We start from the raw sequence: 53830 nt of genomic DNA on the forward strand, positions 1-53830 counted from the left end.
TCAACTAAGTGTTCTGTGTTTTCATAATCAAAGAGCGTTATCTCTGTCGCCCCAGCTTGTTCTGCTAGGCGTACAGCGCCATCGATTGATAATGCTGATTCCATGCCTCCATTCCATGCTGCATCACTAACCGGAACAGGGGCATGAATAGCGTCTACAAAAGAGGCTCTGATGCTGTCAGATACTTTGATTTTTTCGAATTTAAACAAATCCTCTTGAGTGAATACACTACTCAAAACAGGTTCATTGCTTTCGTTAATTGTGAATTTTTGACCTCCACTTGTAAGCGCGTTTTTCATTTCCTTGTATTGAGACTCTGAGATTTTTACGGCATCGCTTGGCCATGTATCTGCCAGCTCATAGCGCTTTTTCAGGTGGGCAGGGTAAAAACCTTGGGTTGCTTGGGAACAGTACCAACTCATCGTAATTTCTCCTTAATGGCCAATTGAAAACCAGCGAGCATTACGTGAGGCCGTATTGTTGGCTGCTTTAAATGTTGAGGTTGTATTCAGTTGGGCCTGTTGAATTTCAGCATCGCCTACTACTGAACCTGAGCTTGTGATCATTATGCAAAGAGACTCAGTCGGGTATGTCATGTTGTATGGATAATTAACTTCATTGGTTGTTGTCTGAATGGTTCCCCATTGCAAAATAAGACCGCCCGGTAATTGCTGATAGCCGTCTTCCAGTAAACTGTTTGCAAATTCTGCTTCGCTTACGCCCAGGGCCTGAACTGCTTGAAGTACTAACGTCAAATCGCCTTCATCGGGCGTTAAAGCAGCCCCTTCAATCAGATTGATTAACGAGTCAAAAACCATGTTTTGGTAATCTGCAGAGTCACGGCTGGCAGGTAAGTCTGACAGGGGATCACCATTCGTAAATTTGCCTGTTGTGGGGTCCAATCGCGCTGCCGCTTCTGATGGATAATCCATTGTTATCTCCTGTTATGTGTAACTAAAAATAATGTGGCGATGTGAGTGCACCAACCGGTTGAATAAACATTCCAGACGTTGGTTTCCCCATGTTCGGTAATATTCACCAAAAGGCTCTCCCATAGAGCGCTCTGCGTAGTTGTTTAGTGATGTATTTACTTGCCAAACATAGTTCCATTCCACACCGCCAAAAGGCTCCCCTAGGTCATCACCGAAAGTGCGTTCTTGGTATTCAGTAATGGTGATGATGAACCCGAGAAGGGCTGCCAACGTGATAAAGAACTGACGACTTTGCCCACCGTTTGCTCGGTATGCTTGTATCAATGCCTGGCGACGTTCTTGAAATGAAGGATCGTCACCGCTACAACTATGGGGTAGGGCATACATCTGCTCCCATTCTTTGAATAATTCAAATGCTGTTGAGGGGTGTGATTCACGAATTACAGCAAGAGTACGCGCATCAATACGGGCGAACTCTTCAGCTACGCCTAGCATGAGTTTTGCCATATCACTGTCTAAATCTGTTGGCCAAGCATCTCCACGGGGTAGCAGCGCTAGCAGTGCATCACGATACTCTTCAGCTGTTTTACTTACGGCCATGTCATTACCCCAAGCTCAGGGATCTGCCATGCGAAGCATGTGAAATCGTCTGTTAGATCTATACGGTGATCTGTCTCACCAGTAGCGAGTGAAATTGCTTCATTTATTTGGCTTAAAAGGAGTATTCCGCCGGGTTTGCCTTCACGTTGAATTAGGTCGTTAAGCTCAGCGTTAATTGCTACGCGTGTTGCTATGTTGTTAGGAATGAGTCGACTGAATGTAATGTCGAGGGGCTTACCAACAAGTGCGCCAACACTAAAGCCTCGCATGCCTGACGGACGAACTGTGTCTGTATAATCGGTGACTGCATTGATGTGGGTTTCAGTTGGAATAGGGGTGCTGAGATTATCAGTCACAAATCGTACGGTTACAGCGCCGATATGTGGTGTATTGGAATAGCACCATGCGCGTGTTACATCTACGTGTGCCGCTTTAACCCAAGCAATATAGTCATTGTCGTTACCGCCCATTGGTGGGTTTTTACGACGTTCACTTAAGCGTTCGGCTACTCGCTGAATTGATTCAACATCTGCACCGCCTGTTATCTCTATGACGGTTGCTGTGCTATCTATATCAAGTATCGAGTTTACAAGACGCAGCGTTATGCCCGCAGCTAGATTCCCGGATGCACCGGCTTCCACTGATGTGAGTTGCAGTGTTGCGGTACCGGTAACAATTGTTGTGCTCTCAGTAACGCGGTATAGCTGCTGATTGTCATCCTGCAGCAGTGTTTCAGCTTCAACGGTTGCGCCTTCGTTGCCGGTTATCGTCGCGGTACCAGACGCTCTAAAAGCGCCTATCTGATAAATTCCCATTTCAGCTGCACGACGCAGTAAGTTTTCATCATCAGCACTCTCATCAAATAGTTGATCAACGTTGTATTGGAGGTGTCCGTGTAAACCGTGAGCGATGCCAGCGACGGCTTGAGCAATAGGGTAGTAAGTATCGCCTCGCGCACTGGCACTTTCGCCGCTGTGGCGCTCAATATCTGTGCTAACTTGTTCACGTAGCGCCTTAAGTGCTTTTCTTAAAAATGGCATTAAGCAGCTGCTCCTATCAAATAGTCACGGTAGAGTTCTAACCAGCTACCGTCGTCCAGTTGGCACTTAATGAACATGTCGATTCGTAGAAGGTCTCCACGGCTGGTTTCTACTTTTACTGCTTGCAAATGATCATCTTCAACCAGCCACTTAAGTGATTCTTCTGCGTAGTCACGGGCTCGGTTGAGCGTTTTAGGGATTACTTTTTCACGTTTTAACGTCCACAGTTTGCTTCCTAGGCTTTCGCCGTCGGGAAGTTCAAAGTCACCGTAGTAACCACGCTGGTCTGTCTCGCCCTGGGGGAGTTCGTCCAGCTCGCAGCGGGCGTCGGTAAACAGGCTCACAGTGACTGCATTTTCTAACCAATTTAAAAATGATGAGCGCTTACTTTGTAGGTCGATTCTCTGTGAATCATTGTTATAGCTCAGGGTTAATAAACTCATGATGGGTTAGCGCCTCCAGTTTGTGAGCCGTGAACATCGTCGTGGTCATGATCGTTAACAGATACGCCATCATGGGTGATGAAATCTTCAGCTTTGACTATGCCGCTGCAGTTCACTTCAGGTGTATTGAAATTAGCTTTAACCGCTGCAGTCACATCAATTTCTCGGTTATCTTTGATATGGACTTTGTCACCGTGGCGGTTATAGATGGCGACTTCGCCCTCATCGATCACTAAGCGATATCGACGATCACCCACGCAGAACACAACCGAGTGGGAACCGTTGCCGTTAAAGGCCAAAACGATGCCTTCCGCACCGGCTACTGGATGGCTGGTAAAGCCAAACGGCTCTAGATGTTCGATGTTGTCGAGCGGTTCAGCACCTTCACCTTGTATCTGTATAAAGCGGGTTTTATTGGCGTAGGAAACACGGCGAACAAGCCCGCGCTGGTTGATGCGGCGAATCTTACGTAAAGCACGTTTAAGCTCTTGCGGGTTCATCGTATAAAACCCTCGCTTGCTGCTTTTTCAACTTCTGGTATCAACTCAAAGGCTTCTTTAGGCAGCACGCGTAGCTCGGTATTTCGGCCTCGGCCATTCAGCATAAGGCGAGTTTCAGCAATAAGGCGCTCAGCATTCATTAAATTCTGATAAGAATCAGTGACTGTCACTAATTCGTTAGGGGCCCAGATACGACCTTCGGGTTCTTGTCGCCAACCGGTGATGTTATAGACAACGCTTTCGCTACGACCCTTGTGAACATTACGTTGCCATTCAGCACGGGTTTTACAAGCTGCAAAATCCATATCATCATCAGCGGCAACAACAAAAGGGCGGTAACGACCGGAGCCCTTAACCGTGGCGGCTGGTAAGACCGTGTCGACGCCTTCAAGGTTTAGAGACGGTTCATTAGATTGTTGACCAGAGACGGTGTATTCACTGAATAGATCTTGCTCACTAAAGTTACCGCTGGCTGTTTTGATGTTTTGTCCAAGAACTAGGGCAACGTCCGCGCGTGCAACACCTGCGCGGGTAATGACAAGGTCTCCATTGGCGTTAGAAGTAAGGAGTACTGCACGGATGCGGGCTAACTCTTCTAAAAATTCCCAAATAGGCTCGCCAAGATCTAATCGTTTAGATTTAACAAACACCTGATTTGCAGCTTTTTTGGCACTAGGATCAACAAGTACGTTAATACCAAAGGGTTTACACAATGCCTGGCACACTTGAAAAAGGCTGCGACCTGAAAACTGTTTTCCTTTCGTTGAACAATCCACAATGTCACCTAAGCGGCTGCGGCCACGTATAGAGATGGTGTGATTCGTCGCGTCATAAGATGGTTCTAATTCGTTGATATAGCCTGAGAGCAGCAGGTCATCATTGATATACGCCTGCAGCGGCATACCTTTCTCAATGGCTCGGCGATTAACTTGCGTTTTAGTATTCCAAATTTCACTGAGCTGTAAGCTAAAGTTATGAGGGCCGCGCTCTATCGATCTGGATATAGAGCCTTCTGTCCAGCCGGTGTGTGGAGTGCCGTCTACCATCATGATGAGTTGATCACCCGTAGCATTTGTCATGATAAGGCCTCCAGATCTTCACCTGCCGGCATGAATGATGGATGCTTAATGCTATTACGACTGATCAGTTCATCTGCTTTGTTGGCATCACCGTAAAGTGTGTGTGCCAAAACAAGTGCCGGTACAGATTGTTGTAGTTGAATTTGCTTAACACGCTGCAGACCTGGTGCAACGTCATCAACACGTTTCATAAGTGCTGTTTGCAGCTCAACCAGTGGGTAGTACTCGGTATCGCTGCCGTTTTCGATTAATAGATCTATTTGTTCCAGGAGCAAGTCGCGGGTTGCGATCGCATCGTCATAGGTTGCGAAAGGTGTGCTTTCAGATGCGATGACTCGTGCGGTTTCAACCGTTGCTGTTGTCGTTAGTAGCTGCTGAGTTGCTGCTTGGTTTTGTGCTTGTTGAGTACGTGCAGGCGTAGTTGTTTGAACGAACTCTACGTTTGCTACGCTGGTTGTTAAATTGCTGTACCCGTTGACGGCTGTCGTGGTTGAGGTGCTACCTAGTAACGATGACATTAAGCCGGTGATCTGGTTTGTTAGCGCTTCGGGCTGTTGCAACAGGCTTGATAATTCATTGCTAAAAAGATCAAACATTTCAGTGAGTGGGTTTGCATCCATTAATGATCCAAACTGGCTACTCATTGATTGCATGGCAGAGAGTGCATCGGTCATTTGTGACAGGGCTGCGTCTTCTACGAAGGCTGGTTGACCGTCTACTGTGAACTGTTCTGAGAAAGTACTTTGCACCGCTTCAGAACAGCTATCGCAAGCACTTTGTAACTGTTGTGCATTAGCATTTCCAGACTGTGGGAACTTACGTTTACCGTCTAATACATAATCAAGATTGAACTGAACATAGCCGCCTTGGCGTGTTGTTATAGCCCATTCATAATTTTTTATATGAACACGTAGCGTACCCAAGTACGGGTGAATCAGTGTATGCGGTCCTTCGCTTTCCAATAGCTGAATCAGATCATCACGGGCCAGATCATAATCTTGGCCAACCAAGAATAATGTCAGGCGCTGCGAGCCTGCAGACGGCCCCATATCTTCAACATAATGCACATCTTGAAGTGGGTATTCATGCACTACTAAACGACGGCCACCAGAACCAGAAGCACGCTCAGTATGAAAAGTTACTTTGCCGATACTGCCCGGCTGCAAACGCTCGCGCCAGCTCATGGCATTGCCATTGAGTAGCCGCCGTAAACATCAGCATCCATGCCTTGGGCGTTGAGGGATTTAACGCTTACGCGCTTGTCTTCGACTTCTATTTTAAGATGGGCATTGGCTCGCTCTTCAGCGTCTAGCGCTTTTTGTGCATTTTCATTACCAAAAAAGGCGAGCGATTTGGCAATGGCGCGACCTATATCGTCTGATAGATCTGTACCTTTTAAGGTTGTATTGTAAATGACGGTACCAGCGCCATAGCCCAGAGCACCAGAAGCTGTTGTGGCTAATCCGGCTGTTCCCACAGCGCCTGCACCTAAATAACCTAACTTACTTAATTTAGAACCGCCGATTAAACCTGCACTGGCTTTAGCTTTAGAGATCGTTGTATGGGAGAGTGGGCCTTTGCCTGGAAGTGAACCAGGTGCATTAAAGCCGGGTTGGAAGCCAGGTACTGCACTGTTCGGCATATTCACAACATAGACAGGGGTAACACCGGCAACCTCTTCAAGTGCTTTACCCGTCACAACGCCGCCTGCTAATACACTGCCTTTCCCTAATGAGCCGCGTACTGCTTTGCCGCCATACTTAGCAGCTAAGCCACCGGCGAGTAGTGCGCTAGATCCACCGAGTAATAGGTCGAATCCATCAAGCCCTTGACCACCTTGCTCTTTCTTATCCAGGGCATACTTAATTAACTTATTTACAGAGCCGTTAATCGGTTGAACAAATGCATCAGCGGCTTGACCGAGTGCGCCTTTAAGACGGGATACTTGATCCCCAGAGTTATCAAGGGCATCTGCCAGATCACGTTTTATAGTGCCTGTAGCATTACGAGTTGTTTCGGTAATCTCACGCATTCCCGCTATAGCATCGCCACCCAGTAAGGCTTTCATGCCACGCTGGGTATCCATGTCGGTTTCACCAAACGCGGCCGCTATAAGGTTGTCACGTTGTTGATCGTTCTTTTGCTTTTTAAAGAGTGTGGATATCTCTTCGATAACAGAGAAAGTATCTCGGCGGTTGCCATCTTTACCGTAAAAGCTAATACCTAACTTATCGCGAACTTTATTCTGGTATTTCTGATTAGTGAATATTCGCAGGGTGCTATCGGCGAGGGTGGCTAAGCGTTCGGGCTGTTTCTCGATTTTAGAAAGCTGCTCTATAAAGCCTAACGTCTGGCTAAAATCTAGGTTGGCAGTTTTCGCGTTGTTACCCACGCGGGAAAAGATGCTGGATAGGTCTTCTAGTTCGGCATTACCTAAGCGACCTGCTACTGTCATTTTGTCGAGCATGTCGGTAGCGACACCAACTTCGGATAGATCAAAGTCAAAGATCTCAGCACCAACCGCTAAGCCGCTGGCTAAAACGTTAGAGTTAGCGCCAGTTACCACCTGAGCCGGTGCGATCGCTTTGGTTGCCTGTATTGATTCTTTCCAATTCAGACCGGATTGAAGCAGGGAATCATTGGCGGTACGTGAGCTATCAACCGTTACGCCGTATTGCTTCTGTAGATCATAGAGTTCAGCACGTAGCGCCTTGGTTTCAGAGCGTGCAACGCCAGCGGTTTGTGACATCCGTGTCAGGTTTTTATCTAGCAGCGCTGAATCTTTTGCTATCTGCAGGCCGCTCCATGCAGCCCCGATCGCAATGATCTCATTACGGAAATTACCGAGTACTCCACCCGTAAGTTGCTTAAACTCGTTACGAAGTCCGCGCAGCTCTCGTTCTGATTTGTTTGTAAACGTACCCACAGCACGGCTTGAATGCTGCAGTCCACGTGTGAACTGTGCATTCTTTAAGCTGAGTATGAGGCTAGTTGTCAGATCGTTCACGGGTGAATAACTCTATATAGTATTCAAATTCATCCACTGGCAACGCGAGTATTTCAGTGCGTGACCAGTGGGTTTTTAGGGCAATCAGCGCTATTTGCTGCCAGATTGACTCGCTTCGTTTTCGTCCTCCGCTGGCACGCTGTTGAGCTTTCCCTGGGCAACACGCAGCGCTTGATAATCAGCGGGTTTCATCTTGCGGATCTGTTCCAATGAAAACGGTCCTTCGCAATCACCGATACGTACTAACTGCCGAGCAATAAGTGCGCCGTTAAATGCCAGCTGGTTTTCAACACCACCGGCTTCAACCTCTGCATCAAACAGTTCGCCAGCCGTGGCGACTTCACGCATTTCAAATGCTTTCTGCATTTGTTTTTTAAACTCAAAACCATGTGGCAGGGTGCCTGTTTGAATTCGTTCCACGTTCTTATCCTCAGTAAAGTTAACGTTTACACCGGTTCAGCAGGGTTACCCTGCATTTCAATTGGGATATCACCACCGGATACCTTGGGGGTATTGGTGATAAAGGCTTCAGTCACAATCCAACTTTGTCCAAGTTCGTCCTGGACGTTTACGTTGACATCAGATAACCCGCGAAACTGCTCTAGGTAGCCTTGTAGATTAGGTACCGTAAAAGAGAGCATGGCTGGGTTATCATTTTCCATATGGTGGCTTCGTCCTGACTCGGTCATCTTCCCTTCAAAAGAGATTCCGCCTGGATCGAATGATGCACCCGGATTTGATTCAACTCGGCCTATACCTGGCAGAGTGAGTAATATTTTCTTCGCAGCTTTAGCCATGATTCACCTCACACAATAAATTGTTGTTTACCGGCGAATACGCGCGCCTGGTTCACTAAGTTAGGCGTATCACGCCAGTTAAGACGGTTACGATCGTCAACGTCACGTTCAACAATTAGGTTGCTGTCGTACGTGCTGTAATCTTCAACCCAGCCGCGATCTTCTAGTTTTCGATACAGTGCGAGTAATTCGCCACGCCAAACTTTAGGAGTGACAATGGCTTGCCCAGGCGCAAATTTGGTACCGTCATCAGCTAGCTTGCAGCGCGGATACTTCTGGGCTTGAAGTAGGCGCTGTTCAAAACGAATACGTTCTAAGGTTTCAGGAGTACAAATATCCAGATAACTAGCATCGGGAAGGCTGGCATCGTTGGTTTGGTACATAGTGATCTGCCGTTCAATACGGCAAGTACCATCACGATCGACGGTAAAGGTGCTCATACCGTCATATAGCAGCAAGTTACGTTCTTGGCGTGTCCATTGGTCCTCAACTGCAGGAGCCTTCATACCTTTAAGGTCTAAGGTTTGCAGTGGGCGAGCGGGGTCAATGCTGAGTGATAACGCTGCAACGGCTGCGTTGATAGCAGCAACTTCATAAACCGGAGTAGGGCTGGTGTTAATTGCCATACAGGAAACATGCGGGTTATTACGTCCGCTGCCGTAAGTGCCTGCCGTAGAGTGGGTGCCAGAAAAAGCGCTAAAAACACGACAGCCTATTTGGCGCATCGGTCCAAAGCGATCATCTAGCTCGGTTTCTAACGCCACCATGTTAGCGATATCGGTGTAAGGGTTAATGAGCCAGTTAAACCACTCATCACCTAACGCATCGATGGCCGTACTGATATCAGGATTGCCTGTCCCACCACTCATCGTGCCAATGGTAAGTGCTAAACCTGCAGGTAAGGATTCGCCCTGATAAAAGTTGGTACGTATATCAAAGTCGTTAAATACTTCACCTTTATGGCGTGCGGTAACAGTAACCGTATTAGTGGCCACTGCTGCAGTCACAGGTAGATCAAGATCTGCATTAATCGCCGCATTGATGCTGGTCGCAACGGTATTGGCATCATCATCTTGTGCGACACCGATCGTTACCCGTTTACCTCCTAGGTACAAGGCAATTGTGCCTGCTGCCGTTGGGGCTGATGCCACCGCAATGGTTGTAGTGGCAGTATTACCTGCGCCATTATCGTCTAATGCGATCGCCCAAAGTTCTGTTTCAGGGTTGGCTTTAATCGAAGCGGCTAATGTCAAAGCCATCATAGAGCCTCGACCAAATAGCGTGACAGCCTGGCTTGGGTTCGTCACTCTAATAGGAACGCCTTCAGGATGGGAGCCAGAAGCTAAACGTTGCCCAAAGGCCACTTGCTTGTGCATAACACTTACTGCACCGGCCAGTTCATTATTGAACTCTATATAAGCGCCTGGTGTGCGCAGGCTTGCTGGAATGGCATCAAATGAAATAGTCATTACTTAGCGACCCCTTTCTTTGCTGGTTTACTTGCAACCAAATCACCATCATGCACGCGGCGGCGATAGTACGTATTATTTGGAACGTCGCAGCAAGCTTTAGGCATGAGACTGCCGTCTTCTTTGCGAACCTGTACGCCATCTTTCGGGCGTACTTTCAGCGTATTGCTCATGGATTACTCCTTGTTAACTCGCTGTGATTTCGACGGTATCAGCCGCCATTAAATGGGTTGGATCGTTTTCGTCGTAATGATCTGCTTGGTATCTAAGCCAATCATTCAAGCTGCTCGCGTCTTGAAGGTCTGGCCAGTTCATGGGTAGTTCAAAAGACATTTCGTAGCAGCAAACGCCTTTCTTACCGTCTGCGAAACTGAATAAGTTTTTAACGCGTTTAAACTGCAACGCATCCGCTTGCTCTAGGTCTAATCCGTGCAGTGCAGGTAGCAAACGTTCTAGCATCTGATAGATACCTACTTCGCGCTTACCGTTAAGCGCACGGCCAACTAAGTAAACATGCCATTGGCTTTTTAGCTGGTCATGGCTGGTATCGATATGAGTACCCATGCTGAAACCAACAAACACCGACGGAGCTACAGAAATCATGTTTTTGATGGTTTCAGGCCCCCAGTAACCGGGGTGGCTTTCTACCTTTCTAACGGTGTTGCCCAGTGCTTCCTGTATGGCGTTAATCAGTTTGGCTTCAACGGCTTCCAGCATGGGCGACCTCAGATAAAGCTTTTATCATTACGGCTGAATACACTGCCGCCTGATTGCATCTCAGCACCGTCCATGGTTTCAGGGCGTTTGCCCTGGCTATCAATACCCAGTGATATGTCACCTTTGGCAACTTTCTCTAAGTAGCGAATTGCATCCTTGTAGCGATTAGTGACCTCTTCCAGAGGGCTACGATCGTGCAGAAAGTAGCGGGTCATATCACTGGCGTAGCGCTCTAATACCGGCGGTACTTGTGACAAAGGTAATGGGTACCGCGCTGCCAAGTAGCTATCGATCGTGGCCGTTGCATCTGCAATGGCGCGGTCGACCTGCGTTTGGTTGATCTCATCAGGGAAGTTACCGTTCTCATCCGCCTCGGCGGTGAGCTGTATTAACTCATCAGAACCGAAGCGATCGACTAAATCTTGGCTAGCGCAATACATTACTCAGCACCGTCCAGCTGGCTAACAAATGCATCCCATGCGGCTTCACGCTCTTCAGCGGTGGTGCCTTTGGGATAAGCTGCCGCTTTTGGTGTCTGATCTTCTTTCCAGAGGCTAGTGTCGGCAGTGTCTAGCCCTTTAATATGTTCAACTAGCTCAGCCAAACGATCTGAATCCACGGTCCCGTGCGCTGTTGAATCTTCAGTGTCCGCGTTTTCCCCTTCAAGCAACGTAAGGCGCGGGTCTTCGTTAAGCTGCTGTAGCTGTTCTTTAGTAAAGTGATCGGCTTCAAATGGGTTCGGGCCTTGCTCCAGTTCAACACCGCCGCGACGATATCCTGAAAGTACTGAACTGATAACCACGATGGCCGCGTGAATAGCATATTTAGACATTGCATAACTTCCTCTTAATTAAGGTGAGCATCCGTGCTCAAGCTTCCTTTAAACGTTTAAAGCGTTAGGCCAACCAAGGGCAGATCAATAGCTCTACTTTTTTGTAGTTGGTGTTGGTTGCGCCATTAGCGTTGTTGACTGCCTCCAGCAATGTTTCTGCTTTCGACATATTTTCAGGGCCAACCACTAAAAGATCTGGAAGGATGCCAAGGGGTGAACCCGCATCGTTCTTCAGTGACAGCATGGACTCACGGGCAGCGGTAAAGTTGTCAGCGTTCAATTCAGCTTTTGAGCCGAAGGCAAGCTGCCACAAACCAAATCCAGCGTTGTATCGACCATCAATACCCCAAAGGACTTCGTCATTTAAAAAGACGTGGTCAGAGGTTTCCGGGTTAGATTTCATCACCAGATTGAAGTTTTTACGGGTCTGCCAGATCAGAGGTTTGATAGGGCGCTTAGTACAAAGCAGGTACCAACCTTCACCAGCACCGGCTTGCATGTTGGATACAGACAGTTCTTCACCATCGCTACCCACTGGGTGGTCAGTATCAAAGAAGTTTTGGCCGTCATAACACAGCTCATCAAAACCCATTTTAAGTAGGCCAAAGGTACGGATATCAGGGAACTCCGCAGCATCAACACCCATCTGTTGAAAGAGTGGGGTATAGACGCCGTAGGCATCATCCTCAATTTCATCGACTGGGATACCTTCGGTTTTCTCAAACTTCTTGTTTTGAATGGTGTACTGGTGTTTCTTTAAACGGTTGATCGCACGTGGGCCTAGCCATTCACGGATCTGGTTAGACTTACCTAACCAGGCATAGGTGTTGGCAGCTGCACTGGAAGGTACGACGGTGGCAATTTTTTGGTACATCGATTCGGCGCTATCAAGCGCATTATTAAACGCGGTTGATACTGTCGTATTTAGGATGCCGAGGTTCTGAGCATTAACTTCCATTTTAGGTCTCCAAATTAAGCGAGTTATAAAGCGTGCTAGTCGATGAAGACCCAAACGCCGTTTGTTTCTACATCTTCGATACGACCGGCAGCAGAGCTGCCAGTACTGACAGCAGTCACTGTCTGGTCATCGGAGATATACGCGGTTGAGCCGATATGCGAGCGATCAACATCGCCAGCATTCTTGAAAAAATGCGCACCGGTTTTGGTTTCAATGGTTCCATTACCGTCTGCGCCGGTGCTGTTATTGCTGGGGTGCGTAGCGACACCGCGAACCCGCAAGCCTGTCGCTGCAGTGGCAGGTTCTGCAAAATGCGTTGCGTTCAATACAACCAACGCGCCAGAAAAGATAACTGCAGTAGCGGCAACAGGGTCAGAGTGTGAGCCCTGGGCGCGGCGTTTAGTTGGGCGATCTTTTGTTAAAGCAGCCATTACTTGTCACCTTTTTTTGGTTGATTCTTTAAGTAATCTTCAAGAGAGATCCCCATGTTTTCGCAGACTTGTCGTTCTTGAGCACTCAGTGCTGCAACCCCAGCCTTTTTATCTTCTTCAGGGTTGTCTTTACCGTTTGTCTGCTGAGCAGATAGGGCTGCGAGGGGAGTAGCTTTATCTAAATAAGATGTAAGCGCGGCCATATCTTTGTTGCCGAGATCGCGTGCCCAGCCTTCCATTGCAGATAACAGACGACCGTCTTCTAGCGCGGAGCTTATTGTTTGCTCTAGCTCATTCGCATCTGTACGGGATGAAAGAGCGGCGACCTGCTGTTGCAGTTGTTCGACAGCAGCAATAGGCACGTATTTAGCCGGGTCTACTTTATTGTCTTGTGCAGAAAGCGCTGCCACCTGCGTTTTAAGTCCATCGGTCTCGCTGGCTTTAGCCAAAGCGGCATCTACAGCAGATAGGGCTGCAGCTTCTTGTGCTTCGGTCATCTGTTCACCGTCTGCCAGTTCAATACCGAGTCGGGCTAACAGCTTGCGCATTGCTTCGTTCATGGGAGGCGTCTCCTGTGGGTGTTGGTTTAATATGTTGGCGCTTAGGGCTTCTAAGTCTTGCAGGCCGTCAACACCCGCACGGTTAGTGAGGGCAGCACTATGGATATAGAGCGGTTCGCCAGTGTGTTTGTCGTAAGGGAAAACGGCGGATAGGAAACGGTATTCCTCGCCTTTAATGAATTCTTTGGCGCGGGAGGTCCACTGCGGTTTTATCCATAAACCAGAACCCTCCCGCCACTCCATGTCTTTGATCCAGCCAGATGCGGGGGCAGGCTGGCCGTTTTGCTCTTTGTTTAATGTTTGGTGTTCGTAATCGACAACCAAATCATTAGCGGAGTTTTTGGCATACTGAATAAGACGGGAAGCAATCTCTGCATTGATAACCCACTGACCACCGGGTACATCAAAAGGGCGACCATCAACTGCACTGAAATGACCAGCAGGCAGTAAGTGGCACCAGCCATCACTCTGGTCATCAAATGCCAGAGACAGCGAAGCAAAACCAACATTAGCATCGGTGGTTGCTGATAAAACAGCGAGAGATAGGGAGTTGCGATTCGTCTTCATGCCGCCAGAATAGCGGCATGAAGTAAGGCGTGGGTTTAACCTTGGTTAGATGTTTTTAGTCGTTGTTTTCAACTTCTAGTGCTTCTTGTATAAGGTCTGCATATTCGCCAAGACACTTAAGGTGATTTTTAATATTAACCGAGCCTGCATCACTAGCAGTTCTAACATGAATCAACTCTAAGGCGGCTTCAACAGCAATTTTTCTTTTGTCTTTGGCGTCTAACACGTCATTATTTGTTGAATATAATTTGATCTTTTCCATGTATCAGTACTTCCTTTTATTTATGAATTATTTTAATTTGATGGTCTTGTATGAAGCGCGCTTAGAACTGAATATAGTTTCCAGCCAGTGTCAGCAAAGCTCACTAAACTTATCGCAAAAAAACTTGAAATAACGGTTAAAGAAATTTGCTCATAATTAGCCGGTAGATACATTGAAATAATCCCTATGGTGGCACTTGCTAGGAATAATATAATTGAAATAAGCAAGCTATCTACTAGGCGATGATAATGTCTGGTTTTGACTAGATTACGAATTAGCCTAGTGCTGGCAATACTCATGAGTATTGCACCTGCAGCAACTAAAATACTCATTATTGTTACTGAATGAGAAGTTAGACCTGCTATGAGCTTTTCGGCCCTATCCGTAGGAAAAAGGTCGTATCTATAGTAGACCGATAGCCCTATAGACAGCATCAGCCCTAACTGAAGAAATACCCAGCGTACTTTTCTACGAATTGATGTTGCCCTATTCGAGACCCTGCTCATCCAGAACCAGCCTAATATCTTCAATGTTTTTTTCGCGGACCTTTTCCAAAGCATTAAAGATTGACTCTGGAACCGGATAACGCCCTTCCTGTTGAACTGGATCAGTTGATCCCTTGATTCGGTCTTCGATCAAATCAATAGGATCTGAATCTTCATCAAACCAAACTTTAGACATATTAACGGGAACTGTTGATCCTACAAGTGTAGTCATCCCACCTTTTACGACATCATTTAAATAGTTTCTTATCGAATGTCGTCCAGGAGGGTTAGCGCTAACAGTTATAGAGCATGATACACCGTCAACGGAATTTAAAAGAGACATTAATGGACCTGAAAATTGATCGTGGCCTTCATAAGCTTCAGTAGCTGTTGGTCTAGTGAAACTTATCTCAAATTTTCTAGGTTTCATATTCCCATTAAGAATGCGCTCTACTGCATCAGGTCTAAGAACAGGGGATAAACCAACACCGATAACTCTATCTTTACTTAAAACAGTGCCTAGCAATTCACCTGCTTTATTGATATTTAGTCCGTTGCCGTTAACTTGGAATGTCAACATTTCTAAACCTGGATCATATAAAAAATGATTTTTTTCAATAAGACCTTCAGAATCATCTAGATCTATGGGACGTTCTTCTATTGATGATCTATCCCCAATATTTGGTAGGTCATCATCACGAAATTTGGCTAGAACCCCTCTCATTCTGCCGCCTTGGAAAATATTTAATTCTCGTAATTGGAAAACCTGCCCATTTACCCTATGTTCTAAAGGAAGGTCTTCAGGGTTAATTTCATGTAATAACGAACTTAATTTGGAAGGGCTATCTGTACCATCACTGACATGAGCTGTATAAAAGCTAACAGAATACTTCTTTGTGTCTGGCATTACATTTCCTTATAGTGCGAGAGTGCTACCAGTTGTTAGTAGCAGCACATCTCCTTGTGCTATTTAGGCTTAACGATACCCAAGCGCTTTACTTGTCCGAACTGAAGGCGTTAGACCTGCGTTAGAATCTTCAAACGTACCGCTTCCAAACCAACATAGCAACTACAGTTTATAGCGGCTTAGATCGCCTTACAGGCTGTTACGCCTTTCTATCAATATGTTCCTTAACTATCTCGATAATCTCTAATTCATCTTCTGCACTTAATCCAAAATAAGGCCTTGCCTCTATATTCCTTTCTTCATCACCAAATTGATGGGTGGCTGCATACGCGGTTGTACCTGGTCCGGTACTTACGCCTGCGACATCAGTTGAATGAAACGGGTAGATGGTATCGCGTAGGTGTAGGTGCTCGCCGTGTAGTATTTGATTAACGGGTACGCCTTTCTTTCGTTTACGGGCTAGGGTCTCCGGTGTGAGTGTTGCCCAAGGTGTGCCATCGGGTGCTTCTTGGTCGTCAAAGTGATCTCGGCTTCGCTCATGCAGAAACTCGGACACCTCCAGCATGGCAGGGGACATATCGTTTGATAGCTTATGCAGCTTTTTAAGGTAGTGCTGAATTTGCTGATCGTTGTAGTCGACGCCTAAGGTTAGATGGGTTCCCGCCATTGTTATTTTATCCTATACTTAAGGTTCTCCAGACAGACAAGGACTTCGAGTTCCGTCCACTGATCTGCCGGTGGGGTGCAACGGCGAAGCGCGGCATCCATCCTTATTCTTCTTTTACTTGTTCTTCTCTTCTATACAGATTCACACCTTCACGCTGTTTTTCTAAGTACGTGTCATTATCGGGTACTTTGCTACCGCGTTGCTTTCGGTGGGGTGTAAACGATGTATTCCCGGTCCAGATGCCTTGTCCGTATTCAAATGCACTAAAACCGTGAATTGGTTGGCTTGATGATCCTTCATCTAACGTCCAGCGCTTTATATAACGGCGCTTCAGTTTGTATTTACCGGGGTGAGCACGGTCAGGCTCTAATATGGACCAGATCTCATCAGGATCTTTGATCGCTCTTGCTAACAATCGCATATAGCGGTGGCGTAATTTGTCCTTAGATACCTTGAGCTGCCCATCAGCGCCGCGAAATAGATAATCGTTAATCGCTATGGGTTCACTCAGTACGTCTTTATAAACCATGGGACCGTCTGCACTGAACTCGTTTAAGAAGGCATTAACGTAAGATTCCTCTGGTAAGTCGTCGGGCAGTATGTCGCTTTGCTTGGCTACTTGCGGTTTAGGTAATGGGGGCTTAGCAACGGGGCCGATCGGTATGGGTTTAGCATTCGCTGGCCATTGTTCTATAAACTGGGGCGTACTATGACGAAGCCAACTTTGCCCAGGTGTATGTTCAAAGCCGGGATCGATCCCTAAAGGCACTTGTTTAAGCTCACCTGTACGTTTATCTAAATGCTCTTTGTATTCATCTGCAGGGGCGGTATCCGGTGTGGTTTTACCTAAACGCTTCATAGCGCGTTTTGATTTAGGGAATTTCTTGCACTTGCAACCATAGCCATTAGAAGGGCTGTGGATATCCCACCAAGGATCATTTGAAGCGAGTACCAATCGATCCCACGCTTTATGTTGGGGACGAAAGTTTTCGGCACCGGAGTGGCGATATTCCATGTAGGGGAACAGTTCTTGAAAACCCGGCTCGGTCATCTGAGCTTCTCGCCCTGCGTTGTATGCTTGGCGAATATTGGTTTCATAGATTAGTTTAGAGCGCCATCCGCGACTGCCGTTATAGTCCCAACCGTGTTTTTCTACGATGCTGTCAAAACGTTTACGGAAGTCTGCCAAGGTTTCACCGTCTTGAATGGCGGCTTGTATGGCGTTAGAAAAACCTTCGACAATGGCAGTTTTATTGGCACCGGCCACCATAAAGGCGTGGTCATGTTGTTTACCGTAAACATCCGACCAGCCGTTAGTGGGCAGCGGTAGCTTCTGCTGTAGATAATCAATCGCCTGCTTAAACGGTTTATCTCCATAGGTTGGCATTATTGCGCATCCTGTAGCAGCTCATAACGCCCGGCCAGAGCTGCAACGGTTAATGCTTGGCTCATGAGTTTTTCAAGATCAGTTGTATCGAGCTGTAGCGCGATGAGCTGCTCTTGTAATTGTTCTAATGAATCTGCGTTATCCACAACCTGGCGTAACTGGTCTATTAGATCGGTGGTGTGCTGTGCTGATTTATTCTGCAGATGATCTGCAAGCTGTTCTACTTCGTCGGGTTGCTCTTCTACAGATTTAGATGTCGCATTAAGTGCTGCCAGTGCGGTTTCTGATTGCGAAGTAATGGGAGGTGTAGAGGCTTGCGATAAGGTAAGCACGGGCTCACCTTTAACCGCTTCAGGTATTTTAGTTTTCTCATGCACCCATGAGATAGGTATGCTGACACCGACCTCTACCAAACCTTTCAAGGGTTGTACGAATTGCGCTAGATCTTCGCCTTCGTTTAAATCGTACTCTAAGCGTGGAATACGGCGAGGGCTGCGGAACGATTTACCGTTAAGCACGTACATGGGGTAAACCACGTCACGTGTCAGAGTCACGGCGAGTGCTTTCAAGTCGGCATCGCGGATCTCTTGGCGTACTTCGTTATGCACATTGCCTAAAGCGTTGGTGCTGGATTTACCGTCTGCCTGGCTGGTAAGTGTGCCACCGAGAATAGCTTTTGACTGACTACGCTCACACCAGTTGACCATCGCCATAAAGGGATCGGACCCGCCATCAGCAGCTTTTTCAAACTCGATATCCATCCCTTTAGGAATGACACCGCCAGCATTGTGACCAATGCTCATTACTGCACGCAGTAGTGTGAGCTTCTCGCGATCGCTTGCACCTGCAGGGTACTTGCCTAAGCGCATAGGCAAGCCGTAGATCTCTAAAAACTCAGCTAGGTCACGAACACTGTAGTTTTTAAATAGAAAAGGCCATGCCAATACACGCGCTAAACCATTACGGGCTAAATAGCCGCTTTTCGCTTTGGCAACGTGGCTAATCCAACCAAATTGACGCAATGTCTCACCATTATGGCTGCCATCACGCAGGGTGAGTTGATTGCGGCTATCTGGGTTTATCTGGAACCAGCTAGGGTCTCGCCATTCCGCATCAGCAATAAAGTGGGTTTTATCGGCGTATTCCCACTTGAGTTCTTGGTTGGAGAAGCCCTTTAGAATGCCATCGCCTGCATCAAAAATAGCATCGTCTAACCATGTGGCTGAGCGTAGTAGCTCCTCGATCATCTCTGCATCGCGTAACTCTTCAGCGCTGGCATTAGGCGGAGGAACAATATTCCAATCGACGCTTTGCATGGCGAGGCGACGTTTGCCGAGTTCGCTTTGAATATGGGCGTCTTTTTCTTCCATATCTTCTGCGAGTTCACATTGGCGTATCAGGTTGCCTTGTTCAGCTTCACGTAACACCATGGCTAGCTTGCTTGGTGTTAAACCGCTTGAGGGATGTTCGCCATAATGGTTACGTAGCTGGGCAAGTTTCGCATTGGCCTCGGTCTGCGGTTCTTCCAGATCGGGTAGGGTGAAAGGTTGCCCGTTGATATCAACAATGGATGAGTTAGCCATTACCAGGCTCCTTTTTCATATGAGGGTAGATCGCTGTCTTCGTCACCGCCCCAAGGGTCAGCTTTTACAGGAAGAGCCATAAAATCTATTTCGCCACCTTCCATATAACTGGCTCGCACGATCATGGCATAAGCAACAGCGCAATCGCCGTGGCGTTGTTTACCGTCTTCTCCTTTGCCAGATCCTTTCTCTATTTGCGGTACGCCTTTTGTTACTACAATTTTACGTAGGTCAGTAACAACATCGTTGTCTTTTGGGATCTCTAAATCATCGTCTTCAAATTTGGCTTTGAATTTTGGCATCCATTCACGGTACCAAGCGATATTGAGCATCACTTGTTCAACCATCTCTGTACCGTATTTATCTGCGGCTTTCTCCGCTAATGAACCGCCGTTACCCGTTGCATCAAACGCCGCACCGATAAACCGGGGTAATTGATCAATGACAAAGAACATGATCTGTTCTTGCTGAGAGTATGGAACGTTACGTAGCTCTAAGTGAAACGGCACTTTGATACGGGTATCTTTCTGGATTGCGCCTACAGCGAATATGGAAAGGTCACCTTTACGTGCAAAGTCTTCACCAAATACGTGGGTAAGATCTGGATTGAGCTGCTCTAAATGGGGTGCGACTTCCTCTTTTAGCCATTGCTCAACATCTGCTTCACGCTGAGTCATGGGAAGTTTTTCAAAATCCTTAGGCGCTTCAAAACCAATGATCTTGCAATCATCATTCATAGCGCGGTCGATTAGGCCACGGTTAATATAGGCACCACCGCCTTGTTTAGGTACGCAGTAGTATTCCTCTAACGCATCTTCCTCTGTCGCGGTTGCACGCAGTAGGTCAGACTTCCATTTATCTTCTGCTTCTTGCGTCCATTCTTTGTGCGTTATTTGGCATATGCGTTTATAGAGACCTTCTGCACAGGCATCATCCAGCGTGATGGTGTGAATACTGTAATCTTTTTTACCTGCGAGGCTGTCTTGTATCAGTTCATTAAAGAGGTTTTCAGTACCATTATGAGTGCTGATTAAGCGAACTCTACTACCCCACATTGTAAGGGCGAGGGCTGCTTTAAGTACTTCGGCTAAGCGATCATGAAAGGCCGCTTCATCGATAGTGACGTTACCTTGCATGCCTCGCAAGTTAGCGGGGTTACTTGATAGCGCTTGAATCTTAAAGCCACTGGCGAAGTAGATAACAAAGGTGAGGATCTCCTTGCCGTCTTGACCATCATCTATAAAGACCTCTTCTTGTATCTCACCTGCTGCTTTATTAAATGCTTTGGACCACATAGCGGCGGCTTCGATAAACTCGCGCGCCATCTCTTTATTGGATCCAACATAGAAATGATTGCAACCGCCATCTGATCTGGCTGTACCAGAACAAAGGGAAGCGTCTGCAGCCTCAGCCCAGGTTAAACCGGTACGGCGTGATTTTTGTCCAATCTTTAGAGGGGACTCGTCAGCGATCCAGCGCTTTTGATAACCAAGGAGTACTTCATTAGCGTCGAACTGCTGAAGGTCTAGAATTCCGTTTGTGACGGCTTCTGTTATGGCCTTTTCTTGGGATAAGTTCATTAACGAATACCCAATATTTCATCTTTAATCGCCTGGACACCTTCGCGTGTCATACCTTGTTGCTTGGCGACAGTTTCAGCTATGCCTGCCGCTTCTTCTGCGGCTTGCTTGCGAATCTCTCTTTCATGTTTTTCATTCACACTGGCGGCTTCTTCTAAGTGCTTAATAGATAGAGAAAGCTCTTTGAGTAGTTTTGGTGGTACGGGGTCTTCACCCTCTGACATATGCAGCGCAGTTTCAAAGGCCATGGTACGTGTGAACTCGTTCAAGAGTTTGCCTACTTGCCCTTGTGGTTGGTTGCCTAATTTACCTATCCACATTTCGGCTACTTGACGCGATTGACGCATCTTAGCGCCGATGGCATCCATACGTTGGCTGTAGCGATTAACTGCGGATTTGCTGACTTCTTGATCAACGCCTTCGGCTTCAAGCAGTTTATTAATACGTAGGGTTGCATCTAACTGGGAGATCTTAGGATCTCTTAGTAAATCATGCAGGGCGTCACGGATCTCATCAGGGAGCAGGTCTATAGAGGATTTACGAGCCATAACTAAGCTCCCGGCCCTGGGCGTTTAACGCCGGGTACGGATGCTTTGCCATTGGCAATATCTAAACCACGTTGAGTGATTTTGGTAACATAAACGCTTGATACTTCATCATATGAAACTAAGCCCTGTTCAGTCAGCCATGCGATATCTGAGTGCAGGCGATCGCGACTAATAGAATGCCCCCATACCTCTAACGCGCTTTGTAGTATTGAGCTGTTCACGGTGTAGTCTTGATCCTCTGCCAAATGGCGAAGGATCACCAGACGGCGGTCTTCTTCAGCAAATTTTTGAAACGGCATCGGCTAATCCTTTTTGTTAAGCATGTATTGATGAATTAGATTTAAGGTGTTGCGCATTCCATCCAGCTTGCTACCTAACTCGGCGGTTTGTTCTCTGAGCTGCGTGATGTCTTCATGGGTTGGGGCTGCTTTTGCTAAGGCTTCAACGGCTTGAATACGTTTGTCCAGCTGATGAATATCCTCTTGAACTTCATTAATGGTTTCTTTGTTTTTGTTACTGCCAGAGCGTACCCATGCGGCGATCGCAACGGCCATGGCAATAATCCAAACAGTAAAATCTAACCAGAATTTGAAAGCATCCCAGTTAACGTCCATGTCTTCTTTCCTCAATTGTTTGGCATTGGATGCAGCGAGCTGCATTGGGTTTTGCATTTAGCCGGTCAATTTCAATGGGTGTGGTGCAGCCGATACAAATAACCACACCGTCTTGAATGTCTTGAGGTGGTTCGGTTGTTTGTAGAGCGTTATCGAGTGCTGCTTGGCGCTGTCGCATCTCCATCTCTTTGGCTCGGTCGATTAGATCAGGCATCAATCCTTCCTCATGATTTCTGTAACTTTAGGAACGATTTTTTCAGCACTGCGGCCAATGACGTAACCCCCTAAACCTAGCTGCAAAAGTGTCCAGGCTTCATCCGCTAGACGAAAGGTTGTCCAGCCAAAGGTATCGGCTACCACTAAGACTAAGAAGGTGAGCATGGTGATAGGGCGCCAGTTACGTTGTAACCAGCTTGAGCCTTGAGCCTCTGCTGTGATGACTTGCGCTTGGGCCTGCATGAGTTGCGTTTCGTAGTCCATGACCTTATCGGCCATCAGCGTTTGCATCTCGAATATGCGTGCTTTTACCTGTAGTCGTTCATCTTCAGAGGTGTGCAGTTCATCGACCAAATTGGTAATGGGTGAGACTAGCCCGGATAGAAATTTCCAGCCGCTCATACGGGGTATTCCTCCCAGCACAACTCAAAGTGGAAACCATCGCATTTAGGCTCTTCACCTTCTGCTTTCTTCCTAGCTATGTAGGCTTTAAAGCCTTGTTCTGGGGTATCGTATCGGTCTAAATAAGCCCAACTCCCCCCCCATTTAATACGCACCTTTAGTTCTTCAGAAGCTATTTTTATCGCATTAGCAATGATGAAATAGTGTTCCCAATCCCAGTTAACGGTGCCATCTACCCATGCACCAAGATCAACAGCGTGAGCAATCGGGCCCAGTTCTGGCGAATTTTTTGGCACTTTTCCTAAATGGCGAGAATTCTTGGTCCAAGATTGGCCTTGACGGATCAAGTGGCGTTGGCGTTTTTCTGTACGTAGCGTTTCCAGAACGGTGAAATCCACACACGAACGTTGTAATGCAAGTGCTACAACTGCGGCTAAATCGGGGTGTGCTTTTTTTAATCGTTGCTTGGAGCGACGACCAAGAGCAAAGGGTGAAGCTGAGTTTTCAGACATAATAAAATCCCCGATAGGGTTGAAGTCCTTAAGTTTCGTTAGGACTCCAGCTTATCGGGGATAGAGAGAAGGGCGGTTTAACCTTGGTTAGATGTTTAATTACTTAACGCTGGAAATTCTTCACCATAAAAGGACTCATACTGAATTTCAAACTTAATATGCTCTATATTTTCTTTAACAATATTTAGGTTAAATATAGTTGGGTCAATGTTGCCATCAGGTTCTAGTTTTAATAGTGGGATAACTTTCTCTGCTTCAAGAGCTTCCCCATGACTTACACTCTGTAGTGTAATCAGTACCGAATTGTCTGGAAATGCTCCTCTGAATAATCGCCAAAGATGCTGCACAGTTTCATCAGAATTCTCATTATCCATTATGATGCCATTTATTGTCATGCTATAGCTTGTAATGATTGCGGGCCCAAGGCCGTTATTAGATAAATTAAATACTAGAGATAAATTATGATTAGAGTGAGCGTAATCTAGGTGTAGGTGAGGCCTGACAGATAATTTATTATGTTCTCTAGAATATTTGGCTTGCAAGTAGGTTGAAAGCATTGCACAGATTGCAATTATTGTGGCAATTATGGATGCTAGGTTTTCAGAAATCCATCCAATAGTACATGTGAAAAAACCAACACAGCTCATCTAAAATTCTCTTATTCCAATACAAATTCAACAGGTTCTTCGTAAGAACGGATATCGAGGTGCCAGTTATTACCATCGAGATAAGTAGATAGTTTAATCCCCCCAATAACTGTTTCAGCATCTTCGCTATTCATATTCTTAATTATCCAAGCAGCCGCTTTTTCAGGCTCAGCATTAACGTACTCTAATGATGCTACAGCTCTAAACAAATTAGCAGTAAGTTTTCTATCCATATCAGCTAAAGTCCTGCCGCCAAATGCCGTGATATTGATATTGTAGAGAGTGTCTTGATTGGTGTGACTCCATAATTTTGCATAAACAGAATAGTCATTTTTTGTCGTATCACCGGCTTTAAGCTCCCAGCGGTAATGAGTGGTTGGGCCATCTTGTACAGGATTAGGTCCTGTAAGATTAAAGCCTCTGGTTATAAACGGAGCTAAAGCTTTTTGTGGTGAAAGCTCTGGTATGGGCGGTTTAGGTTGTCCAGCTAAAATTGAGACGGAAAAAAGAGAGAGAAATAGTGCGAGAATTGTTGTCCGTAACATTTGTATAGCTCCTTGGCATTACTAGAAGGTATATAGTAACGACCTTAGATGAAACAATAAACTAATCACTGGTAATATAAGTTATAGCTTTGTGACTATATGGAGGAAATATAAGTGGCGATTGGAACGTGCAAGCTATGTTTTAAGGAAAAGGATTTGAAAAAGTCGCATGCCATAGCTAACTCTATTTTTAAAAGAATTTTACGGCCAGCTAATGGAAAAGCAATTTTGCTTTCTAACGGTGATGAGAAAATCGCTTATACGAGTGATAGCTGGGCTGAAGAACAGCTATGTGGTGAATGTGAAGGGCTTTTAAGTCGTAAATATGAAAAGTATTCATTGGAAGTATTACGTGGGAGAAGGGGAACCATAATAAACCACCCTACCAGTGATTATTATCAAAATGTGCAGGTAAAAGAGCTTATTTTATTTTTTTTATCAATTTATTGGAGAGGGGCACATTCAAGTCATAAATCTTACCACGCTCTCAATATATCTTTTTCTAATAATATGCTCCTTCGTGAGGCCATTTTAAATAACACTAATGTGCTTTTGAGTAAGTATGCTGTGAGGGTTTATAAATTAATAGATAGCACAGGTTCAGCAAACGACTTTGAGTCGAAAGTTTTTAAAAACTTTATAGCATCACCTTATGTTAAGAACCCCAGTGTTCTGCATAGTAGGGTCACGATTTGTTTTGCATTTGAGGGGTTTTACATTGAGATTATCGAAGGTGGGGTAAAATTTAAGGAGAGGTCTACTATTGGTGCTTTGAATGCTAATGAAGAGAGTATGAGAATAAAGCATATATGTCTTTTTGATATTCCACAATTAGTTGAAATTATGGGGAAATCTCTTGATAAGCAGCGGGCAGGGCACACACTGATTAAATAATTAAAATAGCTCTGGTTGAATTCTCTTTCTGCAGTATGCTCGTTGTTCTTCAATAATTAAATAAACTTGCTTCACACTTATGTCGTACTTAGTCGCAAGATCTGAGGGTTGAATACCTTTTTCCGCCCAATCTCTATGTAGGTCAATATTCCTAATAGCTCGTTGTAGCGCATCTTTTTTAGGAAGGTAGAAATAGCGGCCACCACAATACATTGATTGTTCATGCAAAAGAGTGAGGCTTATTTTCTGGGCCTCTTCTTCACCGTATCCCATGCGATTTAGTGCTGCTGAGAAAATATCGATAAGGGCTGTGAGATCCTTGGGCCATTTTTTACGGACTTCTGCCGGGATCTCGCTCATATGGCTGGCGAGATCGTCGGTGAAGGACGCTTCTCCAAGTAGGTCTTTTTGTTCTTCAGACATACTGACTCCTTTCGCGATATACGCGGCGCTGCCATTGTTTGAGACGTTCTAGCACTTTGCTGGCGAGTTGCTTGTCGTGCTCTAACCATTCCAGTTCATCGATGCCTACACCGCCGTTAAGTTTGCTGGATTGATGTTTTGCCCAGTGAGTGAGTGCTTGTTCTGAGCCGTCTTTAATAATCCCTTGCTGGTACATCTCTATCCAAATGGCGCGCATCACATCAATAACTTTACCGCTGGCTTTTGGACTGTACTGCTTTTTAGTCTGGCGGTTCGCTGGTGGTTTTCGCTTAAAACCGCATTTCTTTAAATGTGTGAGTACTTTATAAAGATCACCAATGTGCATACCGCCACAGCTACGTGTGCCTGTTATTTGTTGAAGCATGTCACGGTAGGTATCGTCATCTAAGCCCAGCTGTTTTTTGGCGATGTGGATCTGAGCCAGTGCTGATTTTCGGTTGTTTTTTTGTGGTTTCACTGTGTTATCTCGGTTAATTTACAATCAGAAATAGCCCGTGAGCCACTTTTGATTGTTGATAAATTAAGAATTTTTCTTATATCTCTTAGGTTTAAGCATCTGTACATTCTGTAACCAGAGGAAAAGAGAGCATTAATTCTTTTCATAGGCCAAGGATGGCCGCTCGGTATCCCGCCCTTCGGGGCGGGTTTTATTATGTGTGGGGTGTGCAGTCTTTCAGCTCGTTACCCGTATATGACCTATTGCTTTGAAACAGAGGCGAAGTGTATAGGGCATTTCAGGGCCTCCCGCCCATCGGGAGATAACCATATGAGGGTTCTCTAATGGCTAAAACTAAAGCTGGTAAAAAGAAGGTGCACGTGCCTGCTCACACCAAAATAGTTAAAGGCAAGAAGATTAAAGTGCGCGAGCACTATCGCTCTACCAATGACTAAGTGATGCTCTGCACACTCCACTCCTAATAGATATTTATTCGTTTACAGCGTCTTTTAGTACTTTCAGCGGTTTGAATTTAATTGTTTTAGCTGCGGCTATTTGAATCGTTTCCCCGGTTTGTGGGTTTCGACCTGTACGAGCTGCACGTGCACCTACTGAGAGCTTGCCTATTCCTGGCAGAGTCAGTTCACCTCCATTTCTAAGATTGTCCTGTACTGCTGTCTCTAGTGAGCGTAGTAGAGATTCAACATCGGCTTTGCTTACGGCGCGATCATCAATTAGCTGCATTTGGCTCTGAATGTGTTCGATCAGTTCTGCTTTTTTCACAGTAATTTCCTTACATTTAGTTGGCTGCTCATCAGTACCTAACTGCCACGTTGGGTAGACGCCTTTTTTAGTGGGGAAAAGGCGTTTCGCTTATGTTTGAAAAAGCCATTGAAAGGTGGAATGCCTCCGGCTACTTTGTTACCTCACACACTTGCTAGATCTAATGAAATAGGGCGGTATTGATCCGTTTTACCAATGCGCTCATACACCCGGATATAAACGGCGGTGCCGACATTCTGCAGGGCATCTTTTAATGCCTGCATCGCCAACTGCCACTCTTCGTCTTCAATATCTAGGCGCATTAGTTCAAGTACTTTGCCGGTTTTAATCTCTTGTTTGTTGTTAGTGCGGAATGCCTGGCTAACGATGGCGCTAACGTTTTTACTTGCTCCTTCTGTCCAGCGTTTTAGGCAGTTATCAATAAGTTCTTTGGCTGCTTCTATCTCTTCTGTGAAGGCGACAACTTCACGAAATGCGCGCTGTATTTTGTAGCGACCGTCGTATGAGGTAAGGCTGACGTTGCCTTTCTTACCGCCGAGTTTTACGCCGTATCGATCACCTGCAATTGCGACTAAGTCATCGATGTCTTGAAGCGCTGCGGCTTTGAATTCTGCAAGGGCTGTGTGCAGTGCGATTGCTTTTGGCGTGAGGTCATTAACTAATGCATCACGCAATAGGTCTTGTTCACGCACTTGATCTGCAGGCACTAAGTGACCTACAGCATTCCGCATGAAGCCTTCCGGGATATGGGGTTGAACGATTGGCTGTGTGCTGCTCATGCTACGCGCTCCTGTAGTGGAAAAGAGAGTAGGGCTTCTAAGTTGTTTTTGTGCTCTAGCGCTATGCTTTTCAGTACGGCTTGTGTGGTAGCGCCGTTGTCGAAACGATCCAAGTTGCTGTTTAGGTGGCTATCATTCACCTCCATGGCTGCATTTGGGCTTGGGGTAGTAACGGTTTTACCAATGCCCCAGAACATCACACTGCCAACTTTGCGTGTTGCAGGTAAGTCGATAATTAAGTAACTAGTCATTGTTATGCTCCTTTGCCTTTTCTTTCTTGATGCGCTGATAGATCTCTTCACGATGAACATTGATATCTTTAGGTGCATTCACACCAATGCGCACTTGATTACCCTTAACACCGAGAACTGTGACGGTTACGTCATCACCCACCATGAGTGTTTCGCCTGGGCGGCGGGTTAGGATTAGCATTGGAGTGCTCCTGTCAGCTTCTCTTCACGTTCATTCCAGCGCACTTCACAATCACCCACTTTTGCGACGCGAGTGGTCGTTCTGATGCCGTTTTCTGCAGGTGTCCAGACTGTGCGGGCACCGTGCAGTTGGTTGCATCCAGCCCCTGCAATAATGTGGATAACTGGGTTACGGTCTTTAACTTCAAAATCCAACACGGTTAGGTTTAGGGCGTGTAGGGTGTTTATTGTCATGTTCAGGTGTGCCAAACGGTCTTTAATAATCAGGTTTTGCTTATTCATGCTTCACCTCTGTTTGGGTTGTATTTGCACTGGCGGCAAGCTCGGTAAAGAGCTACCCGCTGAGGGTTGCTACTAATAAAAGGCTGCTGGCGATTTTTTTGGCATAGCTTGCTATCGATCTCGCCTAAAATCGGGCATTCGTGTGCCTGATTGAATGCCATTATTTTTTGTTCCATTGCCGTGGTGTTCGCTGGGTATTTATTGGCAAGCAACGTACTGACGGATGCACGATCCACCCCTAAGCGATCGGCAGCTGCTTTCTTGCTCCCTGATTGGTCAACAACAGAGGCAAGGACGCGGATAAACTCGGGGGGATTTTTCCCCCAAGCTGAAAGGTTAATATTCATGACAATTCCTCCGGGTCTTCACAGTGCATGACCTTGTTCAAATTTGGGTCGTAGACTGTTTTTACGCGCTGAATCTGTGGGGCACGGGGGCCTGTGTTCATTCCTGGCTTAAGTCGAATCACCTCTAGTCGGTGCGCATTTCCCTTGTGTAATACTTGTAGGTATCCGGCTTTCTTTAAGCTGCCTAGATAACGTTTCACATAGGCCATTGTGGTTTCATGCCCAGCGGCTTCTACGTAATTGGTTATAAGGCGAGCATCTAAGCTGTCTTGTATGCGTAAGGTGCGCCAGATCGCTTCGGAGATCATTCCTTGCTTAACTGGCTCGCCTTTACGTGTAAGGCGTGGTGCTTCAACACCGTTATCTTTGATGCGGCGATAGATTGTTTTGTCGTAACGTTTACGTTTTACAATTTCTACAAATCCGCCTGCGGTTAAGCAGTAAAGGTAAGTTTTTAAAGTTTCGTCATCGACATTGGCTGCACGGGCTACGGGGTACATTTCAAACTCTCCTTTGAGCTTGCGTAGTTCTTCCCAGATACGCTGTCGTGATGATCTGCCTCCTATCATTTCAAGTTGTGCTGGCTTGCGAGTAGGGGTGCTATTTTTGGTTGCTGCGTTCATTTGCTTCCCCTTATATCCGGCGCTTTGGCGCTTCGCCTGTGTATAGCTCTGTTTTGCCCCATGTTCTTAGGTCGACAGATTCCCAACCGTTGGTCATGGCTTGCTCTTGAACTAGCTCTAGGTTGACGGCGACTCGACGAACACTGCCGCCGGATATCTCTACTAAATGTTGTAGAAGGTCGTTTTCTATATGCACCTGGTTCGCATACAGAGGTATCAGCTTTGTAGCATCTTCTAAACTGACCGGTTGTGCTGGTACCCAAGCAAGGACGCGCCCATGGAACCGTTCCCATTTTTTTAACTTGTTGGGGAGTTGCTCTTCGCCGATTAATAGGATGGGCGCTTGGCTTGATTCGTAGAGGTCACGTATAAGTTCAGCAGCATTTTTCTCTACGATGTGGTCCATTTCATCCACAATTAGGGGGCGACCACTCATGGCCAGTTCTTGTGCGGCCTGGTCCAGCATTTCTGGAATGGTACCAATCGGCTTAATGCCCATTTCATGCAAGATTGCTTTAAGGGTATGGGCTTTACTCCAAACGCTTTTCGCTTGAACGTAGTAGGCTCTTCGGCGGTTGGCTACGTGTGTAGCCGCGACTGATTTACCGTAACCTGATGGGCCAAATAGGCACACCATGCCGGGTAAACTAGCAGAGCGTTCTATTGCTCGTTCTAGGGCTACATCGCATAAACCAAGGTTGGTAATTTCTGCAATTCCGCCATTGATATGATTGTTATTAGTCGTCATACTTTTGTTGCTCCATTTTGCAAGATTGGTAGCACTGGGATCAGAGGGTTCGAGCCTCTGGTCCTATCTTTGATTCTTCATCTGCGCGCCGTGCCCAAGCGCTAAATTCTTTACTTTTTCCGTAGGTCTTAAACCAAAAGCTGTGTTGTTCTGGTATGGCTTTACCGTGTGAATACTCTTGGTAAAGGTTGATGCGTTCCGCTGATGTCATATCCTGTAGGGAGCGTTCAGCTGACTCTGTGATCAAGACTGGTTCTTCTATTTCTGCGGTTCTGTTAGTGATTAGGTCAGGGGTGATAGAGCCGATGCCAGGAATATAGGTAGGTGTATCTTGCTCTAATGCTGGACGGCCGTTTAGTTCTGCTTCGACCTCTTCAAGCTTCACTTCTAGGCGGCGTTTTCTGCCTTTCGCTCGACCTTCACGTGCATGTTCAACAACGCTTTGTGGCATGTAGTTTTGACTGTTTCCGTTTAGCTCTGCTTTGCAGATGAGCGTGCCGCTCTCTGGTTCGTGCACCCATACAAACTGCGGATCGTTGATGTCGTAAGCAATGTGAACTTGTTCGCCGTGCCACTCTGTTAGTTCATGACTAAAGTAAATGTTGCTCATAAACTTAATCTCGCCACGGTTGGCTGTACGCTTAGTGCGTGGTCTAAATACTTGGGCTGCATCGTCACCAGTTAGCGTAAGAGGGGACCAACCTTTATCTTTAAATTGGTTCCATACTTCATCAGGTGATTGGTGACGGCGTTTGCCTTGCTCGTCTGTGAATTTTGGTAGGCTGCTATGGGGGCGACTGTTGTACCAATCGATACGCTCATTCACCATTTGCATAAAAGCATCCCAAGCCATCAAGTGCATGACACCGCCTTGTTTTACTGCTTTGCGACTCAGTTTAAATTGTTCGTGTCGGGCTTCTTGGTCCATGTCTTTACCGATAAAACCCTGAACACCTTTCGCCATGTCGACCCAAAGGGTTTGATGTACACGTTCAATGACACCGCGAGCTTGTGAGCTATAGGGTAGTGAGTGAGTCATCGTGCTACCTAAGCGAGCGAGAACGCCCGTTGCTTTATCTTTAAGTAGGGCGTTGGCATATCCGCCGCCGTTATCTACATAAAGTAGGGCGGGTATAGCTTGTGTGCATGAACTAATCAGGGCATCTAATACAGCAATGCTGCTCTCAGCTAGATCAACAGATACGCCTACTACTCGACGGGTGGCGATGTCTATAAATGTTGTGATCTCAGGGCGGAAAGGTCGACCATGAAACGGGTGTTGAACTTCGCCGTCATGACAGTGGCCATCTGCACTATAGATATCTGCTGGCAGCAGCTTGCTAAAGTCACGTCGCATAAAGGGCAGTAAATTTTTAAGTTCACGTGCACCCATGCGGCCACGCTCTTTGGATACGTTGCCCATTTTTTTAATGAACCGACGAACTGCGTAAATGCTTGGTGGTGTACCTTCATAAAATGCTGTGAACTGGCGATATGCGTGTTCAACACTTGGCTTTTCTGGACGCTGCCAACAAAGTAAAAACTCATTAGCCCACTCAGGGATTTTGATTTCTCGCTTGGCTTTAGGCGCTAAGTCTTTTGCAGGGGCTGCAAACCAACGTTTAATGCTACGGTCGCTAGGGTAATTACTAGCTGAATTACCGCGTGGGTCTTTAGCTAGCTGTAAGGCTTTATCTAAAACCGGATTAATTTCTGCTAACTGTCCAGTGATCGCTTGTGCCAATAAAGCCGCTATTGCTGACTCTTTACTAATGCCTTGTTCATGCATTGCGTTAATGGCAGTGATAACCGTTGCGCGTGCATCTGCAGTAGTGCGCTGACGTTCATTAAGGCCTGCTTGTTGTGTAGAAACCGTTCTTGCTACTGCCGATTTTGATTCATGTAAGCGCGGCATAAGCTCTTCGATCTGGTTGGCCTGGAGTGCCTTGCGAGCTTCGGCAGGTAGGTTGCTGATGTGATATTCAAAGCCTTTACCAAAAGCCTTTTTCTGGCTTTCCCAATTGGATATTTCAGCTTTGCTTCTGACACGCCTTTCTGTCGATGGCATGCCAGGGAGCCCTGCTATTTCCTTAGCTGTGTACCAGTGTTTCATAACTTAAATCCTTTACAGAAGTTCCGGCTGTTGAAACTTTTCTACATTTCCACGCTGGTGCGCTAAGTCTTCAATCAACGTTGCTAGGGCTTCTGAGGTTTCTTTCTGCTCGCTGCGGCCTTCATTGAAGTCGATAAGCATCGACATAACCTTGTTGGCATAGCTCCCAAGATCTGAAAGCTCTTTGTGTTGAGCTTTCCGACCTGTTGGCATATCAACAATCAGTTTGTTTGCACTGTAGGCGAGGTATTGAGTAACAAAATCAGCTCCACATGCGGTTTCAAATGCCCGGATCTTTATGGCGGGCATTCTTCCTGATTCCATCCATTTGTAGAGATTCCAATGGGTGGCTTCTCCCATCATTTCCGCGACGGTTTCGACACTTCGGTGGTGAACTTCTTTTGCATGCGAAATACAAAGCTCCATACCGTGCCGAAGGCTCCTTGCGCGTTTACGTTTCCAATTTGTACGTGCCATTGGATGACCTCTACTGTTGCGTTATCCAAATAAATAATTTTTGTGTCTCTGTGCATCGTGATTCATTGCCGTTAGGCTTAATCCAAATATTAAAAAAGGAAAAAATCATGATGTTATGCAACACGTACATGCGGTCTTACTGCAGGTGATGTATATTTAACTGTTAGGGATTGATAGCGAGAGGGCCATATCTCTTCGGGCTTGAGCTCTAGGAAATCGGCAATGATTTTTTGAGCAGTGGGAGCGTTCTTTCGATAGAACACTACATACAAAGCACGACGGTTGTCATAGCCATTAGCTTCGGCCAGTTTTGATAGATTGCTACCACGGTTTTTTACCGCGAATAGAACCTCATTCTGGCTCCAGTCCTCAGTTTTTGAGTGGGTCTTTGATTTGCTCATTTTTTTGCTCTGCTCTGTATTACTTTTAACTGTTAGTTGTTGGGCTAACTTGTAATACAGGTTAGATCATATTTGTACGCATATCAATATAAATATACGCGTCCGTTTCTATTTATTTATATTTGTACGCACTAAAAATATAAAACCTTTACGATTCAATGAGTTATATGTCTGAAGATATTGATAGCAAGAAAGAGACAGAGCGTCCGATTCCAAGTGAAGGAATAAGACGCTTCTCTGAACGACTAGAAATACTAGTTCAAGAACATGGTAGCGTACGTTCGTACGCATCCAGTGCTTCATTGTCAGAAGGTGTGGTTCGTAAATATTTAAAAGGAGATACATATCCAACGTTGGATCGTGTGGATATGTTGGCTGCTGCGGGTAATGTAAACGCCGCTTGGTTGGTCACAGGGGAAGGCAGCAAGCACCCTGGAGAGGAAAATCAGGAAGGGCTTGAAGAGTTTGCCCTTATCCCTGGATATAACATAGAAGTAGCAGCCGGGATCGGCTCTTTTCCTGATGGTGAAGAATCCACACGAAAACTGGCATTTCGCCACAAGTGGCTTAGATTTAGGGGCTTAAAGCCTGAAAGCTTGGTGTTGGTGTTTGCTAAAGGCGACAGCATGGAGCCAACTATTAACGATAACAATACGTTAATGATCGATACCAGTAACCGAGAGCTTAACGACGGCCATATATATGTAATACGAACTGACGGGCACTTAATCGTTAAGCGTATTCAAAAATTGTGGAATAAAGGCATACTGCTACTTAGCGACAACAAAGAGTACAGAGAGCAACAAATAGAACCAAATGAAGCTGATGACCTGGAAGTGATAGGGAAGGTCGTTTGGATAGGGAAAGATGTTTGATTCAAGGAAGATACAATGACACCAAGGCTTTCTGTACCTACTGATAATATTTTTAAATTCTTTGCGTTGTTTGGAACAGTAATGCTGATCAGTAGTTTCCTAGCAATGGTTTTTATTAATGATAATACTAATATGCGCTTAATGGAGTGGGCGGATGAGTTAGCCTCTTTTGAGGCGGATCAGGTTGTTACAAGTTATGAAACTAAGCGTGCAGAGATGTTGGAACGTTTGATTGAAATCGAAGCAGAAAATAAGCAAACGTTTATAATTGTGTTAAATGTATTAATGATTTTAGGGGCATCTTTAGCAGCAGTGGGTTTTCTTAAGTGGTTTAAGGATATACAGCCTATGGAGGATGAGTATAAAGAGCTGCTGATAGCCCAAATGAAAAAAGATCTGAATAAACCGTCTGTTGTAAAAAGATCAAAGAGGCTTGAGAAGAAGTAGCGTGTTTTTTGTCTGCTATGACATTAAATGCGCTAACTATTTAAGTTGGCGGTTAGAAACGCGCTAAATTGAAAAACGTCTAACGCCGTACCATTTATCGTTTTATTGCTTTCCATCCCCCGTAATATGGGAATCCCACTAAAAACCATTTAATCCCATATTATCCCGTCTATATATGCCAATAAGATCACTAGATCACATTTGGAAGAAAATTCTGATTAGATTGTTAATTACTTAACCTCCTGTCTTTGCTTGTGATAATAAATTATAGTAACTTGTATCATCTTGTTTTTATGGAGGAATTTCGGGTTTTCTTAAAGTGGATTTAAGATCAGGTCCGGGATGAAGCTATGCTGTAAAACGTCAAGTGTAGTGATATACGATTTATAAATTTCAAGGACGTAGATATGGAATGGATTCTATTGGTGTGTGTTAGTGTTTGTTGTGGGTTGTATTTTAAAAAGCGCTTTAGCGGGGAAACTAAAGCTCGAAGAGGAACTAAAAACCCGTATCATGCGGTATCTATAAAAAAAGGTCTTTTCCCCTGTAAGGCGGTTATTTTTTATTCTGGCCGGCGTTTTTTCTCTCATGAAGCACCGGTTTTACCGCTTCCATCCTGTAGTGATTGCGCCAATTGTGAATGTAGATATCGTCATCATAATGACCGACGAAATTCTGATAATGAGCGCCGAATAGAGAATATAATTAGCTCTTCAAATCGAAGTTTAAAATCTAATGCTCGTAAGTCTTTCAACGATCGACGTAAACAGGGGCGCGGTCGACGTTGGGATGACCGAGAAACGGGTTATGCAGGGTAAGTTTTAGCTGTTTCTTTTTAACTGTTTCAAAATGTAATCGTTCTTTATTGTGCTAGGCTATGTTTTCTTTATAGAAGCATTTAATTCACGGCGAGATTTAATGGAAAAAGTCTATATTAGCGCGCAACAGCTGTTAGAAGATTCTACTCAGATGGCGTTGCAAATATACGAAAGCGGCTTCCGCCCAAACTATATCGTAGGAGTTTGGCGCGGTGGTGCTCCTGTAGGAATATCTGTCCAAGAGGTCATGGCTTGTTTGGGTGTAGAGGCTGATCATATTGCCATTAGGACCTCATCCTATACGGGTATTGCAGAGCGTGGACGAAAGATCAAAGTACATGGGCTAACGTATCTTATTAAACGATTAGAGTCAGAGAATTCTCTGTTAATTGTTGATGATGTGCATGACTCGGGTTTGAGCATCGCACAAACAATTAAAGAGATTCGTTTAGCTTGTAAGAAGAATACTCCACAGATCCGTATTGCTACTCCTTACTATAAACCCGAGAATAATCAGACGGGTAGGGTGCCTGATTACTATGTTCATGAAGCGAGCGAGTGGCTTGTTTTTCCTCATGAGCTTGAGGGGCTGACGCAAGCGGAAATATTAGAAAACAAACCTGAATATGCAGCCGTGGTTGAAAAAATGGTTCAATTAGGGCGCTTCAAATCATAATCTTTAGCCGTTCAGGTATGGGTATTGTGGGGGATCTTGGAGAAGGGTTCATAACGATGACACATAACCAATTTCTATAACCTACTCCTTATGGTTTTCCGGTAATACTGTCTGTTCAAATTCTCCGCTATAACTGTCTCTGACACTAAGGTAAATAAATGATGAAGATCTCTGAGCACGACGGCAAAAAGCGCTGTTTCGGTAATAAGCCTGGTCAAGAGTTTTATGCTCAGTATCATGATGAGGAATGGGCCGTGCCGAGTCGTGATGATCGTCATTTATTTGAGATGTTAATTCTTGAAGGGGCACAGGCGGGGTTGAGTTGGGAAACGGTACTGCGTAAAAGGGTTGGTTACCAAGCTGCTTTTTATCAATTTGATGTTGAGAAAGTGGCTAAAATGTCTGACGAAGAGCTAGAAGCACTGCGCAGTAATGAAGCGATTATTCGAAATAAGTTGAAGATCTATTCTGCCAGAAAGAATGCCCGTGCTTTTATCGAGATTCAAAAAGAATTTGGCAGCTTCTCTCAATACTTGTGGGCTTACGTAGATCATAAACCTCAGGTTAATCATTGGACTCAGTTTAAGGCCGTACCGGTGACTACCGAGATCAGTGATGCTTTATCTAAGGACCTTAAAAAGCGCGGTATGTCGTTTGTTGGCTCAACAATTATCTACGCATATATGCAGGCAGTCGGTATGGTAAATGACCACCTCACCGATTGCTGGTGTTATAAGAGCTAATAGATTTACATCTATATTGTTCGCCTCTTATCTTTTTGCTGTAGAATCCGCAGCTTATATAACCTATCCATAAGATTTGTCTATGTCAGAACTGTCGGCGTTACTTCTACAGGCTTTAGAAAACCGTTCCGAACTATTACAGCGTTTGCAGGCGGAAAATACCAATTGTTATCGCTTGTTCCATGGTACCAATGAAGGTATGCAGGGTTTGACTGTAGATAGGTACGGTGCACAGTTGTTGATTCAGTCTTTTCATGACGGATTGGAAGATTCTGCTGTTTCTGAAATTGAAGCTCATTACTCCGATCTTTTCGAGATAGAAGAGGTCATCTATAACGACCGAAGCGCGAATAACTCTCGGCGCCAAGATGAACGTGATAAGCGCGGGCAGCCTTTAGTGGCTCAAGAGCTAGGTGTGAACTATCGGGTTAAAGGTAAACACTCCGGGCAAGATCCGTTTTTGTTTTTAGATATGCGCGTAGGTCGTCGTTATGTGATGGAACAGGCTAAAGGTAAGTCTGTGTTGAATCTTTTCTCTTATACGTGCGGTGTCGGTATTTGTGCAGCTGTGGCTGTGGCGAGTGAAGTAGTCAATGTCGATTTTGCTGAACGTAATCTAGCGGTAGGTAAAGAAAATGCTGAGTTGAATGGGTTGAGTGACAATCATGTTCAATTTGTTCAGAGTGACTTCTTTACGGCAGCAAAACAGTACGCAGGTATCCCCATTAAGCAGCGAATTAGGCGAGGGCAGAAACCTCGTCAGTTTCCACGTCTGGATGAAAAGCAATTTGACCTTGTTTATTTAGATCCCCCCCGTTGGGCGAAAAGCCATTTTGGTACAGTGGATCTGATCCGTGATTACCCAAGTGTTTTGAAGCCTGCATTACTCACGGTAAATGAAGGCGGGACTTTGGTGTGCACAAATAATGTGGCCAAAGTTTCTATGGAGGATTGGCTAGATGTTGTTAAGCGTTGCGCTAATAAAGCGGGCCGACCTATCCGAGATTTTGAAATTCTTACCCCCGAGTCTGATTTCCCGTCCCCAGACGGACAACCGCCCCTTAAGATAGCAGTGCTACACCTTTAAATGGGATAAAAGTGATAAAGCCGTCTTATTCACAAGGATATCTTTTACTGGCAAAGACGTTAAAACGTTAAGGTATCCATTGATGGCTTTTGAGGTTTACCTTACCGTTTAATAACGTAATATCTTCTTCGGCCAGTAGATCCTTTTGTCGAAGATAGGCTTCACTATCGACCGGGAAGGAGATCTTTCCCTTAGCGTTGATTACACGAAACCAAGGCAGCTCTGTATCTTTAGGGAGTTTGCTTAAGGTTCTGCCTACCGCTCTTGCCATCTGTGGTAAGCCTGCAAGCTCAGCAACTTGGCCATAAGTGGCTACTTTTCCCTTCGGTATCATAGAAACCACGTGCCAAATTTTTTCTTGGTAGCTAGGTTTATGCTCGTTGTTGTTTGGTATTTTTATCATATGAAGTGAGAGGAACTACAGATACTTTTGAAATTATGCATTTTAAAACGCAGGATTAAGGTCTGACTTTTTCAAGTTTTAAAGGTGATGAATTCCTAAAAGCTTTTTATTTCAATTAAAAAGTGTTTTTTATCAGTTTATAGTAGAACAGCGGCTGAGACATGTGACCTCAGAGATAATACCTAACTTTTCGACCAGTTCGATAGCATAAATTTTATTCTGGATTTCCAATTAATACATTGAAGGCTTTGTCGGTTCGGTGGCTTCGGATACGGCAAGGTGACGACCCGCAAAGTAAGTGGTGAAGTGACCATCTGCTTGTTTGCTGATTTGTATTTCTGTTTGACAATAGAGTGCCTGAGCAGTAATTCAATTAGATATAACCTGGTGCAATAGCTGAACGTATGGTTGTTATGGATTTGACGGTATTCTTTTTGTACACAAAAAACGTCCAAATTCAGTTCCATATTCAAAGAAATCCATTCCTGTAGTTTCTAATATCCATTTCTTTCTTTTTCAGCCGTTAACGCAGTATTTATGTTGTTTAAGTCATCAATCAAGGCCCTTTTGACGGTATTGAGCAATACCACTATGTGTCATAAATGAATACCTATAATTTTTTTATTAAATGAACTTGAAAATAAAATTAGAGTCCTTAAATAGTGAATTAGCGAAGGTCATTGCTTTCGAGGCTGACCTAAGCGTCTTTTGTTTTTATCTTTTATCGCTTTCGGAGGATATATTATGAACGCAATTGATTTAACACCAATCTATAGAAATAGCATCGGTTTTGACCGTTTCGCTTCTCTGCTGGATAGCGCATTAAGTAGTGAGCCTACTTCATCGAGCTATCCCCCTTACGACATCGAAGTTCTTGGCGATAGCCAATACGTCATCACCCTTGCTGTAGCTGGCTTCGACAGAAATGATATCAATATTTCAGTTGAAAACGGCACTTTATCAGTGAGATCTGACAAAGGTGAAGTTGAAGATAAAACTTACCTATACCACGGCATCGCACATAGAGCCTTTGAAAGAAAGTTCAACTTGGCTGATTACATTGAAGTCACTGGTGCTTCAATGGAACAGGGGTTATTGAAAATAAACCTTGTTAAAGAAATACCTGAAGCAATGAAACCCAGACAGATTGAAATTCAATCTTCGGGTGATTCGGTATTGGAACACCAAGTTAAACAGGACACCAAAGAAACCGTTGTTCAATAAGTTATATGCCCCTTGCTATGGATTTAACTTTGTAGTGAGGGGCATCTATTTTGTTGTCGTGGAGTTTTAAAAATGGTTAAAAAAATTGTCCATGTTTTTGTGGCCATGATGCTGGTTGCTTCTGCACAGAATATAGCTGCTGCACTACCCACATATATCCCTGAGACGGGTGAGGTTCCTTCACTCGCACCTATGCTTGAAAAAGTTAACCCCGCAGTGGTGAATATATCGACTTTTTCAAAAGCCCAATCTCGTTATAACCCTCTTTTGAATGACCCTTTTTTTAGGCGCTTTTTCAATATTCCTGAGCAAGAGTTTCACCAACATACAGAGCCTAGGAAAAAGCAGCAGAGTGCTGGCTCCGGAGTTATTGTAGATGCAGCTGATGGTATTGTTATAACTAATTACCATGTGATTAAAAGTGCTGACGAAGTACATGTTGGATTGATTGATGGAAGAAGCTTTAATGCTGAGATTGTTGGTACTGACCCTGAATTAGATATAGCTATATTAGAAATTGATGCCGACAAATTAACAGCTCTTACTATTGCTGACTCATCTGATGTCAGAGTCGGGGATTTTGTGGTTGCTATTGGTAATCCATTTGGTCTAGGTCAAACGGTAACAACAGGTGTAGTCAGTGCATTAGGACGAAGTGGGCTCGGGATTGAGGGCTACGAGAATTTTATCCAAACAGATGCTTCAATAAATCCAGGTAACTCAGGTGGTGCTTTAGTTAATTTGCGAGGAGAACTTGTTGGTATCAATACTGCAATTATCTCTCCGGCTGGGGGAAATGTGGGTATTGGGTTTGCTATCCCAACTAATATGGCCAGCGCTAGTATGAATCAGATAGTGAAATATGGTGAAGTTAAGCGAGGTCAGATTGGTGTAGGGATCCAAGATATTACATCAGAGTTACGTGATGCATTTGATCTAGAAAATGGTCAGAAAGGTGTATTAATTACCAACGTGTCTGATGGCTCGCCAGCGGAAGACGCCGGTTTAGAGTCTGGAGATATTGTCCTTTCAGTAAATAGTAAAAAAACAGAGTCTACATCTCAATTGAGAAGTCAGATAGCTATGTTCCCAATTGGTGAAAATGTTCGGTTACGGCTTCTGAGAAATGATAAAAAAATTAGTATCGATGTTGAGATTGGGGACCGTTACAGCTTCTCAGGTATTGGTAATGATCTGCACCCACTATTGGAGGGGGCACAATTTGAAAATAATGATGAAGGAGTTGTTGTAAAAGCACTGAAACCAAACTCTAGAGCATCATACAGTGGCTTAAGATCTGGAGATGTGATTGTAAATGCTAACAAAATACGCGTTCATGATGTGAAGTCATTCACCAAAGTGCTTAGTCGTAGTAAAAATTCGATACTTTTAAGAGTTGTAAGAGGCAATATGGCCCTTTATCTGGTGATTCGCTAAATCTTCGAGGAGGTTAAATATGAGGAATGAAGTATGTCTATCAAGCCAGAATAATAGTGCGCTAGTTGGAGGTTTTGATCGATACCTAAATTATGTTTACAGCCTACCGATTTTATCTGAACAGGAGGAAAGAGAGTTACTGGATGAATATCACAATGAAAATGATCTTGAGGCAGTCGGAAAATTAGTACTTTCCCATTTACGTTTTGTTGCTTACGTGGCGAAAGGCTATCGAGGATATGGCTTGCCGGCAGAAGATCTGGTGCAGGAAGGAACAATAGGATTAATGAAGTCGGTTAAACGCTTTGACTCCTCTTATGGCGTCCGTTTAGCAACGTATGCTGTGCATTGGATAAAAGCTGAAATACAAGAGTACGTACTTAAAAACTGGCAACTCGTTAAAGTGGCTACAACAAAAGCACAGAGAAAGTTATTCTTTAATTTACGCAGCCTGAAGAAAAAACTGGGTTGGATGAATACGGAAGAGGTTAACGAGGTCGCAGAATACCTGGACGTAACGCCAGATGATGTTCGTCAAATGGAGCTCAGAATGAGCGGTGAAGAATCATCTATTGAAGACTCGTTTAGAGAGGGAGATGTGGATGAAGTTATACAACATGAAACTCAGCAGAGAACGCTTTGTCATGAGATCTTAGGTAAAAATCCGCAATCTCAGGTTGAAGAAGAACAGTTTCAAAATCGCTGCATACAGAAGGTAGTCGAGGTAATGGCGTCGCTTGATGAGCGATCAAGGTATATCGTTGAGAATCGATGGTTAGTCTCTGAAAATGAGAAACTAGGATTGAAGTCTCTCTCTGAAAAATTCGAGGTTTCAATGGAGAGGATTAGACAGATTGAATCTCAAGCTTTGAATAAAATTAAAAAACAATTGATCAAAGCAGGTATTACGTACGTAACATAGGTTTACTAGCTCATTTGTTAACAGGTAATTATGAGGAATAAACAGGAGAAAGTGACATGCGATATATTACTTTATCACGCAAAGAACATATCAGGCCGCAACATTCCTAATGGTCAATGGGTTGCGCAACAGTACATAGACATTTTCAATTTTATAGGTCAAAAAAGTTAAAAGTCGGAGGGTATATGAGTGCCATTTTAAATCCTTCTATTGTTAAAACCGTTTATGAAAAAGTCCTTACTGAAGGTCATCCATCAAACAATGGTTTTTTTCTTAAAGGTGTTTATGCATCAGGTATAAACAATGATGTAACAGAATTAAGTGATCGCTTCTCAAAAGTTCGTTTAGCGAATGATGAACACGTAGAGGGTGAATTTCCTGATGCAACACAACGGGTAAAATTTCTGAACAAAATTAGAAAGCTTCATCGGAATGAATAGACCACTAAAAATGTATCTTTTTTCTATGTGCTGCTTTGCCTCGTTTACTTGATCACTACAGTGACGGGGCTTTTTCTTACATAATAAATAATTTTTAAAAGAACCCTAACCTCAAAGTTATAGAGAAATTTTTAAAGTAAGCGGTTTAAAGTCTGTTGTATATCGTTCATTAAGTCGAAGTAATCCAACTATAAAGTCTTTATTTGGTTCTTTAATCATGTAATAAACTATATCCGGTAACTCTCAACTTTAAACGACAAAACTATTCAAAAAACCTCTTCTCTCTTTAGGGATGATAATACCTGACTAAAATGGTAGGGTAAGGATCAGCTTCGCTTAAGGATGAAAGATAGATGAGCAGACTACAAAATCTAAATTTTAATAACAGTTATCTTGGCTTACCAAACCATCTCTATCAACGTGTTCATCCTACCCCTTTAAAGAACTCTTTTTTAATTAGTTTTAATCCTGATGTTGCTGAAATACTAGATATTGATCCCTCTTCTATTAATCCTACAGAGCTTACTCGTTTTCTTAGCGGTGAACAGCTGTTTCCGGGCAGTGAGCCTTTGGCTATGAAATATACCGGTCACCAGTTTGGCGTTTATAACCCAGAACTGGGTGATGGCCGAGGCTTGTTGTTGGGAGAGGTGATTAACCCAAAAGGAGAGCGTTGGGATCTGCATTTGAAAGGTTCTGGCAAAACTGCTTTTTCTCGTTTTGGGGATGGAAGGGCGGTGCTTAGGTCAAGTATACGTGAGTATTTAGCCAGTGAGGCGATGCATGCTTTGCGTATTCCAACTACCCGTGCATTGGCGCTTGTAGGTAGTGAAGATAAGGCGATGCGTGAGGGTATGATGGAGCCCTGTGCTACGGTTTTAAGGGTGACTCAATGTCATATCCGTTTTGGCCATTTTGAATATTTATATCAAACCCAGCAACACGAAGAATTGAAAGTTCTAGCAGATTATTGCCTAGAACGCTTCTTTCCCGAATGTCTTGAAACAGAAAAGCCTTATCTCGCTATGTATCAAGAGGTCGCTAAGCGAAGCGCTGCTTTGGTTGCCAAATGGCAGGCTTACGGTTTTGTTCACGCGGTATTAAACACAGATAACATGTCACTTATAGGGGAAACGTTTGATTATGGACCCTATACATTTTTGGATAGTTATAAGCCGGCTCTGGTAAGTAACGCTAATGATCATGAAGGGCGCTATGCGTTTGCAAAGCAGCCCTCTGTTGTTCAATGGAATTTATCCTGCTTGGGGCAAGCGCTTTTACCTCTGATCGAGCGAGATGATTTAATAGCGGTTTTGGATGAATTTCCAAATGCTTACAAGGAAGCGGAGCTTGGAGAGTTTAGAAAGCGTTTAGGTCTTCAGTCTATTCATGATGGAGATGAAAAGCTTGTTTTGGATCTACTCAAGTTATTTGCACAGCAAGAGATGGATATGAATCGCTTCTTCCGTTGCTTGTCAGACTTTGATGGATCAGAGAATTCAGTGGCAGCATTAATGGCGCTTTTAAAACTACCATCAGCCTTAACAAACTGGCTTTTGGCATATGAAGAGAGGCTTTCAAAGGAGGTGGCGAGTCGACCGATTCGACGCGCTCAAATGAGAGCTGTGAATCCGGAGTTTATATTACGTAACTATATGGCTGAAGAGGCGATACGTGCAGCAACGGACGGGGATTATACTTTAGTTGATAACTTGTTGATGTTGTTACGTAATCCTATGGCTGAGAATAGTGAATTTGAGCATTATTCACAGTCTCCACCGGGTTGGGCAGGGGGGATTTGCTTGACCTGCTCCTCATAATTGAAAAAAAATGCAAATTTCTCGAATAAAAGCGCTTTTTTTCGTTGACCGGAGCTTAATAAGCTTTATAGAATGGAAACCGCTTGAAAGTAAGCCGTATATTTATGCACACCATTACGAAGTCTTATCAGTACCTCGTCCTGTTTTTCATAAGTAATCACAGCACTTCCAGCACAATCGTCTCATTTACATAGTGTATTTGAGGCACACAATTACTCTGAAGAATAGGACTACTATTATGTCTACTACTGGTACAGTTAAATGGTTTAACGAAGAGAAAGGTTTTGGTTTCATCGAGCAGGAAAACGGCCCAGACGTTTTCGCTCACTTCTCTGCTATCCAGGGCGACGGCTTCAAAACTTTGACTGAAGGTCAGAAAGTTGAGTTCACTGTAACTCAAGGCCAGAAAGGTCCACAGGCTGAGAACATCACTAAGGTTTAATCCTTAACTGATATTCAGTTTGAAAAAGAAGCAAGGCTTATGCCTTGCTTTTTTTATGCCTGAAACTTATTCAAATATCACTTTTTTATCATTTTTTAGATCACGCGCTTCATGTTTGCTTAAGTAAACGCTTTCATCTGCGAGCAGTATTAGGGAACCTACGAATAAGTCTGAAGCACCTCAGGCTTACAGAGCGGTTCAAGTTCAAGGCAACGATTACAGGCATGCTGGTTGCCTGTCGAAAATCGTTAACGACGAAATTGGATCACTCTGTAAGCCCCATAGGGTGGACATTAAATTGACTTTCTGTTTTGTCAGGCAGCTTGAAAAGGACACGTCATTTCACTGTGCTACCTTTCGCGCATTAAGTCAATTTACTCTCCACTGAGAAAGCTTAGGACTTGTTCGTAGGTTCCTTAGTGAAGAATATGCGGGTCCAGATGCACATCGGTAATGTTATGACCTAAGGTAATAATATGGCCTGAGTAACGTTCTTCGCCCGTGGAGGAAAATTCGAAGTTATAAGATCTCCAAATACGCACCATTCCTTTATCATCTCTTTTTAACCAGAAAGCTTTTAAGTTGATGTTGTCATCAAGCAGTTGCAGTTCGAGTTCTTTGCATTGTCGGCGGATTCGATTAAGGGCTATTTCCTTTACCCTTTGTGATTGCCACCAGTGGTAGAAAAGATATAAAAATAGAGTGACAACAAATAAGGATTCAAGATCTATATACATCGCTGCTTGTTACCTAGCAAAATATTGAGTATTACGTGATTATAGGGTTAACCGATAATCATAGCTTTCTTTGATTATTAGTTGTTTTACAATGAGTTGTCATACATTGCACGATTATTTTGTAACTGAGGCTTTTTCTTATGGTACCGGTCCATCAGTTTATGATTGAAAACTGGCTTAATCTTATCGCCTTAATCTGGTTTTTAATCTGTTTTAAGGGATATATGTTTTATGCGCGTAGGCGTAGTTTCGACACGCCATGTCTAGCCAGTATGCTGCATATGTATCGTAAAGAGTGGATGTTAAGGATGTTGACGCGTGATGTGCGAATTGCGGATACAACCGCTATTGCGAATCTAGAGCGCGGAGTTTCTTTTTTTGCTTCCACGACTATGTTGATTCTGGCTGGTTTGATGACAATTCTAGGGTCAACGCAGGCGGCAATTGATGTTGTAGCGGATATACCTTTTGCGATGACGGCAACCAGTGCCGAGTGGGAATTAAAAATTCTATTGCTGATCTCCCTGTTTGTGTACGCCTTCTTTAAGTTTACTTGGAGCTTACGTCAGTATGGTTTTGTATCCATCATGATTGGCGGTGCGCCTCTACCCGAAGAAAAAGTGTCTGACATGCAGATCGATGCCCATGCCAGCCGTGTGGCTAAAATGACATCAATGGCAGCCAATAATTTTAACCTTGGTTTACGCACCTATTATTTCTGTTTGGCTATTCTGGGTTGGTTTATCAATCCGTGGTTATTCATGGCGTTGAGCGGTGGTGTTGTGTATATCTTGTATCGACGTGAGTTCAAATCTTCAACATTAAATACGCTGATGATGAGTGCGGGTGAATAAAAAGCTGAATATTAATGCTTGAAATGGTTCACCCCGTCCCAATATTGTTTTCATAGGCTGCTTTGAGGTTGGCTATCAACCTCAAAGCACTGTTCCCGATTTAACCGATATTGGATAAGTGTTGATGACTACAGAAACGCGTACAGAAACTCATGGTTTTCAAACTGAAGTGAAGCAGCTGCTTCATTTGATGATTCATTCTTTGTATTCAAATAAAGATATTTTCCTGCGTGAGTTGATCTCAAATGCGTCAGATGCCGCAGAGAAATTACGTTTTGAAGCATTGTCGAATGGCGCTCTTTATGAAAATGATGGCGATCTTAAAATTAAGATCAGTTTCGATAAAGACGCGAAAACATTAACAATTGAAGATAACGGCATTGGTATGAGCCGTGATGATGTTGTTGAGCATTTAGGTACTATTGCTAAATCCGGCACGTCACAGTTCCTTTCTCAGCTTACAGGCGATCAGTCAAAAGACAGTCAATTGATCGGTCAGTTTGGTGTAGGTTTCTATTCTTCTTTTATCGTTGCTGATCGTGTTGAGGTCTTTACACGTAAAGCCGGTCTTCCGGTTGCTGAAGGTGTACATTGGTCTTCAGAGGGTGAAGGCGAATTTAGCATCGGCGATATTGAAAAAACTTCTCGTGGTACGCGGATTGTTCTTCACTTGAAAGAGGGTGAAGAGAGTTTTGCTGATGGTTTTGCTCTACGAGGCTTAGTGCGTAAGTATTCAGATCATATCTCTATCCCTGTTCTAATGCAGAAAGAAGCTACACCGGATATGGGTTCAGAAGATGAGCCTAAAGAAGATGCAGCCGCAGAACTTGAAGATGAAACAGTCAACAGCGCTACTGCTCTGTGGACACGTAATAAGTCTGATATCTCTGACGAAGAGTACCAAGAGTTCTACAAACATATCTCCCATGACTTCTCTAACCCAATGACTTGGGGACACAACCGTGTTGAAGGAAATATGGAGTATACAAGCCTTCTTTTTGTTCCTGAGCGTGCCCCTTATGATCTTTGGAACCGTGAAGCGCCTAAGGGTCTAAAATTATACGTACAGCGCGTTTTCATCATGGATCAGGCGGATGAGTTCCTGCCATTGTATCTACGCTTTATGAAAGGTGTTATCGACACTAAAGATCTTTCTTTGAACGTATCTCGTGAGATTCTTCAGAAAGATGCGAATGTTGATAAACTGCGTAGCGCATTAACTAAACGTGTTCTTGATATGTTGATCAAACTTGGCAAAAAAGATGCTGAGAAGTATGCAACATTTTGGCAAGAGTTTGGTCAGGTTCTAAAAGAGGGACCTGCTGAGGATTACGCAAACCGCGAGAAAATCCTTAAGCTGATGCGCTTCTCATCTACGCATACGGGTAGTGAAGAGCAGAATGTATCACTGGATGACTATATTTCTCGTATGCCTGAAGGGCAGGATAAAATCTACTTTGTGGTTGCTGATAACTACAATACTGCGAAAAATAGCCCGCACTTAGAGATCTTCCGTAAGAAAGGTATCGAAGTTCTATTAATGACTGATCGCATCGATGATTGGATGATGAGTCAGCTACAGAACTATGATGAGAAGGCTTTCCAAGATGTAACTAAAGGTCAGCTTGATCTGGATGAGGAAGCATCTGAAGAAGAGAAGAAAGAGCAGGAAGAAGCGGCAAAAGAGCTTGCTGGTCTTGTTGAGCGCTTGAAGGAAAGCTTGACTGATAAAGTTGCGGACGTACGCATTACAACTCGTCTAACCGATTCTCCTGCTTGTTTGGTGCTTGGTGAACAGGACATGGGCTTACAGATGCGTCAAATTATGGAAGCGGCGGGTCAGGCTGTTCCTGAAACTAAGCCTACATTCGAAGTGAATCCAGAGCATCCTCTGATTGAAAAACTAGATAAAGAAGCAGATGAAGATCGTTTTGCTGATTTAGCCTTGGTGTTATTCGATCAAGCGGGTTTGGCTGCAGGTGCTCAGTTGGATGACCCAGCAACTTATGTAGCGCGCCTGAACAAGTTACTTCTGGAATTGAGCGCTTAAGTTTAATTCTTAATATTCTTGTTAAAAAAGCGACCTAGGTCGCTTTTTTTGTGCCTTAATTAAAGAGGTTTTATTAAGTAATCTTCTATCAGACATACTCTATGCGCTAGATCAAAGACTTTTATGGTCATTTGCCGTTGAATAGAGTGATTGAATGATTTGGTTTGGGTGAGGAACGAATTGTGAAAAAAATAATAAAGTTAGCTATGACGGTTCTAATTTTTGCTGCGCCATTTGGCGTACAGGCGGATGGGCAGGCTATTTATGATAAGCATTGCAAAGGCTGTCATGTTGCTGGAGTTGGAAATGCGCCAAAACCAGGCGATGCCGCGTCTTGGGAAGCACGTATCGCTAAAGGTGAAGATGCAATGCTGGCTGTAGTGGTGGCTGGTAAAGGTGCGATGCCGCCTAAAGGTACTTGCGCTACTTGTGATGAAACCACTTTGAGAGCTGCGATCAACGTGCTTATTTCGCAGTAAAAAAAGTGATTAAGATAAGAGGCTGTCTTCGGACGGCCTTTTTTATGTCTATTATTTATGCAAAGATCTAATTTATTGCACTCAGTTATTTGTTAGGGCTAATGTGTAAGTTCTTTCGTTAAATATTGGTTTGACGGTTTGTATTAAAAAAGGAAGGTTGAATGGCTGATTTTGTGGATGATGTGCAGATTGATAGCTTGTTAAATAAGTTGCATCGTTTACAGGGAGAGTTAATTGATGAAGCTGATTCCCTTAAGCAGGCTGCTCAGCCAGTAAAACTGGATCAACAATCTTTTGGCCGAGTATCTCGCGGTGAGGCCTTACAACAGCAGAGCATTGCAAAGGCTAATTTAGCCCAGTGTCAGGAGCGTATTCAGCAAATTGATGATGCACTTAGAAAGATTGATAATGAAAATTATGGTTATTGTGAAGCTTGTGGCGAGAAGATTGCAGTTTCTCGTTTAATCGCAAAGCCCGAAAGCTCATTCTGTTTAGAATGCCAGGATAAGCAGGAACAGAATAAATAGCCTTAGTTAAGTCAAATAACGAATCGATCTTTTATGTCTCATAATGAAAAACCTATTACTTCTCTAGACAAACGTTTGGATGATAATTCTGAAGATGCATGGGTGAGTGTTATCCAAAAAATGGATGAAGCTTATGCTGATTTAGTGCACTACCAAGTAGAGATCGAGGAAAAAAATGTAGAGCTGGAAGAGAATAAACTGTTCTTTGACAGTATCGAAAGCTCAATGAGCGATGTCTTAATTGTGTGTGATCATAACGGCTGTATTCAGAGGATCAATCGGGCATTAGAAACCTTAACAGGGCGTTCTGCTGAGTCTCTAGTTGGGATCAATTTTACAGATCTGATTGACCAACGTTACTTGCAAAAAGTAGACAGTTTCTTAACTCAGGTTAGGGTTCAATCTATTCGTGATTGTGAACTCGAACTTATAGGTGTTGAGGGAGCTGTTCCATTGTCGATGAACTGCTCTCCCCGTAAAAATCACCGAGGACGTTTGGTCGGAATGGTATTGATTGGGCGCCCTTTAGGTGAACTACAGAAAGCTTATATAGAGTTAAACAATACCCATGCCGAGTTAAAATTAGCACAAGAGCGTTTAGTGCAATCTGAAAAAATGGCGTCATTAGGTCGTTTGGTGGCTGGTGTAGCCCATGAATTGAATAACCCTATTAGTTTTGTGTATGGGAATATGCATGCGCTACAGCGCTATACAGAGCGTTTGAGTGTGTACTTTGATGCGATTAATGAAGGTGAATCACGCGAATCTTTGAAATTGATGCGCCAACAGCTTCGGTTAGATAAGGTTATTCGAGATTTAAACTCGCTCGTGGATGGCACCATGGAAGGGGCGGATAGAGTGAAGGAGATCGTTAATGATCTACGCCAATTCTCTTCTACTCAAGAATCAGAAAAAACGCTATTTGATTTGACGCATGTTATCCGCACCGCGCTTCACTGGATTATAAAAGAGAGTAAGCAGGACGTTGATGTTGTCGCGGTTATTCCTGATGGTCTTAAAGCATTCGGCCACTCAGGGCAGATTCATCAAGTGGTTGTGAACCTTATTCAAAATGCTGTAGATGCGATGATCGATTCTAAGGTTAAACGCTTAAGTCTTAATGCTTCACATATTGGAGATAAAATAGAGTTTCATGTCAGTGATACGGGCCCCGGTGTTTCTGAAGAGAATCTCTCCCGGTTATTTGATCCTTTTTTTACGACGAAACCGGTTGGGCAGGGCACAGGCTTAGGCTTATCTATTAGTTATGGGATTGTATCGGAACACGAGGGGAAGTTGGAGATACGTAACCAGTCTTCGGGTGGTGTATGTGCCTCATTGGTCCTATTAGCGGAGAATCCTGAAAATGTTTAATCTTCTATGGCTTCAGTCAGCAGGGTGCGGAGGGTGCTCCATGTCGCTTTTGAATGCTGAATCTCCAGACTTACTCACTACATTTGAGGCCGCTGGTATTCATCTGCTTTGGCATCCCTCTTTGAGTGAAGAAACGGGTTCTGAGGTTGTTGATATTTTTGACAGCATATTGAAAGGTGAAACGCAGTTAGACGTATTGTGTTTAGAGGGCTCTGTTTTACGTGGACCGAATGGCACCGGTCGATTCCATATGCTGGGTGGAACTGATAAGCCGATGATGGAGTGGATAGAGCTTTTATCCAAGCAAGCTCAATATACGGTTGCTGTTGGTTCATGCGCAGCTTTTGGTGGAATATCGGCGGCTGGGGATAATATTACGGATGCAATTGGGCTTCAGTTTGAGGGGGAAGTACCGGGTGGTTTCTTAGGGGATCAATACCGTTCGCTCTCAGGTCATAAAACAATCAACATTTCTGGTTGTCCTGTTCATCCTGATTGGGTCACTGAAACTTTAATTAGTTTGTCTCTGGATGAGCACTCTGAAGAAGCTGTTGATCTGTTTGGTCGGCCTCGTATGTATGCTGATCAGCTTGTTCATCATGGCTGCAGTCGCAATGAATACTATGAATATAAAGCCAGTGCTGAGCTTCCCGGCGATCGGGGGTGCATGATGGAGAATATGGGGTGCTTAGGTACCCAAGCGCATGCTGATTGTAACAGTCGGCCTTGGAATGGTGTTGGTTCCTGCACGAAAGGCGGGTATGCATGTATCAATTGTACGGCTCCAGAGTTTGAAGAACCCGGTCATAGTTTTACTCAAACCCCTAAAATTGCAGGTATTCCAGTAGGGTTACCTACTGATATGCCAAAAGCTTGGTTTGTTGCTTTAGCTTCTTTATCAAAAGCAGCAACCCCAGAACGTTTAAGAAAGAATGCGACTTCTGAAAAGTTGATCTATCCACCCACTATTCATAAGAGAAAAAATTAATATGAGTCGTATTGTGGTTGGCCCATTCAATCGTGTTGAGGGTGACTTAGAGGTTAGTCTTGATATTGAAAATGGTGTTGTGAATAAAGCTCAAGTTAATTCACCTATGTTTCGTGGTTTTGAACGAATCATGCAAGGGCAGGTACCTATGGATGCTTTGGTTTATACGCCTCGAATTTGTGGTATTTGTTCTGTTAGTCAGTCTGTTGCTTGTGCTAAAGCGCTGGCCGATTTAGCACAAACTGAGATCCCATTAAATGGTGAACTATCCATTAATTTGGTGTTAGCTAATGAGAATATGACTGATTTGTTGACCCATTTTTATCTGTTCTTTATGCCTGATTTTAGTCGTGATGTTTATGCTCAAAAAGATTGGTATTCGGTTGTAAGTGAACGTTTTAAGGCGAAAGAGGGGAGTTCAGTTAAAAAAATGTTGCCAGCCCGCGCAGAGTTTCTGCATCTTATGGGGATCATGGCAGGTAAATGGCCGCACAGTCTGAGTATCCAGCCCGGTGGAAGTGCGAAGCCGATAGAAGCGCAAGAACGTATCCGTTTGATTACACTCATTGCATCATTTAGACGTTACATGGAGCTGCATTTATTTGGCGCGGATTTAGAGGACGTTGCTAAATTAGATTCAATTAAGGCGTTGCTAGAGTGGCGAAAGAAAGAGCACTGGTCACAAAGTGATTTTCGTACTTTTCTACATATCAGTGAGGATTTGAATTTAGCAGCATTAGGCCGCTCAACTGATCAGTTTTTAAGTTTTGGTAATTATCAGGTTCAAGGTAAGAAGCTGTTTGCGGAAGGTTGTTATATTCAGGGAGAGCTTCAACCCTTCGATCCTGATTCAATTGCTGAAGATATTGCTTATTCATGGATGCAGGGCGCGGAAGCTTTGCACCCTAAAGAGGGAGTTACAGAGCCCTCTGTGGATAACGAAGAGGCTTATACCTGGTGCAAGGCGCCTAGGTTGAATAAGCAGGTTGTTGAAGTGGGTGCATTAGCTCGACAGTTAATTAATGGGCATCCACTGATTAAAGAGTTGGTCGAAAAGCAGGGCGCCAGTGTCGAGAGTCGAATGATTGCACGTATGTTAGAGCTCGCCATTGTGATTCCAAAAATGCAGGAGTGGGCTAAGCAATTAGATCCACAAGCGGCTTTCTGCTTTCCTACAACGCTTCCGAAAGAGGGGTGTGGTGTTGGGCTTGTTGAAGCAGCAAGAGGTAGCTTGGGACACTGGCTGCAAGTGTCAAAAGGAAAGATAAGTAATTATCAAATTATAGCGCCGACCACTTGGAATTTTTCACCTCGCGATAGTCAGTCTATACCTGGAGCCCTAGAGAAGGCGCTAGAAGGTGCGCCAGTATTTGAAGGGGAGAAAGAGCCTGTATCTGTCCAGCATATTGTTCGCTCTTTTGATCCATGCATGGTCTGTACGGTGCATTAACTAATCAAGATCAAAGATAGGGATGTAAAGTGATTGAAGCTGAAGGCAAAAGGGTATCTCTGGTGTTGGGCAGCGGTGGAGCACGAGGCTTAGCGCATATAGGAATTATCAATGAGCTGACTAAAGCCGGCTTTCAGATTGAATCTATATCAGGCTGTTCGATAGGTGCATTGATTGGTGGGGTTTACGCGGCAGGAAAACTAGCTGAATTTGAAGCTTGGGTCAGAGAGATTGATCGTACGGATATACTCAGTCTACTTGATGTCGCATGGCGAACGGATGGTTTAGTGAAAGGGGATAAGTTGATCGATACCCTGATTGAGCTGGTGGGCGATCATTCAATAGAAGACCTACCTATCCGGTTTACCGCAGTGGCCGCGGATATTGATGAAGAGAGAGAAATTTGGATTAACTCAGGCTCACTATTTGACGCGATTAGAGCTTCAATATCTTTGCCTCTGTTTTTCTCTCCTGTTGAATATCATGGGGCCTATCTTGTTGATGGGGGAATTTTAAACCCTGTTCCTATTGCACCTACTTTCAACGATAAAACGGATCATACAATTGCTGTTAATTTGGGAGCGCCTGTTGATCATAACCTTGATCTTTTTGATGATGCGCAGCTTTCGGGGAAGTCTGGTTTCAAACAAAAAGTGCATCGTTGGATTGGTAAATTGTACCGTGGGGATGAGGAGGAAGATCGCTCGTTAAGTATGTATGACGTGGCAAGCCAAGCCTTTGATTCTATGCAGGGAAGTATTGCGCGACAGAAGCTTGCGGCTTATCCACCGGATCACTTGATAGAGATTCCTCGAAATACGTGTGGAATTTTAGAATTTCACAAGGCGGGGCCTGTTATTGAACTAGGTGCTCAAAGAGCGCGCTCTTTTCTAGAGCACAATATTTAAGTCTGAAGATCTTTTCTTCGACGCTAGTATTCAGAGCATTTTTTATTCTGAGGGTTATGCTTTCTGAGGCTTAGGGTTTCTGAG

The 53830-nt window shown here is 44.4% G+C and carries 70 protein-coding genes and 1 other RNA gene; 21 read left to right on the top strand and 50 right to left on the bottom strand.

Features of this window, described 5'->3' with window-relative positions:
* The 34 genes from B4K11_RS04090 to B4K11_RS04255 form a co-directional block, all read right to left on the bottom strand.
* A partial coding sequence (locus B4K11_RS04090) for a hypothetical protein (protein ID WP_349680079.1) occupies positions 1-422 on the bottom strand: 422 nt, incomplete at its 3' end.
* 12 nt (positions 423-434) lie between these two features.
* On the bottom strand, positions 435-932 hold the full coding sequence (locus B4K11_RS04095) for a gp53-like domain-containing protein (protein WP_292950145.1): 498 nt from the start codon (positions 930-932) through the stop codon (positions 435-437).
* A 12-nt stretch (positions 933-944) separates the two neighbouring features.
* Positions 945-1532, bottom strand: a complete 588-nt coding sequence (locus B4K11_RS04100) for a YmfQ family protein (protein WP_292950146.1) — start codon at positions 1530-1532, stop codon at positions 945-947.
* The gene (locus B4K11_RS04105; protein ID WP_292950148.1) at positions 1523-2572 is read right to left on the bottom strand and encodes a baseplate J/gp47 family protein; all 1050 of its coding nucleotides are present in this window, start codon (positions 2570-2572) and stop codon (positions 1523-1525) included. Before B4K11_RS04105 ends, B4K11_RS04100 begins: the two co-directional genes overlap by 10 nt.
* The gene (locus B4K11_RS04110) at positions 2572-3015 is read right to left on the bottom strand and encodes a phage GP46 family protein (protein ID WP_292950150.1); all 444 of its coding nucleotides are present in this window, start codon (positions 3013-3015) and stop codon (positions 2572-2574) included. The genes B4K11_RS04105 and B4K11_RS04110 overlap by 1 nt, the downstream gene beginning before the upstream one ends.
* Positions 3012-3515 (bottom strand): phage baseplate assembly protein domain-containing protein, encoded by a 504-nt coding sequence (locus tag B4K11_RS04115; RefSeq protein ID WP_292950152.1) that lies wholly within the window; start codon positions 3513-3515, stop codon positions 3012-3014. The genes B4K11_RS04110 and B4K11_RS04115 overlap by 4 nt, the downstream gene beginning before the upstream one ends.
* Complete coding sequence (locus B4K11_RS04120; protein WP_292950154.1) at positions 3512-4594, bottom strand: phage baseplate assembly protein; 1083 nt, start codon at positions 4592-4594, stop codon at positions 3512-3514. The genes B4K11_RS04115 and B4K11_RS04120 overlap by 4 nt, the downstream gene beginning before the upstream one ends.
* Positions 4591-5778, bottom strand: a complete 1188-nt coding sequence (locus B4K11_RS04125) for a DNA circularization protein (RefSeq protein ID WP_292950156.1) — start codon at positions 5776-5778, stop codon at positions 4591-4593. The genes B4K11_RS04120 and B4K11_RS04125 overlap by 4 nt, the downstream gene beginning before the upstream one ends.
* Positions 5775-7601: a phage tail tape measure protein gene (locus B4K11_RS04130; protein WP_292950158.1), complete on the bottom strand. Its 1827-nt coding sequence runs from the start codon at positions 7599-7601 to the stop codon at positions 5775-5777. The genes B4K11_RS04125 and B4K11_RS04130 overlap by 4 nt, the downstream gene beginning before the upstream one ends.
* 90 nt (positions 7602-7691) lie before the next feature.
* Entirely contained in the window at positions 7692-8021 is a 330-nt protein-coding gene (locus B4K11_RS04135) for a phage tail assembly protein (RefSeq protein ID WP_292950160.1), read from the bottom strand.
* Positions 8022-8047: 26 nt separating this feature from the next.
* Positions 8048-8398 (bottom strand): phage tail tube protein, encoded by a 351-nt coding sequence (locus B4K11_RS04140; protein WP_292950162.1) that lies wholly within the window; start codon positions 8396-8398, stop codon positions 8048-8050.
* A gap of 8 nt (positions 8399-8406) precedes the next feature.
* Positions 8407-9867, bottom strand: a complete 1461-nt coding sequence (locus B4K11_RS04145) for a phage tail sheath subtilisin-like domain-containing protein (protein WP_292950164.1) — start codon at positions 9865-9867, stop codon at positions 8407-8409.
* Complete coding sequence (locus B4K11_RS04150; RefSeq protein ID WP_292950166.1) at positions 9867-10040, bottom strand: DUF2635 domain-containing protein; 174 nt, start codon at positions 10038-10040, stop codon at positions 9867-9869. The genes B4K11_RS04145 and B4K11_RS04150 overlap by 1 nt, the downstream gene beginning before the upstream one ends.
* A 13-nt stretch (positions 10041-10053) precedes the next feature.
* Entirely contained in the window at positions 10054-10584 is a 531-nt protein-coding gene (locus tag B4K11_RS04155; RefSeq protein WP_292950168.1) for a phage protein Gp37, read from the bottom strand.
* Positions 10585-10592: 8 nt separating this feature from the next.
* Positions 10593-11024, bottom strand: coding sequence for a gp436 family protein (locus B4K11_RS04160; protein ID WP_292950170.1), 432 nt, complete (start codon positions 11022-11024; stop codon positions 10593-10595).
* The gene (locus tag B4K11_RS04165; protein ID WP_292950172.1) at positions 11024-11416 is read right to left on the bottom strand and encodes an HI1506-related protein; all 393 of its coding nucleotides are present in this window, start codon (positions 11414-11416) and stop codon (positions 11024-11026) included. The genes B4K11_RS04160 and B4K11_RS04165 overlap by 1 nt, the downstream gene beginning before the upstream one ends.
* Before the next feature lie 64 nt (positions 11417-11480).
* Complete coding sequence (locus B4K11_RS04170; protein WP_292950174.1) at positions 11481-12374, bottom strand: Mu-like prophage major head subunit gpT family protein; 894 nt, start codon at positions 12372-12374, stop codon at positions 11481-11483.
* A 35-nt stretch (positions 12375-12409) separates the two neighbouring features.
* Positions 12410-12805: a hypothetical protein gene (locus B4K11_RS04175; RefSeq protein WP_292950176.1), complete on the bottom strand. Its 396-nt coding sequence runs from the start codon at positions 12803-12805 to the stop codon at positions 12410-12412.
* On the bottom strand, positions 12805-13932 hold the full coding sequence (locus tag B4K11_RS04180; RefSeq protein WP_292950178.1) for a phage protease: 1128 nt from the start codon (positions 13930-13932) through the stop codon (positions 12805-12807). The genes B4K11_RS04175 and B4K11_RS04180 overlap by 1 nt, the downstream gene beginning before the upstream one ends.
* Positions 13933-13987: 55 nt before the next feature.
* Positions 13988-14194, bottom strand: a complete 207-nt coding sequence (locus B4K11_RS04185; RefSeq protein ID WP_292950180.1) for a hypothetical protein — start codon at positions 14192-14194, stop codon at positions 13988-13990.
* A gap of 32 nt (positions 14195-14226) precedes the next feature.
* On the bottom strand, positions 14227-14526 hold the full coding sequence (locus B4K11_RS04190; protein WP_292950181.1) for a hypothetical protein: 300 nt from the start codon (positions 14524-14526) through the stop codon (positions 14227-14229).
* 154 nt (positions 14527-14680) lie between these two features.
* Entirely contained in the window at positions 14681-15586 is a 906-nt protein-coding gene (locus B4K11_RS04195; protein ID WP_292950182.1) for a DUF6731 family protein, read from the bottom strand.
* A gap of 199 nt (positions 15587-15785) precedes the next feature.
* Entirely contained in the window at positions 15786-16253 is a 468-nt protein-coding gene (locus tag B4K11_RS04200; RefSeq protein ID WP_292950183.1) for a phage virion morphogenesis protein, read from the bottom strand.
* Between the two features lie 103 nt (positions 16254-16356).
* Positions 16357-17640, bottom strand: coding sequence for a PBECR2 nuclease fold domain-containing protein (locus B4K11_RS04205; protein WP_292950184.1), 1284 nt, complete (start codon positions 17638-17640; stop codon positions 16357-16359).
* Complete coding sequence (locus tag B4K11_RS04210; RefSeq protein ID WP_292950185.1) at positions 17640-19223, bottom strand: DUF935 domain-containing protein; 1584 nt, start codon at positions 19221-19223, stop codon at positions 17640-17642. The genes B4K11_RS04205 and B4K11_RS04210 overlap by 1 nt, the downstream gene beginning before the upstream one ends.
* Entirely contained in the window at positions 19223-20803 is a 1581-nt protein-coding gene (locus B4K11_RS04215) for a terminase large subunit domain-containing protein (protein ID WP_292950186.1), read from the bottom strand. Before B4K11_RS04215 ends, B4K11_RS04210 begins: the two co-directional genes overlap by 1 nt.
* Positions 20803-21351 carry a DUF3486 family protein gene (locus B4K11_RS04220; RefSeq protein ID WP_292950187.1) on the bottom strand — a complete coding sequence of 183 codons (549 nt, stop codon included), beginning with the start codon at positions 21349-21351 and terminating at the stop codon, positions 20803-20805. The genes B4K11_RS04215 and B4K11_RS04220 overlap by 1 nt, the downstream gene beginning before the upstream one ends.
* A 2-nt stretch (positions 21352-21353) precedes the next feature.
* Positions 21354-21650 carry an ArsR family transcriptional regulator gene (locus B4K11_RS04225; protein WP_292950188.1) on the bottom strand — a complete coding sequence of 99 codons (297 nt, stop codon included), beginning with the start codon at positions 21648-21650 and terminating at the stop codon, positions 21354-21356.
* Positions 21651-21653: 3 nt separating this feature from the next.
* Positions 21654-21965 (bottom strand): DUF2730 family protein, encoded by a 312-nt coding sequence (locus B4K11_RS04230; protein WP_292950189.1) that lies wholly within the window; start codon positions 21963-21965, stop codon positions 21654-21656.
* A complete protein-coding gene (locus tag B4K11_RS04235) occupies positions 21955-22179 on the bottom strand; it encodes a TraR/DksA family transcriptional regulator (protein ID WP_292950190.1) in 225 nt (74 codons plus the stop codon). The genes B4K11_RS04230 and B4K11_RS04235 overlap by 11 nt, the downstream gene beginning before the upstream one ends.
* Positions 22179-22583 carry a 3TM-type holin gene (locus B4K11_RS04240; protein ID WP_292950191.1) on the bottom strand — a complete coding sequence of 135 codons (405 nt, stop codon included), beginning with the start codon at positions 22581-22583 and terminating at the stop codon, positions 22179-22181. The genes B4K11_RS04235 and B4K11_RS04240 overlap by 1 nt, the downstream gene beginning before the upstream one ends.
* Positions 22580-23095, bottom strand: a complete 516-nt coding sequence (locus tag B4K11_RS04245; protein ID WP_292950192.1) for a hypothetical protein — start codon at positions 23093-23095, stop codon at positions 22580-22582. The genes B4K11_RS04240 and B4K11_RS04245 overlap by 4 nt, the downstream gene beginning before the upstream one ends.
* A 95-nt stretch (positions 23096-23190) precedes the next feature.
* Positions 23191-23742 (bottom strand): hypothetical protein, encoded by a 552-nt coding sequence (locus B4K11_RS04250; RefSeq protein ID WP_292950193.1) that lies wholly within the window; start codon positions 23740-23742, stop codon positions 23191-23193.
* A gap of 11 nt (positions 23743-23753) precedes the next feature.
* On the bottom strand, positions 23754-24287 hold the full coding sequence (locus B4K11_RS04255; protein ID WP_292950194.1) for a hypothetical protein: 534 nt from the start codon (positions 24285-24287) through the stop codon (positions 23754-23756).
* 114 nt (positions 24288-24401) lie between these two features.
* Here B4K11_RS04255 and B4K11_RS04260 point away from each other — a divergent pair, with 114 nt between their 5' ends.
* Entirely contained in the window at positions 24402-25181 is a 780-nt protein-coding gene (locus B4K11_RS04260) for a hypothetical protein (protein WP_292950195.1), read from the top strand.
* Here B4K11_RS04260 and B4K11_RS04265 read toward each other — a convergent pair whose 3' ends face one another.
* The 14 genes from B4K11_RS04265 to B4K11_RS04330 all read right to left on the bottom strand — a co-directional run bounded on the left by B4K11_RS04265 (position 25182) and on the right by B4K11_RS04330 (position 33045).
* Complete coding sequence (locus B4K11_RS04265) at positions 25182-25604, bottom strand: Mor transcription activator family protein (RefSeq protein WP_292950196.1); 423 nt, start codon at positions 25602-25604, stop codon at positions 25182-25184. It abuts the gene before it with no gap.
* Positions 25597-26082, bottom strand: coding sequence for a gp16 family protein (locus B4K11_RS04270; protein ID WP_292950197.1), 486 nt, complete (start codon positions 26080-26082; stop codon positions 25597-25599). The genes B4K11_RS04265 and B4K11_RS04270 overlap by 8 nt, the downstream gene beginning before the upstream one ends.
* 468 nt (positions 26083-26550) lie before the next feature.
* On the bottom strand, positions 26551-26844 hold the full coding sequence (locus B4K11_RS04275) for an HU family DNA-binding protein (protein WP_292950198.1): 294 nt from the start codon (positions 26842-26844) through the stop codon (positions 26551-26553).
* 18 nt (positions 26845-26862) lie between these two features.
* An RNA gene (locus tag B4K11_RS04280) (hammerhead ribozyme type II) lies at positions 26863-26936 on the bottom strand.
* Positions 26937-26987: 51 nt separating this feature from the next.
* Positions 26988-27623, bottom strand: a complete 636-nt coding sequence (locus tag B4K11_RS04285) for a DUF3164 family protein (RefSeq protein ID WP_292950199.1) — start codon at positions 27621-27623, stop codon at positions 26988-26990.
* On the bottom strand, positions 27620-27874 hold the full coding sequence (locus B4K11_RS04290; RefSeq protein ID WP_292950200.1) for a hypothetical protein: 255 nt from the start codon (positions 27872-27874) through the stop codon (positions 27620-27622). Before B4K11_RS04290 ends, B4K11_RS04285 begins: the two co-directional genes overlap by 4 nt.
* Positions 27867-28055, bottom strand: a complete 189-nt coding sequence (gene csrA, locus B4K11_RS04295; protein WP_292950201.1) for a carbon storage regulator CsrA — start codon at positions 28053-28055, stop codon at positions 27867-27869. The genes B4K11_RS04290 and csrA overlap by 8 nt, the downstream gene beginning before the upstream one ends.
* Positions 28049-28336, bottom strand: coding sequence for a hypothetical protein (locus B4K11_RS04300; RefSeq protein ID WP_292950202.1), 288 nt, complete (start codon positions 28334-28336; stop codon positions 28049-28051). The genes csrA and B4K11_RS04300 overlap by 7 nt, the downstream gene beginning before the upstream one ends.
* Positions 28333-28683 carry a hypothetical protein gene (locus tag B4K11_RS04305; RefSeq protein WP_292950203.1) on the bottom strand — a complete coding sequence of 117 codons (351 nt, stop codon included), beginning with the start codon at positions 28681-28683 and terminating at the stop codon, positions 28333-28335. The genes B4K11_RS04300 and B4K11_RS04305 overlap by 4 nt, the downstream gene beginning before the upstream one ends.
* Positions 28680-29306, bottom strand: coding sequence for a hypothetical protein (locus tag B4K11_RS04310; protein ID WP_292950204.1), 627 nt, complete (start codon positions 29304-29306; stop codon positions 28680-28682). Before B4K11_RS04310 ends, B4K11_RS04305 begins: the two co-directional genes overlap by 4 nt.
* 10 nt (positions 29307-29316) lie before the next feature.
* On the bottom strand, positions 29317-30054 hold the full coding sequence (locus tag B4K11_RS04315; RefSeq protein WP_292950205.1) for an AAA family ATPase: 738 nt from the start codon (positions 30052-30054) through the stop codon (positions 29317-29319).
* A 40-nt stretch (positions 30055-30094) separates the two neighbouring features.
* Positions 30095-32167, bottom strand: coding sequence for a DNA-binding protein (locus tag B4K11_RS04320; RefSeq protein WP_292950206.1), 2073 nt, complete (start codon positions 32165-32167; stop codon positions 30095-30097).
* A gap of 12 nt (positions 32168-32179) precedes the next feature.
* Positions 32180-32644: a hypothetical protein gene (locus tag B4K11_RS04325; RefSeq protein WP_292950207.1), complete on the bottom strand. Its 465-nt coding sequence runs from the start codon at positions 32642-32644 to the stop codon at positions 32180-32182.
* A gap of 113 nt (positions 32645-32757) precedes the next feature.
* Entirely contained in the window at positions 32758-33045 is a 288-nt protein-coding gene (locus B4K11_RS04330; RefSeq protein WP_292950208.1) for a helix-turn-helix domain-containing protein, read from the bottom strand.
* Positions 33046-33212: 167 nt separating this feature from the next.
* Here B4K11_RS04330 and B4K11_RS04335 point away from each other — a divergent pair, with 167 nt between their 5' ends.
* From B4K11_RS04335 to B4K11_RS04360, 6 genes are all read left to right on the top strand, one after another.
* The gene (locus B4K11_RS04335) at positions 33213-33920 is read left to right on the top strand and encodes a S24 family peptidase (RefSeq protein WP_292950209.1); all 708 of its coding nucleotides are present in this window, start codon (positions 33213-33215) and stop codon (positions 33918-33920) included.
* Between the two features lie 15 nt (positions 33921-33935).
* The gene (locus B4K11_RS04340; protein WP_292950210.1) at positions 33936-34367 is read left to right on the top strand and encodes a hypothetical protein; all 432 of its coding nucleotides are present in this window, start codon (positions 33936-33938) and stop codon (positions 34365-34367) included.
* A gap of 407 nt (positions 34368-34774) precedes the next feature.
* Complete coding sequence (locus B4K11_RS04345; protein WP_292950211.1) at positions 34775-35185, top strand: hypothetical protein; 411 nt, start codon at positions 34775-34777, stop codon at positions 35183-35185.
* A 100-nt stretch (positions 35186-35285) separates the two neighbouring features.
* Positions 35286-35861 carry a phosphoribosyltransferase gene (locus B4K11_RS04350; protein WP_292950212.1) on the top strand — a complete coding sequence of 192 codons (576 nt, stop codon included), beginning with the start codon at positions 35286-35288 and terminating at the stop codon, positions 35859-35861.
* 161 nt (positions 35862-36022) lie between these two features.
* Entirely contained in the window at positions 36023-36604 is a 582-nt protein-coding gene (locus tag B4K11_RS04355; RefSeq protein ID WP_292950229.1) for a DNA-3-methyladenine glycosylase I, read from the top strand.
* 82 nt (positions 36605-36686) lie between these two features.
* A complete protein-coding gene (locus tag B4K11_RS04360) occupies positions 36687-37691 on the top strand; it encodes a class I SAM-dependent rRNA methyltransferase (RefSeq protein WP_292950213.1) in 1005 nt (334 codons plus the stop codon).
* A 67-nt stretch (positions 37692-37758) separates the two neighbouring features.
* On the opposite strand, the gene B4K11_RS04365 is transcribed toward B4K11_RS04360, so the two are convergent.
* Positions 37759-38025 (bottom strand): MGMT family protein, encoded by a 267-nt coding sequence (locus B4K11_RS04365; protein WP_414689218.1) that lies wholly within the window; start codon positions 38023-38025, stop codon positions 37759-37761.
* 813 nt (positions 38026-38838) lie between these two features.
* Here B4K11_RS04365 and B4K11_RS04370 point away from each other — a divergent pair.
* From B4K11_RS04370 to B4K11_RS04395, 6 genes are all read left to right on the top strand, one after another.
* On the top strand, positions 38839-39318 hold the full coding sequence (locus B4K11_RS04370; RefSeq protein ID WP_292950215.1) for an Hsp20 family protein: 480 nt from the start codon (positions 38839-38841) through the stop codon (positions 39316-39318).
* 72 nt (positions 39319-39390) lie between these two features.
* Positions 39391-40755, top strand: coding sequence for a DegQ family serine endoprotease (locus B4K11_RS04375; protein ID WP_292950216.1), 1365 nt, complete (start codon positions 39391-39393; stop codon positions 40753-40755).
* Between the two features lie 19 nt (positions 40756-40774).
* Complete coding sequence (gene rpoH / locus B4K11_RS04380; protein ID WP_292950217.1) at positions 40775-41677, top strand: RNA polymerase sigma factor RpoH; 903 nt, start codon at positions 40775-40777, stop codon at positions 41675-41677.
* A gap of 185 nt (positions 41678-41862) precedes the next feature.
* Positions 41863-42117, top strand: coding sequence for a hypothetical protein (locus B4K11_RS04385; protein ID WP_292950218.1), 255 nt, complete (start codon positions 41863-41865; stop codon positions 42115-42117).
* A 353-nt stretch (positions 42118-42470) separates the two neighbouring features.
* Entirely contained in the window at positions 42471-43937 is a 1467-nt protein-coding gene (locus B4K11_RS04390) for a protein adenylyltransferase SelO (RefSeq protein WP_292950219.1), read from the top strand.
* A gap of 235 nt (positions 43938-44172) precedes the next feature.
* Entirely contained in the window at positions 44173-44379 is a 207-nt protein-coding gene (locus B4K11_RS04395) for a cold-shock protein (protein ID WP_348703508.1), read from the top strand.
* Positions 44380-44795: 416 nt separating this feature from the next.
* On the opposite strand, the gene B4K11_RS04400 is transcribed toward B4K11_RS04395, so the two are convergent.
* Positions 44796-45116 carry a DUF3301 domain-containing protein gene (locus tag B4K11_RS04400; RefSeq protein ID WP_292950221.1) on the bottom strand — a complete coding sequence of 107 codons (321 nt, stop codon included), beginning with the start codon at positions 45114-45116 and terminating at the stop codon, positions 44796-44798.
* Positions 45117-45256: 140 nt separating this feature from the next.
* Here B4K11_RS04400 and B4K11_RS04405 point away from each other — a divergent pair, with 140 nt between their 5' ends.
* The 8 genes from B4K11_RS04405 (at position 45257) to B4K11_RS04440 (ending at position 53746) form a co-directional block, all read left to right on the top strand.
* Positions 45257-45970, top strand: coding sequence for a DUF599 domain-containing protein (locus tag B4K11_RS04405; RefSeq protein WP_292950222.1), 714 nt, complete (start codon positions 45257-45259; stop codon positions 45968-45970).
* A 124-nt stretch (positions 45971-46094) separates the two neighbouring features.
* Positions 46095-48020 (top strand): molecular chaperone HtpG, encoded by a 1926-nt coding sequence (htpG, locus tag B4K11_RS04410; RefSeq protein WP_292950223.1) that lies wholly within the window; start codon positions 46095-46097, stop codon positions 48018-48020.
* Between the two features lie 182 nt (positions 48021-48202).
* A complete protein-coding gene (locus tag B4K11_RS04415) occupies positions 48203-48499 on the top strand; it encodes a c-type cytochrome (RefSeq protein ID WP_292950224.1) in 297 nt (98 codons plus the stop codon).
* A gap of 161 nt (positions 48500-48660) precedes the next feature.
* Positions 48661-49026, top strand: a complete 366-nt coding sequence (locus B4K11_RS04420; protein ID WP_292950225.1) for a TraR/DksA family transcriptional regulator — start codon at positions 48661-48663, stop codon at positions 49024-49026.
* Positions 49027-49059: 33 nt separating this feature from the next.
* Positions 49060-50400, top strand: coding sequence for an ATP-binding protein (locus B4K11_RS04425; RefSeq protein ID WP_292950226.1), 1341 nt, complete (start codon positions 49060-49062; stop codon positions 50398-50400).
* Positions 50393-51388 carry a HupU protein gene (locus B4K11_RS04430; RefSeq protein WP_292950227.1) on the top strand — a complete coding sequence of 332 codons (996 nt, stop codon included), beginning with the start codon at positions 50393-50395 and terminating at the stop codon, positions 51386-51388. The genes B4K11_RS04425 and B4K11_RS04430 overlap by 8 nt, the downstream gene beginning before the upstream one ends.
* 1 nt (position 51389) lies before the next feature.
* Positions 51390-52838 carry a nickel-dependent hydrogenase large subunit gene (locus tag B4K11_RS04435; RefSeq protein ID WP_292959247.1) on the top strand — a complete coding sequence of 483 codons (1449 nt, stop codon included), beginning with the start codon at positions 51390-51392 and terminating at the stop codon, positions 52836-52838.
* A gap of 29 nt (positions 52839-52867) precedes the next feature.
* Positions 52868-53746 (top strand): patatin-like phospholipase family protein, encoded by an 879-nt coding sequence (locus B4K11_RS04440; RefSeq protein WP_292952825.1) that lies wholly within the window; start codon positions 52868-52870, stop codon positions 53744-53746.
* Positions 53747-53830: the final 84 nt, after the last annotated feature.

It is taken from the genome of Neptuniibacter sp. UBA6509, assembly GCA_002435145.1.
GTDB lineage: Bacteria > Pseudomonadota > Gammaproteobacteria > Pseudomonadales > Balneatricaceae > Neptuniibacter.

Bases quoted from the DNA above. Each gene is read 5' to 3' on its own strand.
- B4K11_RS04095 (WP_292950145.1), bottom strand. From the start codon at position 932: ATGGATTATCCATCAGAAGCGGCAGCGCGATTGGACCCCACAACAGGC.
- B4K11_RS04100 (WP_292950146.1), bottom strand. From the start codon at position 1,532: ATGGCCGTAAGTAAAACAGCTGAAGAGTATCGTGATGCACTGCTAGCG.
- B4K11_RS04105 (WP_292950148.1), bottom strand. From the start codon at position 2,572: ATGCCATTTTTAAGAAAAGCACTTAAGGCGCTACGTGAACAAGTTAGC.
- B4K11_RS04110 (WP_292950150.1), bottom strand. From the start codon at position 3,015: ATGAGTTTATTAACCCTGAGCTATAACAATGATTCACAGAGAATCGAC.
- B4K11_RS04115 (WP_292950152.1), bottom strand. From the start codon at position 3,515: ATGAACCCGCAAGAGCTTAAACGTGCTTTACGTAAGATTCGCCGCATC.
- B4K11_RS04120 (WP_292950154.1), bottom strand. From the start codon at position 4,594: ATGACAAATGCTACGGGTGATCAACTCATCATGATGGTAGACGGCACT.
- B4K11_RS04125 (WP_292950156.1), bottom strand. From the start codon at position 5,778: ATGAGCTGGCGCGAGCGTTTGCAGCCGGGCAGTATCGGCAAAGTAACT.
- B4K11_RS04140 (WP_292950162.1), bottom strand. From the start codon at position 8,398: ATGGCTAAAGCTGCGAAGAAAATATTACTCACTCTGCCAGGTATAGGC.
- B4K11_RS04145 (WP_292950164.1), bottom strand. From the start codon at position 9,867: ATGACTATTTCATTTGATGCCATTCCAGCAAGCCTGCGCACACCAGGC.
- B4K11_RS04150 (WP_292950166.1), bottom strand. From the start codon at position 10,040: ATGAGCAATACGCTGAAAGTACGCCCGAAAGATGGCGTACAGGTTCGC.
- B4K11_RS04155 (WP_292950168.1), bottom strand. From the start codon at position 10,584: ATGCTGGAAGCCGTTGAAGCCAAACTGATTAACGCCATACAGGAAGCA.
- B4K11_RS04160 (WP_292950170.1), bottom strand. From the start codon at position 11,024: ATGTATTGCGCTAGCCAAGATTTAGTCGATCGCTTCGGTTCTGATGAG.
- B4K11_RS04165 (WP_292950172.1), bottom strand. From the start codon at position 11,416: ATGTCTAAATATGCTATTCACGCGGCCATCGTGGTTATCAGTTCAGTA.
- B4K11_RS04170 (WP_292950174.1), bottom strand. From the start codon at position 12,374: ATGGAAGTTAATGCTCAGAACCTCGGCATCCTAAATACGACAGTATCA.
- B4K11_RS04175 (WP_292950176.1), bottom strand. From the start codon at position 12,805: ATGGCTGCTTTAACAAAAGATCGCCCAACTAAACGCCGCGCCCAGGGC.
- B4K11_RS04180 (WP_292950178.1), bottom strand. From the start codon at position 13,932: ATGAAGACGAATCGCAACTCCCTATCTCTCGCTGTTTTATCAGCAACC.
- B4K11_RS04185 (WP_292950180.1), bottom strand. From the start codon at position 14,194: ATGGAAAAGATCAAATTATATTCAACAAATAATGACGTGTTAGACGCC.
- B4K11_RS04190 (WP_292950181.1), bottom strand. From the start codon at position 14,526: ATGAGTATTTTAGTTGCTGCAGGTGCAATACTCATGAGTATTGCCAGC.
- B4K11_RS04195 (WP_292950182.1), bottom strand. From the start codon at position 15,586: ATGCCAGACACAAAGAAGTATTCTGTTAGCTTTTATACAGCTCATGTC.
- B4K11_RS04200 (WP_292950183.1), bottom strand. From the start codon at position 16,253: ATGGCGGGAACCCATCTAACCTTAGGCGTCGACTACAACGATCAGCAA.
- B4K11_RS04205 (WP_292950184.1), bottom strand. From the start codon at position 17,640: ATGCCAACCTATGGAGATAAACCGTTTAAGCAGGCGATTGATTATCTA.
- B4K11_RS04210 (WP_292950185.1), bottom strand. From the start codon at position 19,223: ATGGCTAACTCATCCATTGTTGATATCAACGGGCAACCTTTCACCCTA.
- B4K11_RS04215 (WP_292950186.1), bottom strand. From the start codon at position 20,803: ATGAACTTATCCCAAGAAAAGGCCATAACAGAAGCCGTCACAAACGGA.
- B4K11_RS04220 (WP_292950187.1), bottom strand. From the start codon at position 21,351: ATGGCTCGTAAATCCTCTATAGACCTGCTCCCTGATGAGATCCGTGAC.
- B4K11_RS04225 (WP_292950188.1), bottom strand. From the start codon at position 21,650: ATGCCGTTTCAAAAATTTGCTGAAGAAGACCGCCGTCTGGTGATCCTT.
- B4K11_RS04230 (WP_292950189.1), bottom strand. From the start codon at position 21,965: ATGGACGTTAACTGGGATGCTTTCAAATTCTGGTTAGATTTTACTGTT.
- B4K11_RS04235 (WP_292950190.1), bottom strand. From the start codon at position 22,179: ATGCCTGATCTAATCGACCGAGCCAAAGAGATGGAGATGCGACAGCGC.
- B4K11_RS04240 (WP_292950191.1), bottom strand. From the start codon at position 22,583: ATGAGCGGCTGGAAATTTCTATCCGGGCTAGTCTCACCCATTACCAAT.
- B4K11_RS04245 (WP_292950192.1), bottom strand. From the start codon at position 23,095: ATGTCTGAAAACTCAGCTTCACCCTTTGCTCTTGGTCGTCGCTCCAAG.
- B4K11_RS04250 (WP_292950193.1), bottom strand. From the start codon at position 23,742: ATGAGCTGTGTTGGTTTTTTCACATGTACTATTGGATGGATTTCTGAA.
- B4K11_RS04255 (WP_292950194.1), bottom strand. From the start codon at position 24,287: ATGTTACGGACAACAATTCTCGCACTATTTCTCTCTCTTTTTTCCGTC.
- B4K11_RS04265 (WP_292950196.1), bottom strand. From the start codon at position 25,604: ATGTCTGAAGAACAAAAAGACCTACTTGGAGAAGCGTCCTTCACCGAC.
- B4K11_RS04285 (WP_292950199.1), bottom strand. From the start codon at position 27,623: ATGAGCAGCACACAGCCAATCGTTCAACCCCATATCCCGGAAGGCTTC.
- B4K11_RS04290 (WP_292950200.1), bottom strand. From the start codon at position 27,874: ATGACTAGTTACTTAATTATCGACTTACCTGCAACACGCAAAGTTGGC.
- csrA (WP_292950201.1), bottom strand. From the start codon at position 28,055: ATGCTAATCCTAACCCGCCGCCCAGGCGAAACACTCATGGTGGGTGAT.
- B4K11_RS04300 (WP_292950202.1), bottom strand. From the start codon at position 28,336: ATGAATAAGCAAAACCTGATTATTAAAGACCGTTTGGCACACCTGAAC.
- B4K11_RS04305 (WP_292950203.1), bottom strand. From the start codon at position 28,683: ATGAATATTAACCTTTCAGCTTGGGGGAAAAATCCCCCCGAGTTTATC.
- B4K11_RS04310 (WP_292950204.1), bottom strand. From the start codon at position 29,306: ATGAACGCAGCAACCAAAAATAGCACCCCTACTCGCAAGCCAGCACAA.
- B4K11_RS04315 (WP_292950205.1), bottom strand. From the start codon at position 30,054: ATGACGACTAATAACAATCATATCAATGGCGGAATTGCAGAAATTACC.
- B4K11_RS04320 (WP_292950206.1), bottom strand. From the start codon at position 32,167: ATGAAACACTGGTACACAGCTAAGGAAATAGCAGGGCTCCCTGGCATG.
- B4K11_RS04325 (WP_292950207.1), bottom strand. From the start codon at position 32,644: ATGGCACGTACAAATTGGAAACGTAAACGCGCAAGGAGCCTTCGGCAC.
- B4K11_RS04330 (WP_292950208.1), bottom strand. From the start codon at position 33,045: ATGAGCAAATCAAAGACCCACTCAAAAACTGAGGACTGGAGCCAGAAT.
- B4K11_RS04335 (WP_292950209.1), top strand. From the start codon at position 33,213: ATGTCTGAAGATATTGATAGCAAGAAAGAGACAGAGCGTCCGATTCCA.
- B4K11_RS04340 (WP_292950210.1), top strand. From the start codon at position 33,936: ATGACACCAAGGCTTTCTGTACCTACTGATAATATTTTTAAATTCTTT.
- B4K11_RS04345 (WP_292950211.1), top strand. From the start codon at position 34,775: ATGGAATGGATTCTATTGGTGTGTGTTAGTGTTTGTTGTGGGTTGTAT.
- B4K11_RS04350 (WP_292950212.1), top strand. From the start codon at position 35,286: ATGGAAAAAGTCTATATTAGCGCGCAACAGCTGTTAGAAGATTCTACT.
- B4K11_RS04355 (WP_292950229.1), top strand. From the start codon at position 36,023: ATGAAGATCTCTGAGCACGACGGCAAAAAGCGCTGTTTCGGTAATAAG.
- B4K11_RS04360 (WP_292950213.1), top strand. From the start codon at position 36,687: ATGTCAGAACTGTCGGCGTTACTTCTACAGGCTTTAGAAAACCGTTCC.
- B4K11_RS04365 (WP_414689218.1), bottom strand. From the start codon at position 38,025: ATGATACCGAAGGGAAAAGTAGCCACTTATGGCCAAGTTGCTGAGCTT.
- B4K11_RS04370 (WP_292950215.1), top strand. From the start codon at position 38,839: ATGAACGCAATTGATTTAACACCAATCTATAGAAATAGCATCGGTTTT.
- B4K11_RS04375 (WP_292950216.1), top strand. From the start codon at position 39,391: ATGGTTAAAAAAATTGTCCATGTTTTTGTGGCCATGATGCTGGTTGCT.
- rpoH (WP_292950217.1), top strand. From the start codon at position 40,775: ATGAGGAATGAAGTATGTCTATCAAGCCAGAATAATAGTGCGCTAGTT.
- B4K11_RS04385 (WP_292950218.1), top strand. From the start codon at position 41,863: ATGAGTGCCATTTTAAATCCTTCTATTGTTAAAACCGTTTATGAAAAA.
- B4K11_RS04390 (WP_292950219.1), top strand. From the start codon at position 42,471: ATGAGCAGACTACAAAATCTAAATTTTAATAACAGTTATCTTGGCTTA.
- B4K11_RS04400 (WP_292950221.1), bottom strand. From the start codon at position 45,116: ATGTATATAGATCTTGAATCCTTATTTGTTGTCACTCTATTTTTATAT.
- B4K11_RS04405 (WP_292950222.1), top strand. From the start codon at position 45,257: ATGGTACCGGTCCATCAGTTTATGATTGAAAACTGGCTTAATCTTATC.
- htpG (WP_292950223.1), top strand. From the start codon at position 46,095: ATGACTACAGAAACGCGTACAGAAACTCATGGTTTTCAAACTGAAGTG.
- B4K11_RS04420 (WP_292950225.1), top strand. From the start codon at position 48,661: ATGGCTGATTTTGTGGATGATGTGCAGATTGATAGCTTGTTAAATAAG.
- B4K11_RS04425 (WP_292950226.1), top strand. From the start codon at position 49,060: ATGTCTCATAATGAAAAACCTATTACTTCTCTAGACAAACGTTTGGAT.
- B4K11_RS04430 (WP_292950227.1), top strand. From the start codon at position 50,393: ATGTTTAATCTTCTATGGCTTCAGTCAGCAGGGTGCGGAGGGTGCTCC.
- B4K11_RS04435 (WP_292959247.1), top strand. From the start codon at position 51,390: ATGAGTCGTATTGTGGTTGGCCCATTCAATCGTGTTGAGGGTGACTTA.